47 protein-coding genes (2 of these 47 cut by a window edge) are annotated in these 57,671 nt (G+C 50.3%); 29 read left to right on the top strand and 18 right to left on the bottom strand.

The features are described 5' to 3' along the window. The 6 genes from BLU30_RS04725 to BLU30_RS04700 all read left to right on the top strand — a co-directional run. Nucleotides 1–134, top strand: the end of a protein-coding gene (locus BLU30_RS04725; RefSeq protein ID WP_090243992.1) for an NAD(P)/FAD-dependent oxidoreductase. Its footprint begins 1,132 nt before the window's first position; 134 of the gene's 1,266 nt are visible here — the last part of the coding sequence; the start codon falls outside the window, past its left edge; the stop codon is at nucleotides 132–134. Between the two features lie 49 nt (nucleotides 135–183). Beyond that, nucleotides 184–513, top strand: coding sequence for a DUF1667 domain-containing protein (locus BLU30_RS04720; protein ID WP_422717892.1), 330 nt, complete (start codon nucleotides 184–186; stop codon nucleotides 511–513). Nucleotides 514–536: 23 nt separating this feature from the next. Further along, on the top strand, nucleotides 537–2,105 hold the full coding sequence (locus BLU30_RS04715) for an FGGY-family carbohydrate kinase (RefSeq protein WP_090243989.1): 1,569 nt from the start codon (nucleotides 537–539) through the stop codon (nucleotides 2,103–2,105). A gap of 246 nt (nucleotides 2,106–2,351) precedes the next feature. Beyond that, nucleotides 2,352–4,064, top strand: coding sequence for a molecular chaperone DnaK (dnaK, locus tag BLU30_RS04710; RefSeq protein ID WP_090243987.1), 1,713 nt, complete (start codon nucleotides 2,352–2,354; stop codon nucleotides 4,062–4,064). A 26-nt stretch (nucleotides 4,065–4,090) separates the two neighbouring features. Then, the gene (locus BLU30_RS04705) at nucleotides 4,091–4,942 is read left to right on the top strand and encodes a DUF5685 family protein (RefSeq protein ID WP_090243985.1); all 852 of its coding nucleotides are present in this window, start codon (nucleotides 4,091–4,093) and stop codon (nucleotides 4,940–4,942) included. Then, entirely contained in the window at nucleotides 4,939–5,592 is a 654-nt protein-coding gene (locus tag BLU30_RS04700; protein ID WP_090243983.1) for a J domain-containing protein, read from the top strand. The genes BLU30_RS04705 and BLU30_RS04700 overlap by 4 nt, the downstream gene beginning before the upstream one ends. 62 nt (nucleotides 5,593–5,654) lie before the next feature. On the opposite strand, the gene BLU30_RS04695 is transcribed toward BLU30_RS04700, so the two are convergent. The 3 genes from BLU30_RS04695 to BLU30_RS04685 all read right to left on the bottom strand — a co-directional run bounded on the left by BLU30_RS04695 (nucleotide 5,655) and on the right by BLU30_RS04685 (nucleotide 9,977). Beyond that, a complete protein-coding gene (locus BLU30_RS04695) occupies nucleotides 5,655–6,344 on the bottom strand; it encodes an L-ribulose-5-phosphate 4-epimerase (protein WP_090243980.1) in 690 nt (229 codons plus the stop codon). An 83-nt stretch (nucleotides 6,345–6,427) separates the two neighbouring features. Next, the gene (locus tag BLU30_RS04690; protein WP_176770825.1) at nucleotides 6,428–8,257 is read right to left on the bottom strand and encodes an ABC transporter ATP-binding protein; all 1,830 of its coding nucleotides are present in this window, start codon (nucleotides 8,255–8,257) and stop codon (nucleotides 6,428–6,430) included. Next, complete coding sequence (locus BLU30_RS04685; RefSeq protein ID WP_090243977.1) at nucleotides 8,244–9,977, bottom strand: ABC transporter ATP-binding protein; 1,734 nt, start codon at nucleotides 9,975–9,977, stop codon at nucleotides 8,244–8,246. Before BLU30_RS04685 ends, BLU30_RS04690 begins: the two co-directional genes overlap by 14 nt. Nucleotides 9,978–10,145: 168 nt before the next feature. Between BLU30_RS04685 and BLU30_RS04680 the strand changes: the two genes are divergently transcribed. The 4 genes from BLU30_RS04680 to BLU30_RS04665 are packed head-to-tail and all read left to right on the top strand — an operon-like array spanning nucleotide 10,146 to nucleotide 13,191. Then, nucleotides 10,146–10,913, top strand: coding sequence for a substrate-binding domain-containing protein (locus BLU30_RS04680; RefSeq protein WP_090243975.1), 768 nt, complete (start codon nucleotides 10,146–10,148; stop codon nucleotides 10,911–10,913). Between the two features lie 38 nt (nucleotides 10,914–10,951). Next, nucleotides 10,952–11,719, top strand: a complete 768-nt coding sequence (locus tag BLU30_RS04675; protein WP_242873508.1) for an ABC transporter permease — start codon at nucleotides 10,952–10,954, stop codon at nucleotides 11,717–11,719. Then, the gene (locus BLU30_RS04670; protein ID WP_090243971.1) at nucleotides 11,706–12,485 is read left to right on the top strand and encodes an ABC transporter ATP-binding protein; all 780 of its coding nucleotides are present in this window, start codon (nucleotides 11,706–11,708) and stop codon (nucleotides 12,483–12,485) included. Before BLU30_RS04675 ends, BLU30_RS04670 begins: the two co-directional genes overlap by 14 nt. Then, entirely contained in the window at nucleotides 12,442–13,191 is a 750-nt protein-coding gene (locus BLU30_RS04665) for a Rossmann-like domain-containing protein (RefSeq protein WP_090243968.1), read from the top strand. Before BLU30_RS04670 ends, BLU30_RS04665 begins: the two co-directional genes overlap by 44 nt. Nucleotides 13,192–13,282: 91 nt before the next feature. Here the strand turns inward: BLU30_RS04665 and BLU30_RS04660 are convergent, their stop codons facing one another. The 3 genes from BLU30_RS04660 to BLU30_RS04650 all read right to left on the bottom strand — a co-directional run bounded on the left by BLU30_RS04660 (nucleotide 13,283) and on the right by BLU30_RS04650 (nucleotide 17,424). Then, nucleotides 13,283–15,196 carry an ABC transporter ATP-binding protein gene (locus tag BLU30_RS04660; RefSeq protein ID WP_090243966.1) on the bottom strand — a complete coding sequence of 638 codons (1,914 nt, stop codon included), beginning with the start codon at nucleotides 15,194–15,196 and terminating at the stop codon, nucleotides 13,283–13,285. Next, entirely contained in the window at nucleotides 15,153–16,892 is a 1,740-nt protein-coding gene (locus BLU30_RS04655) for an ABC transporter ATP-binding protein (protein WP_090243964.1), read from the bottom strand. The genes BLU30_RS04660 and BLU30_RS04655 overlap by 44 nt, the downstream gene beginning before the upstream one ends. A 91-nt stretch (nucleotides 16,893–16,983) precedes the next feature. Then, on the bottom strand, nucleotides 16,984–17,424 hold the full coding sequence (locus tag BLU30_RS04650; protein WP_090243963.1) for a MarR family winged helix-turn-helix transcriptional regulator: 441 nt from the start codon (nucleotides 17,422–17,424) through the stop codon (nucleotides 16,984–16,986). A 145-nt stretch (nucleotides 17,425–17,569) separates the two neighbouring features. Here BLU30_RS04650 and BLU30_RS04645 point away from each other — a divergent pair, with 145 nt between their 5' ends. Further along, entirely contained in the window at nucleotides 17,570–18,223 is a 654-nt protein-coding gene (locus tag BLU30_RS04645) for a pentapeptide repeat-containing protein (RefSeq protein ID WP_090243961.1), read from the top strand. Between the two features lie 11 nt (nucleotides 18,224–18,234). Here BLU30_RS04645 and BLU30_RS04640 read toward each other — a convergent pair whose 3' ends face one another. The 8 genes from BLU30_RS04640 to BLU30_RS04605 all read right to left on the bottom strand — a co-directional run bounded on the left by BLU30_RS04640 (nucleotide 18,235) and on the right by BLU30_RS04605 (nucleotide 26,328). Then, the gene (locus BLU30_RS04640; protein ID WP_090243960.1) at nucleotides 18,235–19,686 is read right to left on the bottom strand and encodes a helix-turn-helix domain-containing protein; all 1,452 of its coding nucleotides are present in this window, start codon (nucleotides 19,684–19,686) and stop codon (nucleotides 18,235–18,237) included. A gap of 262 nt (nucleotides 19,687–19,948) precedes the next feature. Beyond that, nucleotides 19,949–21,601: a sensor histidine kinase gene (locus BLU30_RS04635; RefSeq protein ID WP_090243959.1), complete on the bottom strand. Its 1,653-nt coding sequence runs from the start codon at nucleotides 21,599–21,601 to the stop codon at nucleotides 19,949–19,951. Next, nucleotides 21,598–22,272: a winged helix-turn-helix domain-containing protein gene (locus BLU30_RS04630; protein ID WP_090243957.1), complete on the bottom strand. Its 675-nt coding sequence runs from the start codon at nucleotides 22,270–22,272 to the stop codon at nucleotides 21,598–21,600. Before BLU30_RS04630 ends, BLU30_RS04635 begins: the two co-directional genes overlap by 4 nt. Before the next feature lie 2 nt (nucleotides 22,273–22,274). Beyond that, entirely contained in the window at nucleotides 22,275–22,943 is a 669-nt protein-coding gene (gene phoU, locus BLU30_RS04625; protein WP_479691028.1) for a phosphate signaling complex protein PhoU, read from the bottom strand. Beyond that, nucleotides 22,940–23,689, bottom strand: coding sequence for a phosphate ABC transporter ATP-binding protein PstB (gene pstB / locus BLU30_RS04620; protein ID WP_090243954.1), 750 nt, complete (start codon nucleotides 23,687–23,689; stop codon nucleotides 22,940–22,942). The genes phoU and pstB overlap by 4 nt, the downstream gene beginning before the upstream one ends. Nucleotides 23,690–23,701: 12 nt before the next feature. Then, entirely contained in the window at nucleotides 23,702–24,535 is an 834-nt protein-coding gene (gene pstA / locus BLU30_RS04615; RefSeq protein WP_090243952.1) for a phosphate ABC transporter permease PstA, read from the bottom strand. Next, a complete protein-coding gene (pstC, locus tag BLU30_RS04610; RefSeq protein WP_090243950.1) occupies nucleotides 24,532–25,383 on the bottom strand; it encodes a phosphate ABC transporter permease subunit PstC in 852 nt (283 codons plus the stop codon). Before pstC ends, pstA begins: the two co-directional genes overlap by 4 nt. A gap of 75 nt (nucleotides 25,384–25,458) precedes the next feature. Next, nucleotides 25,459–26,328 carry a substrate-binding domain-containing protein gene (locus BLU30_RS04605; protein ID WP_090243948.1) on the bottom strand — a complete coding sequence of 290 codons (870 nt, stop codon included), beginning with the start codon at nucleotides 26,326–26,328 and terminating at the stop codon, nucleotides 25,459–25,461. A gap of 206 nt (nucleotides 26,329–26,534) precedes the next feature. Between BLU30_RS04605 and BLU30_RS04600 the strand changes: the two genes are divergently transcribed. The 17 genes from BLU30_RS04600 to BLU30_RS04520 all read left to right on the top strand — a co-directional run bounded on the left by BLU30_RS04600 (nucleotide 26,535) and on the right by BLU30_RS04520 (nucleotide 53,595). Continuing rightward, nucleotides 26,535–26,930 (top strand): HsmA family protein, encoded by a 396-nt coding sequence (locus BLU30_RS04600; protein WP_090243945.1) that lies wholly within the window; start codon nucleotides 26,535–26,537, stop codon nucleotides 26,928–26,930. 220 nt (nucleotides 26,931–27,150) lie between these two features. Beyond that, complete coding sequence (locus tag BLU30_RS04595; RefSeq protein WP_090243943.1) at nucleotides 27,151–29,937, top strand: cation-translocating P-type ATPase; 2,787 nt, start codon at nucleotides 27,151–27,153, stop codon at nucleotides 29,935–29,937. Beyond that, nucleotides 29,934–30,665: a hypothetical protein gene (locus tag BLU30_RS04590; protein ID WP_090243941.1), complete on the top strand. Its 732-nt coding sequence runs from the start codon at nucleotides 29,934–29,936 to the stop codon at nucleotides 30,663–30,665. The genes BLU30_RS04595 and BLU30_RS04590 overlap by 4 nt, the downstream gene beginning before the upstream one ends. 85 nt (nucleotides 30,666–30,750) lie before the next feature. Continuing rightward, entirely contained in the window at nucleotides 30,751–32,106 is a 1,356-nt protein-coding gene (locus BLU30_RS04585) for an APC family permease (RefSeq protein ID WP_090243939.1), read from the top strand. Between the two features lie 40 nt (nucleotides 32,107–32,146). Beyond that, nucleotides 32,147–32,878 carry a DUF5131 family protein gene (locus BLU30_RS04580; protein ID WP_242873507.1) on the top strand — a complete coding sequence of 244 codons (732 nt, stop codon included), beginning with the start codon at nucleotides 32,147–32,149 and terminating at the stop codon, nucleotides 32,876–32,878. Between the two features lie 338 nt (nucleotides 32,879–33,216). Continuing rightward, nucleotides 33,217–36,384 carry a prenyltransferase/squalene oxidase repeat-containing protein gene (locus BLU30_RS04575; RefSeq protein WP_090243935.1) on the top strand — a complete coding sequence of 1,056 codons (3,168 nt, stop codon included), beginning with the start codon at nucleotides 33,217–33,219 and terminating at the stop codon, nucleotides 36,382–36,384. Between the two features lie 46 nt (nucleotides 36,385–36,430). After that, the gene (locus tag BLU30_RS14485; RefSeq protein WP_242873506.1) at nucleotides 36,431–37,624 is read left to right on the top strand and encodes a DUF4430 domain-containing protein; all 1,194 of its coding nucleotides are present in this window, start codon (nucleotides 36,431–36,433) and stop codon (nucleotides 37,622–37,624) included. A gap of 9 nt (nucleotides 37,625–37,633) precedes the next feature. Continuing rightward, nucleotides 37,634–38,578, top strand: a complete 945-nt coding sequence (locus BLU30_RS04565; protein ID WP_090243933.1) for an energy-coupling factor transporter transmembrane component T — start codon at nucleotides 37,634–37,636, stop codon at nucleotides 38,576–38,578. Next, on the top strand, nucleotides 38,551–40,290 hold the full coding sequence (locus tag BLU30_RS04560) for an ABC transporter ATP-binding protein (protein WP_090243931.1): 1,740 nt from the start codon (nucleotides 38,551–38,553) through the stop codon (nucleotides 40,288–40,290). Before BLU30_RS04565 ends, BLU30_RS04560 begins: the two co-directional genes overlap by 28 nt. After that, nucleotides 40,260–41,231: an ECF transporter S component gene (locus BLU30_RS04555; RefSeq protein WP_090243928.1), complete on the top strand. Its 972-nt coding sequence runs from the start codon at nucleotides 40,260–40,262 to the stop codon at nucleotides 41,229–41,231. Before BLU30_RS04560 ends, BLU30_RS04555 begins: the two co-directional genes overlap by 31 nt. 50 nt (nucleotides 41,232–41,281) lie before the next feature. Next, nucleotides 41,282–42,223 (top strand): dockerin type I domain-containing protein, encoded by a 942-nt coding sequence (locus BLU30_RS04550; RefSeq protein WP_090243926.1) that lies wholly within the window; start codon nucleotides 41,282–41,284, stop codon nucleotides 42,221–42,223. Nucleotides 42,224–42,239: 16 nt separating this feature from the next. Next, the gene (locus BLU30_RS04545; protein WP_090243924.1) at nucleotides 42,240–46,649 is read left to right on the top strand and encodes an outer membrane protein assembly factor BamB family protein; all 4,410 of its coding nucleotides are present in this window, start codon (nucleotides 42,240–42,242) and stop codon (nucleotides 46,647–46,649) included. Nucleotides 46,650–46,781: 132 nt separating this feature from the next. Beyond that, complete coding sequence (locus tag BLU30_RS04540; RefSeq protein WP_090243923.1) at nucleotides 46,782–47,861, top strand: PDC sensor domain-containing protein; 1,080 nt, start codon at nucleotides 46,782–46,784, stop codon at nucleotides 47,859–47,861. Next, nucleotides 47,801–51,874, top strand: a complete 4,074-nt coding sequence (locus BLU30_RS04535; protein ID WP_090243922.1) for an Ig-like domain-containing protein — start codon at nucleotides 47,801–47,803, stop codon at nucleotides 51,872–51,874. Before BLU30_RS04540 ends, BLU30_RS04535 begins: the two co-directional genes overlap by 61 nt. Nucleotides 51,875–51,966: 92 nt before the next feature. Then, nucleotides 51,967–52,488 carry a hypothetical protein gene (locus BLU30_RS04530; protein WP_090243921.1) on the top strand — a complete coding sequence of 174 codons (522 nt, stop codon included), beginning with the start codon at nucleotides 51,967–51,969 and terminating at the stop codon, nucleotides 52,486–52,488. Between the two features lie 99 nt (nucleotides 52,489–52,587). After that, a complete protein-coding gene (locus BLU30_RS04525) occupies nucleotides 52,588–53,139 on the top strand; it encodes a DUF3793 family protein (RefSeq protein ID WP_090243919.1) in 552 nt (183 codons plus the stop codon). Between the two features lie 30 nt (nucleotides 53,140–53,169). Beyond that, nucleotides 53,170–53,595 carry a flavodoxin gene (locus BLU30_RS04520; protein ID WP_090243917.1) on the top strand — a complete coding sequence of 142 codons (426 nt, stop codon included), beginning with the start codon at nucleotides 53,170–53,172 and terminating at the stop codon, nucleotides 53,593–53,595. Nucleotides 53,596–53,694: 99 nt separating this feature from the next. Here the strand turns inward: BLU30_RS04520 and BLU30_RS04515 are convergent, their stop codons facing one another. Genes BLU30_RS04515 through BLU30_RS04500 form a run of 4 tightly spaced genes read right to left on the bottom strand, consistent with a single transcriptional unit; the run spans nucleotide 53,695 to nucleotide 57,197 of the window. Further along, nucleotides 53,695–54,243, bottom strand: a complete 549-nt coding sequence (locus BLU30_RS04515; RefSeq protein ID WP_242873505.1) for an FmdE family protein — start codon at nucleotides 54,241–54,243, stop codon at nucleotides 53,695–53,697. Between the two features lie 22 nt (nucleotides 54,244–54,265). Next, nucleotides 54,266–55,027 carry an ABC transporter ATP-binding protein gene (locus tag BLU30_RS04510; protein WP_090243912.1) on the bottom strand — a complete coding sequence of 254 codons (762 nt, stop codon included), beginning with the start codon at nucleotides 55,025–55,027 and terminating at the stop codon, nucleotides 54,266–54,268. Further along, nucleotides 55,020–56,099 (bottom strand): FecCD family ABC transporter permease, encoded by a 1,080-nt coding sequence (locus BLU30_RS04505; protein ID WP_090243910.1) that lies wholly within the window; start codon nucleotides 56,097–56,099, stop codon nucleotides 55,020–55,022. The genes BLU30_RS04510 and BLU30_RS04505 overlap by 8 nt, the downstream gene beginning before the upstream one ends. Next, nucleotides 56,100–57,197, bottom strand: coding sequence for an ABC transporter substrate-binding protein (locus BLU30_RS04500; protein WP_090243908.1), 1,098 nt, complete (start codon nucleotides 57,195–57,197; stop codon nucleotides 56,100–56,102). It abuts the gene before it with no gap. A 427-nt stretch (nucleotides 57,198–57,624) separates the two neighbouring features. Here BLU30_RS04500 and BLU30_RS04495 point away from each other — a divergent pair, with 427 nt between their 5' ends. Next, a protein-coding gene (locus BLU30_RS04495) for a glycyl radical protein (RefSeq protein ID WP_090243906.1) crosses the window boundary here: on the top strand, nucleotides 57,625–57,671 show its 5' portion. Its footprint extends 2,494 nt past the window's final position; only the first 47 of its 2,541 coding nucleotides appear in the window; its start codon is at nucleotides 57,625–57,627; its stop codon lies beyond the right edge, outside the window.

Here is a 57,671-nt window from a genome sequence, read left to right as displayed (position 1 = left end):
CGGATGGCGTGCCAATCAAGCATAAAAAACGCCGAATCATGGCACCTGGTGAGATGGAAGAAATTGTACTGACCCAGGGAGATTTGGGGAAGAAGGCTGGGATCAAAGAAATCCGGTTAGAAATAGGGGAGTAGAAAGGGGCGCATTATTGTGAAAAAGACCATTACGTGCATTAGCTGCCCTATGGGCTGTCAGATTACAGCAACCATTGAAGCGGGTGTGGTGACAGCAGTGGAGGGCAATACCTGTGCCCGGGGAGAAAAATATGCCAGGAAGGAGGTCATAAGCCCGACACGCATTGTCACCTCAACCGTTAAAGTGAATGGCGGGGACCTTCCTGTGGTATCGGTAAAAACAGCATCGGATATTCCCAAGGGAAACGTTAAAAATTGTGTCCAGGCCCTAAGGGGACTTTCTGTCCAGGCACCGGTGAGCATCGGACAAATTGTTTTGGAAAATGTGGCGGGAACGGGGGTTTCCATCATTGCCACAAAGGAAATTGGGGTTTCATAAATAATAAGTGTGAGAGGGTTATGATGAAAGAAAAGAAATATGTGGTTGGTGTGGATTGTGGGACCACCAGTAGTAAAACGGTCGTTTTCGACTTTGAAGGAACAGCCATGGGTTATGGGCAGAAAATGAATCCATTGACCTACCCTGCCGTGGGAAGGGTAGAATGTGATGGACCTGCCATGATTAAAACCTTGTATGAGACCTGTCGGGAGGCCATTAGAAATAGTGGCGTCGATCCTGAAGAAATTGCCGCGGTGAGCTTTGATATGTTCCGATGCACCATGGTGACAAGGGATGCCCAAGGAGGCTTTACCACCCCCATCATTATTTGGCAGGATCTGCGCAGTGCAGAAATGCTGCCGGATATGGAGGCTCAGTTAAAAAATCATGGAATGGCCCCGGATGATCTGTACGATTTGTGCGGCATGCCCTTGGGGGGTGTCAACCCATCGGGAAAACTTCAGTGGGTAAAAAAGCATCAGCCTGAAGCTTACGAAAAGGCGGTTCGAATTCATACCATGATGGGACTGTTGACCAAGGCCTTTGGCGCAGAGGATTATTATGACGATATTAATGATACCCCCTGGCTGCAGCTCAATGGGGAAGACTTTGAGTATAGCCCTAAGCTTTGTGAGGTTTTTGGGGTGGATATCGATAAGCTGGCACCACTGAAAAAGACCGGGGAGATTATTGGCTATGTGACCGAGGATGTTTCTGGAAAAACCGGATTAGCGGTTGGGACGCCATTGGTCATGGGGACTGGTGACCAGCAGTCCGGTTGTATTGGATGTGGCTGTACCTCCGAAGGGATTGGATACGCCTGTGGTGGAACTGCGGGGATTACTGCCGGAAAGTCCCGGAATATATTAAGAGATCCTTTGCGAAAATGCTATGTTTTAGGAACGCCTGATGGTGCCTATGTGATGGAAGGTCAATCCAATGCTGCTGGATCTGCCTTTAAATGGTTTAAAAATGAAATTTGTAAAGTGGAAGATATTGCAGCATCCAGCTGTGGTATGGAGGTCTATGATTTTCTGACAACAGAAGCCAAGCAATCCGCCCCAGGTGCCAATGGTGTGTTTTTTCTGCCCTATCTTCAGGGAGCCAACACCCCCAATTACGAAGCCAATGCCCGGGGAACCCTGATGGGAATGACCTTTGCCCATACCCGAAGCGATATGGTCCGTGCGGTGATGGAAGGGATTTGTTACGACATCCGGGATATGCTGGATGCGATGGTGGCGGGGAACGTGCCCGATTATAATACCGTTCGGCTGACTGGTGGAGTTGCCCGTTCCCATTATTGGTGCCAAATGCAGGCCGATATCTATAATCGCCCCTGTGAAACCGTGGCGGTAGAGGAAGCTACCGCATTGGGATGCGCCATGGTCGCGGCTGTTGGCGTTGGGGTTTATCAGGACTATGAAGAAGCCGCAGAACACATGGTCAAGGTAACCCGTCGGTATGAACCGGATCCAGAAAATGTCGCTCGCTATGAAGACGCATACCGAACCTGGCAGGCCGTATACCACGGCCTATCCGGAGCCGCCTTTGATGCGGTCAAGGATTTTCAGGAGAAATATCGGGATTGATGGTATTGAGCCACCCCTTAAATAAATAGTGGCGGTGACCCTGCGAGGTACGAGACGAAAGTTTCGCACCTCGCTTTTTTGTGTGGCGCTGTTTTATTGCAGACGACCCACCCGCCAGATCGTCAGGGTAATTTTTAAATCAGCTAAAATAGCGGTTGCAAGTCAATTTTGTTAATCTTGTGTTTAAAAACCTCTGATATGCTCATTAAATTAAATGAGATGGAACACTATTGGAGGCAATGAAAAATGAGTAAAGTTATTGGAATCGACCTGGGAACCACCAACTCCTGTGTGGCGGTGATGGAAGGGGGCGATACCGTCATTATACCAACGGGGGAGGGGCGGCGGACGACCCCTTCCATCGTCGCCTTTACCAAGGATGGCGAACGACTGGTGGGGGAATCTGCCAAACGTCAGGCCCTGACAAATCCCAAGGAAACGGTACGGTCCATTAAGCGAAAAATGGGAACGGATGAAAAGCGTCAGTTAGGTGGTCGGGGCTATACACCCACGGAAATTTCGGCCATGATTCTCGGTAGTCTGAAGGAAGGGGCTGAAAGCTTCCTGGGGGAACGGGTTACGGATGCTGTCATCACCGTTCCCGCCTATTTCTCAGATGCCCAGCGCCAGGCCACCAAGGATGCCGGAAAGATCGCGGGCCTCAATGTTCTGCGGATTATCAATGAGCCCACAGCGGCAGCTCTGGCCTATGGAATGGATAAGGAGCAAAACCAAAAGGTCGTGGTTTACGATTTAGGTGGCGGGACCTTTGATATCTCAGTCCTGAATATTGGGGACGGGGTCATCGAGGTGCTGGCCACCGCCGGGGACAACCGTTTGGGGGGCGATGATTTTGACGCGCGAATCCTAAAGGAGTTGGTTGCCAGGTTTAAAGAGGAAACGGGGATTAATCTGGAGCAGGACCCCATTGCCCTGCAGCGGGTGAAGGAAGCGGCGGAGGTGGCAAAGATTGAATTATCCAGCACCGTGACCACCCAGGTGATGCTGCCCTTTTTAACTTCCGATGCCAGTGGGCCAAAGAATATGGATCTTTCCCTCAGCCGGGCCCGTTTTGAGGAATTGACGGCGGACTTGGTGGAACGGACTATGACACCCTTTAAGCAGGCCATTTCAGATTCGGGACTGGCCCTATCCGATATCGGCCGGGTGCTTTTGGTGGGCGGGTCCACCCGAATTCCGGCGGTACAGCAGGCTGTTCGGGATTATACGGGCAAGGAGCCCTTTAAGGGGATTAATCCCGATGAGTGTGTGGCGATGGGTGCCGCCATCCAGGGCGGGGTCCTCGGCGGTGAGGTGAATGGCCTGCTGCTATTGGACGTCACGCCCTTATCTTTGGGCATTGAAACCATGGGTGGGGTATGCAGCCGTCTCATTGATCGCAATACCACGATCCCCATTACCAGAAGTCAGGTTTTCTCCACCGCCCAAAATTTCCAGACCAAGGTGGAGATCAACGTGCTCCAGGGGGAACGGCAAATGGCCAAGGATAATAAAAGCCTCGGTAAATTTGTTTTAAAGGGAATCAAGCGGGCGCCTCGGGGAGTGCCCCAAATCGAGGTGACCTTTAATATTGACGCCAATGGGATTGTTAATGTATCGGCCAAGGATTTAGGGACGGGTAAGGCCCAGGAGATCACCATCGAAAATGCCAAGGGCTTATCGGATGCAGATATCGATCATGCCATCCAGGATGCGGAGCGTTATCGGGCAGAGGATGATGCCATCCGGGAGGCCGCAGAGGTGAAAGCCCGGGCAGAGAATCTTTTGTACCGGGCAGCTACAACCCTTAAGGGACTGGATAAAACCCAGAAGGTGGAAAAGAATCGGATTAAGGATGCGGAAAAAGATTTGCGGAAGGTCCTTAAGCGTAAAGACGATGCTGGTCTTACCCAATACAGTGACACTCTGGAAGCTATTTTGGATGAGGTGAGCCTTTAGGATCACCCGTCGGATGAGGAGAAGCCATGTTTGGATACGTCGTTGCTAATCGGGAGGCCTTATCGGAAGAGGACCAGGCCCGATATGAAAAATACTATTGTGGGGTTTGCCACAGCCTGGGAGTGGAACACGGTGCCTACTGCCGGACCACCCTGTCCTACGATATGACCTTTTTAGCCCTGTTTTTAGATGGACTTACCGGGGATGAGGGCGCCATTGGAGCGGAGCGCTGTGTGATGAAGCCCACTAAAAGGCATGACTTTATCACAGGGCCGGCCATGGCCTACGCCGCAGATATGAATATTGCCCTCACCTGGCATAAATGTATGGATGACTGGGTGGACGATCGTAAAATCGCAGGGTTGAGCGGGGCCAAGCTCTTTGGCCGGGCTTATCGCCGGGCAGCGAACCGCTGGCACAGACAGTGCCAGTCCATTGAGGCGGGGCTTAAGGCGATGGGAGAGATGGAGCGTCTTGGGGAAACCAACCCCGATGCACCCGCTGCTGTCTTTGGGTGGATCATGGGGGAGCTCTTCGTAATGGACCCTGATTCTCCCAATGCCCCGGAGCTGCGGCGCTTTGGGGATGCTCTCGGTCGCTTTATTTACATCATGGATGCGGTGATGGATTTAAAGGAAGACTTAAAGAAAGAGCGTTACAATCCCCTAATGGCCATTACCAAACTGGAACCGGTGGCGCTACTGAGTATGCTGTTATCAGACTGTACCGCCGCCTATGGGGCACTGCCTCCGAATCGTAATGACACTATCATCAAAAATGTGTTATACTCAGGGGTATGGATTCCTTATGCCTCGGCACATCCTGAAGAAAGCCGTGGGGAACAGAGGGCCAAAAAAGAAAAAGGTGAAGAAGAGTGACAAAGAACCCGTATGAGGTGTTGGGCGTTTCAGAAAACGCCACGGAAGAAGAGATTGCCAAGGCCTATCGAAGCCTGGCTAAAAAATATCATCCCGACTTAAATCCCAATGATCCGGTGGCTGCACAAAAGATGAGCGCGGTTAACGAAGCCTTCGATCAGATTAAGAATGGCGATCCGGTCACGCGGCAGCGGGAATACCATTATTCAGAAGAGGGCTACAGCCAGGGGCAAAGCGCCGGTGGCTTTGGCGGATTTGGTGGCGGATATCAGGAATACGGTAGCTATGGCACCCAGGATCCCCTGGCCATGGCCCAGTTTTTAATCCAGCTCAGACAATATGTTCAGGCCCTTCAGCTTCTGAACCAGGTGAGGAATCGGACGGCTCAATGGTATGCCTTAAGCGCCATTGCCAATTACAATACAGGGAACCGGATTACCGCTATGGAACATGCCGGCCGGGCGGTGGAGATGGAACCGGGAAATGGGGAATACCGCCAGATTTTAGATCAGATTCAAAATGGTGGCCAGGCCTATCAGCGTCAGGCTCAAAGTTATGGCGGTTCGGCCATGGCCATGAATCTGTGCTGCACCGGACTGTGCCTGTCCCAGATGTGTTTTGGTCCAATCTGTTGTATGCGGCCCTTTTAGAATAGAAATTTAAAAAGCCCTCAATCCACCGTAAAGCATGGATTGAGGGCTTTTATTTGGCCTTATTGTCCGTAGTACGCATGGTCCCCATGCTTGCGATAGAAATGCTTTTGAAGGAGAATCTCAGCCATGGGCTGGGGGTCTTTTCCCATCATCATCTCGGTATGGTAGGCCATTTTAGCCACCTCTTCCATAACCACGGCATTGTGCACTGCATTTTGGGCATCGCATCCCCAGGCAAAGGGACCATGGCTTTTAATCAGGACTCCTGGAATATAGCTGGGATTAAGGTTTTCAAAGGTTTCGATAATAACGGAGCCCGTATTGCGCTCATAATCTCCTTTGATCTCCTCTGGTGTTAAATCCCGGGAGCAGGGAATATTCCCTGAGAAATAATCGGCATGGGTGGTTCCGTAGGCCACGATGGGGCGTCCGGCCTGGGCAAAGCTGGTGGCCCAGGGAGAATGGGTGTGCACGACCCCCTGGATTCCCTTGAAGTTTCGGTAAATCTCAAGGTGGGTATCCGTATCGGAGGAAGGCTTCAGCTTACCATCGACAATTTTACCCTCTAAATCAACAACGACCATATCCTCAGGTTTTAAAGCATCGTAGGCCACGCCAGAGGGCTTGATGACCACCAGTCCGCTGTCTGCATCAAAACCCGAGACGTTGCCCCAGGTAAAGGTGACTAATCCGTATTTTGGCAGCAGCATATTGGCGGAGTAGACCTCTTGTTTAAAATCGTCCAGCATCACAATCCTCTTTTCTCAATTTCCAATAGAATGTTTGAAAAATGTTTTATTTGTTCGTATAATAGCACATTTAGGCAAGAAGGTCAACTGATTCTCTCTCTGGAATCGGTGTAAGGCTTTTCATTAGAATCGCCATTTTTCAGGAAAAGGGTATAATATAAGCCCTTTTTTGCCATTAGTGTGCCGTGGTTTCCCGCTTCAACGATTTTCCCCCCATCCATCACATAAATCATATCCGAATCCATAATTGTATCCAGACGCTTGGCAATAAGGATAAGGGTCTGTTTTGCCATGCTTTGGCGTAAGTTATCCCAGATTCGGGCTTCTGTAAGGGTATCAGTGCTGGCGGTGGCATCATCCAGAACCAAAAGGGGTGGACGGGTGGCCAGGGCCCGGGCGATGGTCAGGAGCTGACGCTGTCCCAGGGAAAGGGGTAATCCTGCACGATCTAAAGGGGTGTCGTACCCTTGGGGAAGGCGTGTAATAAAATCATGGGCACAGGCTAATCTGGCTGCATTTTCAACCTCGGCCTGGGTGGCCTTGGGGTTTCCATATCGAATATTATCCCGAACCGTTCCGGAGAAAAGGTGGGTATCCTGGAGAACGGTTCCCATGGAGCGTCGCAGTGGTTCGAGCTGGAGGGCGGATAGGTTCTGACCGTCACAGCTGATGCTTCCTTGAGCAACGGGATAAAATCGGTTGAGGAGTTTAATAAGGGTACTTTTTCCTGAACCACTGGTTCCGACGATGGCTACCTTCTGGCCACTTTCTATTGCTAAATCGATATGGGAAAGAACACACTGTCCCGGGATATAGCCAAAGGAAACATCCTTAAACGCCAAATGCCCTTGGATGGGCTGTTTAAGGGGGGCACCACCTGTCCCCTGAAGGGGAATATCCATTAAATCAAAAATACGTTTAGCCCCAGCCATGGCAGTCACCATGGCATTCATCTGCTCACCCAAAGCATCCACTGGATTGAGGAATTTGTGGGTCAAGGCGATAAAAGACACCAATGCCCCCAGGGAGAGGGGGCTGATTCCCGTCAGTATGAGGCATCCTCCCACCATGGCCACCAGAGCATACTGAATATTCACCCCGTTGTCAATGAGGGGTTCCATTAAATTTCCGGTGGTATTGGCAAGGGTACTTTGCCTAAAAAGCGTGTCGTTTTTCTGAGCAAAATCCCTTTCTACCGCCTCTTCCCGACCAAAAACCTTAATAATCATTTCTCCATGGAGCATTTCTTCAATGGTACTATCAATATCGGCCAGGGAATCTTGCTGCTTGATAAAATAGTGGCTGCCGGCACCTTCAATCATTCGGTTCAGCCAGAAAATGAGTAACAGTGTCACAAGGACAAGAAGGGTTAATGGTATGCTGATAAAAACCATCGATGTAAAAACGAAGATAATCGTCACGATCATGGTAAGCCCATCAACAACACTTTGGGAAAGCATCTCCCGGAGGGCATCGGTATCGGTGGTGTAGTGGCTCATAACGTCGCCCCGGGGATGATGGTCAAAATAAGCCATGGGCAAATGTTCCATATGGGTGAAAAGCTCATCACGAATGGTTTGCATGATACCCTGGGTAATTTTAACCATAAAACGTCCGCTGTAGAGGGTTGCGAAAACGCCTAGGAAATAAATGCCGCCAATGACGGCTGTGGCCATGAGCAGCGGTCCAAAATTGGGTGTGCTTTGGGATAAAAGGGGGGTGATGTAATGGTCAATGACATCCCCGATATAGAGGGCACTTAACACATTGGTAATGGCACTGAGGGTGACTAAAAGGATAACGGCGATAAATCGGCCCCAATATGCCCTTCGGATATAAGCGAAAAGTCGTCGAAGGGTGGGGCCGTCCATTTCCCGAAGGGCCTTTAAGGAGACGGTTTTATGCTGTTTCATGGCAACTCCTTTGCTGTTCGGCCGCCATTTGGCTGTAAATGGTATTATGGGCCAACAGATCGCGATGGGTTCCCAGGGCATCCATCTTCCCGTTTTTTAGGACAAGAATGCGGTCGGCATCCTGAATGGAGCGAATGCGTTGGGTGATGACGAATTTGGTGGTGTTGGGCAGATAACGGCGAAAGGCCTGTTGGATGGCCGCATCGGTATTATCGTCCAGGGCAGCGGTGGCATCATCCAGAATCAGAATCTTAGGTTTGGCCAGGAAAGCCCGGGCAATACAGATCCGCTGACGCTGCCCCTCGGATAAATTGGTCCCCCCTTGCTTGAGAAAGGTATGGTACCCCAGGGGGAGCGCTTCGATGAAGGTGTCCGCACAGGCCAGATGACAAACCCTTGAAATCTCGTCATCGCTGGCCTGGGGATTCCCCCAGAGCAGGTTTTCTTTGATGCTTCCGGAAAAGAGGACGTTTTTTTGAAGAACAATGGCAATGGATTTCCGCAGGGCTTTTAAATCCACCTGTCGTACATCGGTGCCTCCCACCAGAAGGGTCCCCTGGGTGACATCGTACAGGCGGGGGATGAGGTGGGCCAGCGTCGATTTTCCACTGCCGGTTTCTCCGATGATGCCGATGGCTTCACCAGGGCTGACAAAGAAATCAATGTCCGACAGGCTGGAGTGTTCAGGATCCTGGGTATAGCTAAAGCTGACGTGTTCAAAGCGGATGGAGCCATCAGCAGTAAAAGGGGCTGGAGGGTCAGCCACTGCCAGCTGGCTGTCATCGCAAAGGACCTCCGCAATGCGATTGGCCGAAGTCCCTGCGATGGTGAGGATGGCCAGTGCGGAAGAAATATTGGTAAGGCTGGTAATCATCTGAGCCGTGTACATGATGAGGCTGGCCAGATCACCTGTACTCAGACTGCCCGCGACAATAAGATGAGCACCCAGCCAGGCTATAGCCATGGTACAGAGGTACATGAGGGATTGGATCAGGGGGGTATTGTAGGACATGATATGTTTTGCCTGGCTAAAATAATGGGTTATATCCTGGGAAATTTTTTTAAAACGGTGAATTTCAGCATCTTCCTGGGCGAAAGATTTAACGACGTCAATGGCATTGAGGTTTTCCTGGACCAGATGGTTGAGCTGATCGTATTTCTCATAGACGGCATTAAAAAGGGGTGAGGCCCTTCGGATGATGATCAAAAGCCCAAGAAGAATAAACGGTGAAGCACCTAAAAAGAGGATACCCAGTTGAAAATTGAGATTAAGGCAGAGGATCAAACAGACCAGAAAGACCATGGGAGAGCGGACCAGTACCCGAATCAGGAGCATATAGGCATTTTGGACATTGGTGACATCGGTGGTCATTCGGGTAATGAGGCTGGCGTTGGTAAAGCGGTTAATAGTATAAAAGGAAAAACCCTGGATGTGATGGAATAAATCATGGCGTAGGTTATGGGCAAAGCCCGCAGCAGCCCGGGCGGCGATGTGCCCTGAGAAAATGCCAAGGAGCAGAGCGATGAGGGCAGAGAGTACCATGGCCAGGCCGTAGGTTATAATGGCAGTGATATCACCGTGATTCAGCCCGGTATCAATAAGGTTTGCCATAAAGAAGGGAACCAATGCCTCGAGGATAGCCTCCAGGGTGACCAAGAGGGGCGATAGGATCGAATCCCCTTTAAATTCCCGAATAGAGCCGGAAAGCTGCTTAACCATGGCGACCTCCTGTTGTGTAATGTGGTTATGATACTCTGGAATACTTAAATTGAATAAACATGATAAACAAATATCAGCGGTTGCAAAAAAAATATTATGATGTTACAATGAATTTATCGAGTTATTTTGAAAAATAACTTGATAAATAGAAAGCGGGAGGCTTGTATTATGAAAAAGAAATTTTTGGTGGTGATGTTGGCGGTATGTTTGGCCTTGGGCATGTCTGGGTGTATCAGCGGTGAAAGGGCTAAAAAAAATGAGTTGGCGGGTCAATCCTTACTGATTTACTGCGGGGCAGGAATGAAAGAGCCCTTTCAAAAGATTGCGGATGCCTTCAAGGAAGAAACCGGCTGTGAGATGAACGTCACCTTTGCCAATGCAGCGCAGATTCAGACCCAGATTAATGAATCGAAAGAAGGGGATTTCTTTATTGCTGGTTCTGGGGAAGAGGTAAAACCTGTGGGTCAATACGTTGAAAGCAGTGTGGATTTAGTGAAACATATTCCCGTTTTAGCAGTGGCCAAGGGCAATCCCAAGGGGATTACCGGTATTGGGGACTTAGGGAAGGAAGGCATCACAACGGTTATCGGGGATCCGGAATCAACCCCCATTGGTAAAATCGCTAAGAAAGCATTTGTCGATTTTGGCGTGGCGAATACCGTTACGCTGGTCGCGACAACGACGACAGCCCCTCAACTGGCTACCGTTATTGCCGCAGGAGAAGCCGATGCCACCATTGTATGGAAAGAAAATTGTAATGTGGATAGTGTGGAAATCTGCGAAACCACCGATCTGGACCCATACACCAAGACCATTCCGGCGGCACGTTTGAATTTTAATACGGATAACAAGGCGGCGGATACCTTCAGTGAATTTCTGGTCAGTGATACAGTACACGGGATCTGGAACGCCTTTGGATACGAAGTCCTGCAATGAGGCATCTGAAAAACTTCAGATTTTCAGGAATCTGTTTAGTGGCAACCCTCCTGTCTATTCTTTTTATCGGGGGAAATGTCCTTGTCATTGCCCTTCGGGGGGCTTCTAGCTTAGGGGAATGCCTCTTTGATGCCGAGACCCTTTTTGCCATTGGACTGAGTATTCGGACGGCGTCCGTATCCAGCCTGATTTGTTTTGTGCTGGCCATTCCCACAGCCTATGCCCTTACGCGAATCCACATTCCCCTTCGTCCGGTGGTGGAGGTTATTTTAGAGCTGACGTTGTCCCTTCCATATATAGTTTTAGGGCTGAGCCTCCTTATTATTTTTGCATCACCAGTGGGGAAGGCGTTGAAGGAAGCGGGATTCCCGGTGGTGTTTAATCAAAACGGAATTGTTGTAGCCCAGCTGGCCGTTAATTTACCCTTTGCCATCAAGCTGGTGGTGACGGCTTTTAGTGGTGTGGACCCTAAGTTAGAGCGGGCTGCAGGGCTTTTGGGGGCAACGCCAGGGCAGTGTTTTGTCACGGTGCTTTTGCCCCTGTGTAAAAATACGCTCATTTCAGCCTTTATTCTGGTTTGGTCCCGGGCTCTTGGGGAATTTGGGGCAACGCTAATGTTAGTTGGCATTACACGTATGAAGACAGAAACACTACCGGCCAGTATTTATCTCAATGTCAGTACAAATAATTTAGGTGCGGCCCTGGCCAGTGCTTTCATCCTGTTGGTGATCTCAGGTATTTCCTTAACGATTGCGAACACCCTTACCGGATCAAAGGGATGGGGAGGACGATATGGAGAAATCTAAGGAGCCACTGGTTGATGTCCGGGGATTGAATCTCTCCCGAGGGGATTTTTGCCTGAAGGATATCCACTTCACGATTCATGCCGGGGAGATTTTGGCGATCATTGGGAAAACCGGGGCAGGAAAAACCATGCTCCTTGAGACCATTGTCGGGTTCACCACACCATCTTCCGGGGAAGTCCGGTATGGAGGGATTGAGATTCAACAAATACCACTTTACGCCCGAAATATTGGTTATTTGTATCAGGACTACAGCCTGTTTCCACACCTTACTGCAGAGGCAAATATCGGCTACGGCCTTAAAATGAGGGGCCTGTCGAAAAAGGAGATTCGGAAAGGGATTGAAGAAATTGCCAATCGCTTTGGCATCACCCACGTGCTTGGGCAGTACCCGGGAACACTCAGTGGCGGGGAAGGACAACGGGTGGCCCTGGCCCGGGCTCTGATCACCAGGCCGCCCCTGCTCCTTTTGGATGAGCCCTTTTCAGCACTGGATCCTGTGACAAAACAAGGTTTCTACAGGATGCTCCGGGAAATAAAGCAGGACTTTGGCTGTGCGGTGGTGTTTGTAACCCATGATTTTATTGAGGCAGCGGCCTTAGCAGATCGTATCGGTGTGCTGTTGGGTGGTCGCCTCTGCGGCATTGTTCCAAGCCATAGACTTTATACAGAAGATTGGTCTCCAGAGGTGCAGGCTTTTCTGGGGATGGGAATGGAGGAGAAAAATGACAAAAAAACAATTGTACCAAAAGCTAAAGACTGCGTTTAAGGCGGTTCTGGCAGAGGCAGAAATCGGAGATGAGGCGGTGACGGTGGTGTGCCGGGCACTAACGCCAAAGGAAGCCATTGGGACGACCAGGCGCCAGGATTTCCCCATTATCACGGGAAAGGATGTTATGATTGAGGCACAATTCAGGGGATGCTGCGGACAGGCCTTTACGGAGGCACCCGCTTATTTTACGGGATCTCTTTCTGAAATTTTAGCCTTTGATATTTTTGAAAACACCAGTAACCGGGGGATTTTTATTGCGACGGTCAATGCAGTCATGGGTGCCCTTGGTTATTGCGCAGGTACGGTCCATTGCCGCACGGAGGGGCCGGAATATTGTGCCAGGAAGATGCAGACTTATCTCAGGGCCCATTACCCAGAGGCCAGGCGAATTGGCCTTGTCGGCTATCAGCCGGCGTTACTTGAGATGTTGGCGTGCAGTGGCTACCAGGTTAGGGTGTTAGACTTAAACCCAGAGACGATTGGGCAGATCCGTTACGGGGTGTTGGTGGAGGATGGCGAAGAGATGAAAACCGATATTATTGGAGACAGTGACTTGATCTTAGCCACGGGGAGCACACTGTGCAATGGGACCATTGTCGATTATATGGATCAACCGGTGCCGGTGCTGTTTTTTGGGATTACCATTGCGGGAAGCGCCCGGTGGCTGGGCGTTGAACGGGTATGCTTTGCAGAGGAGCTCTAGGTAAAACCAACCGGCAGATGAAACTAAAAAAGAGTCAATCCAGGGGGAATATATCCCGGATTGACTCTTTTAGACATCCCACTGGTTTTCCTTATTCCAATTCCAGCCCCCCAGTATACAGCTGGTAGTATTCACCGTGCTCGTTCATCAAGGCGTCATGGTTCCCGCGCTCGATGATGCGGCCTTGTTCCATGACCATGATGGCATCGGCATTTTTAATAGTGGAGAGGCGATGGGCAATGACGAACACCGTCCGGCCAATCATCAGGCTGTCCATGCCGGCCTGGACCAGGGCTTCCGTTCGGGTATCGATGCTGGAGGTGGCCTCATCCAGAATCATCACCGGGGGGTCCGCCACGGCGGCCCGGGCGATGGAGATGAGCTGGCACTGCCCCTGGGAGAGGCTGCCCCCTTCGCTGTCCAGCTGAGTTTCATAGCCCTGGGGCAGGCGCCGGATAAAATCATCGGCATTGGCCAGCCGGGCTGCGGCCATGACTTCATCGTCACTGGCATTGAGATTTCCATAGCGAATATTTTCCATGACGGTGCCAGTAAAGAGGTTGGTGTCCTGGAGGACAATGCCCAGGGAGCGTCTCAAATCTGGTTTTTTAATTTTATTGATATTAATCCCATCGTAACGAATCTTTCCATCGGCGATATCATAAAATCGGTTGATGAGATTGGTAATGGTGGTTTTTCCAGCACCAGTGGCCCCGACCAGGGCTAACTTCTGTCCCGGCTCCGCGTAGAGGGTAATGTCCTGAAGGATTGGCTTATTGATGACATATTCAAAATCTACATTGTAGAATCGAACCTCACCCTTTAGCTCGTGATAAGTCACACTGCCATCAGCTTGATGGGGATGCTTCCAGGCCCACAGACCCGTACGGTGGTTGGCTTCCACCAACTTGCCATCCCGGCGGCTTACATTCACTAAGGTGACGTATCCCTCATCCTCTTCCGGGGCTTCATCCATAAGGGTGAAGATTCGTTTCGCTCCGGCCAGGGCCATAATGATGGCATTGAGCTGTTGGGAAATCTGGCTCACGGGCATGGAGAAGTTTTTGGTTAAGGTGAGGAAGGCCACCAAGCCCCCCAAAGTCAGAGGGGTAATGCCGTTTAGCATGAGTACAGCGCCGACAATGGCCACCAGAACGTATTGCAGGTTGCCGCAGTTGGCCATAATGGGCATCAGAATATTGGCATAGGTGTTGGCTGCTGCTGCATTTTTAAAGAGGTCCTCGTTACGGACATCAAAGCCCGCCTTGGAGGCTTCTTCGTGACAGAAAACTTTGACTACCTTTTGACCGTGCATCATTTCTTCGATATAGCCATTGACCACACCGATGGAATCCTGCTGTCGAACGAAGTAGCGGCTGCTGGCTCCCGCAATTTTGCCGGACAGCATAATCATCAAATAGATGGTTACAAGGACCAGAATAGTCAGGGGCCAGCTGGTGAAAAGCATGGCGAAGAACACGGACACGATGGTAATGAGGGAGCTAAAGGTTTGGGGGATGCTCTGGCTCATCATCTGGCGCAGGGTATCTGTATCATTGGTATAATGACTCATGATATCGCCATGGGAATGGGTATCAAAGTAGCCGATGGGCAGGCACTGCATCCTTTTAAACATTTCATCCCGGATGTCCTTTAGGATACTCTGGGCGATGGTGACCATGATCCGATTGTAGAACAGGGTGGACAGCACCCCCATGAGATAGATGCCGGCCATCACGCCAATAGCCCGGAGCAGGGGAGCGAAGTTCGGCACCGCCTGGGTAAGCATGGGGGTGATATAATTATCGATGACATTACCGATGAAAAGGGAGCCGGCCACACTGGCCAGGGCGCTTAAAACAATGAGGATCAGGACGGCAGCAAAGCGCCATTTATAACGTCCCTGTAAATAGCCCATGAGTCGGCGGATGGTTGCGCCATCGACCTGATCAACACCTTTTTTATGCAGTTTCAAGGGTATCACTTCCTTTCGTTTGGGATTCATAGACCTCCCGGTAAATGGGGGAGGTAATGAGGAGCTCGTCATGGGTGCCCGTGGCGCTGATGGTGCCACCATCCATAACGATGATCCGATCGGCATCCTCTATGGAGGAGACCCGTTGGGCGATGATGAATTTGGTGGTGCCAGGAATAACCCGCTTAAAGGCATCCCGGATTTTAGCATCCGTTGCCGTATCCACCGCAGAGGTGGAATCGTCCAAAATCAAGATCCTGGGATTCTTCAGAAGGGCCCGGGCAATACATAGCCGCTGCTTCTGTCCACCGGATACATTGGAGCCCCCCTGCTCGATGTAGGTATTGTAGCCATCGGGCATCCGATGAATAAATTCATCGGCACAGGCCAAAGAACAGGCCTCGGCAATTTGGGCATCGGTGGCATGGGGATTTCCCCAGCGCAGGTTTTCGGCAATGGTGCCGGAGAAGAGGACATTCTTCTGAAGAACCATGGCCACTGCGTTGCGCAGGGTCTCAATATCATAATCCTTGACGTTGATACCTCCGACTTTCACGGTGCCCAGGGTGGCATCATAGAGTCTGGGAATGAGCTGGACCAGGGAGGATTTGGCACTCCCGGTGCCGCCGATGATGCCAATGGTTTCACCGCTTTTAATATCCAAATCAATCTTTTTAAGACTTAGCTTATGGGGGTCTGCCGCATAGCTGAAGCTGACATCCTCAAAGCGAACCGAGCCGTTTAAAACCGTGGTGATGGGGTTGGTGCCATTTGTAAGGTCGCTTTCCTCCTTTAAAACCTCGGTGATCCGCTCAGCGGAGGCCTCAGCCATGGTAATCATTACAAAGACCATGGACAGCATCATCAGGCTCATGAGAATCTGCATGACATAGGTAATCATACTGGTTAAATCCCCGGTGGTCATGGAACCGCCGATGATGAATTTAGCACCAAACCAGGCGATGGCCAGCATACAGGCGTACATGACGCATTGCATCAGGGGCATATTGAAGGCGAGAATTTTTTCGGCCAAGGAAAAATCCTTGAATATCTTCTGGGAGATCCCTTCGAATTTTTCAATTTCATGATCCTCCCGAACGAAGGATTTAACCACCCGAATACCTCGGAGATTTTCCTGAACCACGTTGTTGAGCTTATCGTAGGTTTTAAACACCCGCTCAAAGACCGGATGGGCAAAGCGGATGATGAGGTATAAGCCAATGGCCATAACAGGAATAGCACAGAGAAAAACTAAAGAGAGCTTGGCGTTTAGTGTAAAGCTCATGGCCAGAGCACAGACGAGCATGACTGGGGATCGTACCGCCACACGAATAATCATCATATAAGCGTTTTGGACGTTGGTGATATCCGTGGTCATCCGGGTAACCAGGCTGGCCGTAGAGAATTTATCGATATTGGAAAAGGAAAAATCCTGGACGCGATAATATAAATCATGACGCATGTTTTTGGCAAAACCCGCTGAGCCACTGGCGGCGTATTTACCGGATAAGGCCCCAAAGGCCAGGGAAATCATAGCCGCAATAATCATGGCAATGCCGTAGGTTAAGGTGGCGCTCATGCTACCAGCGTTCAGGCCAGCATCGATAAGCCGGGCCATGAGGAGTGGAATAATAACCTCGAGGATAACCTCAAGGGTGACGTAGAGGGGGGCAAGCAGGGAATCTTTTTTATATTCCCGAATACACCCCGCAAGTGTTTTGATCATAATGGGCCTCCGTAATAAAATGTAAGTGTCCTAACAATATGGGTAAAGAAGAACGTATGAAGCGAAAGAAAAAACCGCGCGGGGCGGCCGGTCACTCTAAATTGTGCTTTATCCGCTCAACGGTGCGGTAAAAACAGTCAAGATCTTCTGGCGGAATACCACGGGTTGCCAAAGCCTCCAGTTGAAGAATCGTCGCATGGATTCGCTCATGGTGCTTTCGTGAGCGCTCTGTGAGGACGATTTTTTTCAGCCGCGCATCATACTCAACAGGGATACGGGTGATCCAGCCGTTCTTTTCCATGAGCTGTAAAATACCCGTGGCCGTGGAACGGCGGATCGAGCATTCCTGTTCAATATCTCGTTGGAAGATATCCTCGTCCTGGTGGGCGTAAAGGTAGCCGATAATGTATCCCTGGGTGCTGGTTGGCAGAACACCATCCTCAGGAAAGGTGGCGATGGCCGCATTCATACGCCGCTTAAAAAGGTGGCTGAGGGATTTGACTTCAAACCCGACGGTAGGGTGGGAAAACATGTGAACCTCCGATGAAAGTTGTTAGGTTACTAACATTATACGATAGCCCATAGCCATTGTCAACCACCATAATTTCGATTAAGCTTTCCTTGACGGCAGGAGGGATCAGCCGTAGAATAAAGGACACGAAGAGGGAGGAGCGACCATGAAAAAAATTGAAGCCGTTGATCTAAGGGATGATTTGGAGATGCTGACCGATTTTGAAAAGCGTGTGGATGAGGTTCTTGCCCAGGAAGAATGCCTGGGGGACTGTGTGATCAAAGGGGTCCTGGGATCGGAACAGGATTTTTTAGAATTAAGTGTTGAAAATGCACGTTTTGAAAATTGTCGCCTGCTGGATTGTTCCTTTAAAAAAAGCAGCTTCAAAAATGTCAGCTTTCGGAATTGTGATTTCTCGGGCAGCCGGTTTGAAGAGGCTTACTTTAGCCAATGTGAATGGACGGGCTGTAAAGCATTGGGGAGCAGCTTTAGCCAAGGGGTTTTCAAAAATATCCTGATGGCTGATAATAATATGAAGTATACAGATTTTGATGGCTCCCAGTGGCGATGGGCACACTGGGAGGGGGTGGATTTTACCGGGGCCTTTATGACCCAGAGCCGCCTGAAGGATCTGGAGGTTTTGACGTGCAATTTTACACAAACGGCATTTTTTAAAACGCCACTAAAGGGATTGGACTTAACAAGCAGCATCATCGAGGGCATCCAGGTTTCCGATACCCTGGGTGAGCTGCGGGGAGCCCGGATTGATCCCTTCCAGGCGGCAGGGCTGATGCGGATTCTGGGGATTGAGGTAGTGTGATCAGTGCCCTTTTACAGGCGATTTGATTCGAGACGCGCAATTCGTTCTTCAACCATGGCCACGGATTCCGGAAGATCGTAAAGGCACTGATAGTCCCCCAGATTTTCCCAGAAGGAAGCAAAGGCTTGGACGAGATGGGGCTCATCCAAATAAGCCGTCACGATGGATTGATCGCCAGGGATATTGGAATGAAAGGTCATGAGCAAATGCTGCGCCATAGTCGTGATGACAAGGTTAAGATGAAGATGGACTTGATCCATCTTCATGATCCGGAAACGTCCTGTTTTTATCTGGAGGAGGACCTGCTTTAAGAGATAGAGGCGATCTACAGGGGCGAGGGGATGATAAAAATCATCAGGAATCTCCGGGGTTCGGCCGGTCTCTACAAAATAATCTAAACCCTGGGGGGTGAAGCTGGTTAACAAAGATTTGGTCTTAAGAACCCTCTCCCGTTGCCTGCCAGTGTAATCTAAAAACAATTGAATAAGGGCCTCCCGCTGGGGAAGGGCATTGCAGATGGTGCGATTCAGTATATCTTCTGTTACAAAGGGTAAGATGCAGGGAATCGCTTCAATGACACAGCAGGGTTCATTGAGGATATTGGAGTAAACCGCCATTTCTTCCATAATACCGTAACACTGCTGGTACATGGGGATACAGTGTCCCTTTAGACGCTGGGTGTAGGATCGCAGCTGGTTTAGGGCATCCTGGGTTTGGATGAAAAAGCCAGAGGTACATTGGGCATCGAATAAAACAGCACCCTGGCGGCTAAGAACAAGGCAAGGATAGAGGCTGTAAGGACTAAAATGGGCAAGGACATCATCGTAGTAGCAAAAGGCCCGATAGCCCCGGTGACGGGATAACAATGCCAGGGATTGTTTCAAACAATCAATATTGTAGGTCGCGGATGAGGCATCGCCATTGGTATTATCCAGGCAGAGTAAATGAGTCATTAAGAGTTCCCCATGGACATCCAGTTGATCGATGATGCTGTATAAGTTGATACAGTCGGGCTGGGTGATGAGCTCCAGACTACCGTCTTCGATTTGCACGGCCTCAGAAACGACACGAAAGAATGCTGCAGTGAGTGCCGTCGGGGTGTCCAGCGTGGTAAACTTACAATGATCTGTTACCATGGAGACTCTGGGGGACCAGGGACAGTCAAGGGGCGTGGTCGATAGATTAAAGGAGTTCATCAAGGCGAGAATACTCTGATGCTGGGCATAACACACCTCGCCATGGAGGGTGGCATAATAGGCATCAATCAGAGCCGTGGTCTCCGCTGGATTGAGCTGCAAAAATTGGCAGATGGACTGAACCTGTGTAAGAGAAGCTGGTGGCCGGGTGCCCTTCATGATCCGGTAAAGGGTAGAACGGTCGTAGTCCAGAAACCGGGACAGGGCTGCAATTTTAACATGCTTTGATTCAATATATTGGGTCAAGCGTTCAGAAAATAGACTCATGATTTATTTTCCTTTCATTTCCATTCTTATTGTTGTATTTTAGCACAATGGTACGGTCTGGTCATTAAAAATTTCATGGGAATGTCGAAACCCTGCCCACAAATCATGCCACATCTTGTAATTTATCAGAAGTTCACTTAGAATAGAGGAGCAAACAGCATTCCGGCTACAAATAAGGTGAAATGAAAAATGCCACGGCATCCGAAAAGGTGCCATGGCATTTTTTCTTTAGAATAACACCCCCATGATGTGGGGAAAGGAATCAGGTGAAGACAATGGTAAAGGTACTGCCTTCACCTGGGGTACTGTCGACCTCAACCTCAGCGTGGTGGATCATGGCACCGTGTTTGACGATGGAAAGTCCCAGACCCGTTCCGCCGGTTTCCTTGGAATGGCTTTTATCCACCCGATAGAAGCGCTCGAAAATCCGGGCTAGATGTTCTTCGGGGATTCCAATGCCAGTATCCTTTACCCAGATGACGGGATGGTTATAATCCATGCCAACGTGGATTTCTACTGAGCCACCCTCCTGATTGTAGGCAATGGCATTGTCGCAGAGGTTAAAGACCATCTCGTAGAGGGTCGGTGCAATCCCATTAATGGTGACTGGGGCCCCCGTAAGGGTAAGGGCGACATGGTGCTTATCGGCTTTCTTTTGGAGGCTATCCCGGACATTTTTACACAACTGGTAAAGATCAATGGGCTCAAAGGCTTCACTCATATCGGATTCATCCAGGCTGGACAGCCGGATGATATCTTGAATGAGCGTGAGGAGACGGCTGGCTTCAAAATGAATTTGACCAGCAAACCGATTGATATCCTCTGGCTTGGCCAGGCCACTTTCCATAATTTCAGAATAGCCCAGAATAGAAGTGAGGGGGGTTTTCAGCTCGTGGGATACATTGGCAGAAAACTCCCGGCGCATCTTTTCAATGTTTTCCCGTTCGGTGACATCGGTAATGAACAGAACCGCCGCATGGCTGCCATCCCCAGCATCCACCGGACTGGCGGACAGTTCATAGAAGCGGCTGTTTCGCTTCATGCGGATATTGGCCTTTTCGCCCTGGAGGACTGTTTCAATAAGACTAACAAAGGGATTTTCTCGACAAAGCTCAAGATAAGTGCCATTGTAGATTCCGCCTTCAAAAAAGGCCTTGGCACTACGGTTGAGGGAAAGAACATGACCGTTACTGCCGAAGATAGCCAGGCCATCCCCCATGCTTTCAGTAATTTGGTCGAATTCCCGCTGCTTATCTGAAAGGGCCTGCATTTGCTCATTAATTCGCTGCCGCTGGCGATCCAGCCGCAGCAAAAGGGGCGAAAGTTCCTCATAAGTATCATTCTCCAGGGGATGGTCGAGATCCAAATGGTTAATGGGCATGAGGATGGCTTTGCTGATGGAATGGCCAACCCAAAGGGCGGCAATCATCACAGCCACCAGCAGGAATGCTAAGAGGGATGCCGAGCTTCCAAAGACACCAAGGGTACTCCGGGTGGTGATGGCCAGCCGAAGGATATTGCCGCTGTCCAGTTTAGTGGCATAATAATAGGTGGATTCATCCAGGGTTTTAGACAAACGGCTGTCAGAGCCCTTTCCCGTTTCCAGGGCCGCTTTGACCTCTGGTCGGTTGCCATGGTTTTCCATTTGACTCTCAAAGGCATTGCTGTCGTAGAGCACGGTGCCGTCTGGAGAAATCAGGGTAAGGCGGGTGTTGCTGTCTTTGCCCACGCTTTTTAAATAGGTGACATCATCCAGGGTTTTCATAGCCTGTACCAGGTAGCCCGATTCTGTTTCCAAAGCCTGGCGGGTTTCACTGACAAAGCTGTTGTATAAAACCGGGATGATCAGTCCTGAGGTTAAGATTAAGGTTAACAGGGCAGTAAAGAAGATACTGCCGGAGATTCGTTTTTTCATGTGTGGCCTCCTATGCGGTAGCCGACGCCACGAACGGTTTCGATGATGGAGTGCTCCTCGCCTAATTTCTGTCTCAGTGTCCGGATATGGACATCTACCGTACGGGTTTCACCGTCAAAATCGTAGCCCCATACTTTAGAAAGGAGCATGTCTCGGGTAAGTACCGTGCCGATATTATGCATCAGCAGGTTGAGAAGATTGTATTCCTTGAGTGTCAGATCCACGGGGGTACCGTCTACAGTCGCTTGGTGGGCCCGTTCGTCGATGAGGATGTTTTTATAGGAGAGAATCTGGCTGGATGGATGGGGGGTGCTTCTGCGAAGCACCGCTTTAATGCGGGAGAGCAGCTCCATCATGCCAAAGGGCTTGGTCACATAGTCGTCGGCACCATTGTCTAAGCCGATGACCTTATCGTACTCGGCACTTTTTGCCGTGAGCATAATAATGGGGATTGCCTTAGTCCGTTCGTCTTGTCGTAATTTTTTAAGAATTTGGATACCATCTTCACCAGGAAGCATGATATCCAGCAGGATGAGCTCAGGAAAGGGATCAGATAAGGAAGAAAACAGTTCGTCACCTTGTTCGAATCCACAGACCGTATAGCCGGAATTTTGCAGGGTATACATGACCAGTTCGCGGATACCGGAATCATCCTCTACAATATAAATCATGGTTAGGACCTCTCGGTGGTAATGGGGACCTCTCCATGTTCGCCAGTGATGGAAAAGACCACCCACCCAGCAATATTAGTGGCATGATCACCAATACGTTCTAAGTATTTGACAATCATAAGAATATCCAGGGCCTGGGCTCCCAGGGTTTTATTCCCTGCGATAAGCTCAATGAGGTCATCCCGAATTTTGATGAAATAGGCATCTACCACATCATCTGCAATGAGGACCCCTTTGGCCATTTCTAAATCCCGTTTGACATAGGCGTCAATACTATTGGTTACCATGGCAATGGTCGCTTTCGCCATCTCTGGAATGGGGATAATTTCAGCATAGTGGCTGAGGTTAGAGGAGCTGACGATTTCAGCAATATCCGCAGCCTGGTCGCCGATGCGTTCCATATCGGTAATCATTTTAAGGGCAGAGGAAATCAGACGTAGATCCCTGGCAACAGGCTGCTGCTGGAGGAGGAGTCGCAGGCAGAGGTCTTCGATATCCCGTTCCATCTGGTCGATTTCATCATCGGCAAGGATGGCTTCCTTGGCCATGGCGGCATCGTTTTTAGTAAGAGCCTTACAGGCCCGGGCAATGGCCGTTTCACACAGGCTGCCCATGGCAATTAAATCATTGTTTAGTTTTTCTAATTGTTCATCAAATCGATTACGCATCATCCGAACCTCCCTGTAATATAATCTTCGGTTTTCTTATGAACGGGGGTGGAGAAGAGAACCTCCGTCTCGTTATACTCAATCACCTCTCCGAGCAGGAAGAAGGCGGTACGGTCTGAAATCCGAGTGGCCTGCTGCATGGAGTGGGTAACGATAATGATAGTATACTTTTCTTTCAGTTCAATGGCAAGGTCTTCAATCTTTGCCGTTGAAATAGGATCAAGTGCCGAGGTCGGTTCATCCATGAGGAGGACCTCCGGCTCTACGGCTAAGGCCCTGGCAATGCAAAGCCGCTGCTGTTGGCCACCGGATAAACCCAGGGCGCTTTTCTTAAGGCGGTCTTTAAGTTCCCCCCAAATAGCAGCCCCTCGTAGGGATTTTTCCACAATATCATCGAGCTGGGCTTTGTTTTTAATGCCGTGGGTCCGGGGTCCGTAGGCGATGTTATCATAGACACTCATGGGGAATGGATTGGGCTTTTGAAAGACCATACCCACCCGCTTACGCAGGAGGTTGACGTCCATCCCCTTATAGATATCTTCACCATCCAGGGTAATATCCCCGGTGATCTTACAGCCCTCAATCAGATCGTTCATCCGGTTCAGGGTTTTCAAGTAGGTCGATTTTCCACAGCCCGAGGGGCCGATTAAGGCGGTGATTTGATTTTCCGGAAGCCCCAGGTTAATATCCTTTAAAGCGTGGAAATCACCGTAAAATAAATTGAGGTTTTTGGTTACGATTTTATCCATATTTTTCTCCAATTAGTTACCGCCACTGGCGATTTTTTGAGCGATTTTATCCGATAGTAAATTCAGCAGGATGACGATGACGAGGAGCACCACTGCCGTGGCATAGGATTGGCCGGTGTTTAGCCCTTCACTCCATAGCGCATACATATGGATGGCCAGGGTCCGTCCAGAGCCCATGAGGTTGGGGGGGATCTGGGCCACGGTACCTGCTGTGTAAATCAGCGCTGCGGTTTCCCCAACAATTCGACCGACGGCCAACACGATTCCGGCAAAGATCCCCGGAGAGGCGGCCGGTAAGATAATACGAAATACGGTCCGCAGCCGTCCGGCGCCCAGGCCAAAGCTTCCTTCCCGATAGCTATCCGGCACAGATTTCAGCGCTTCCTGGGTGGTACGCATAATCAGGGGAAGGATCATGATGGCCAGGGTGCAAGAGCCTGCCAACATGGAATAACCCCAGCCCAATGTAGTGACGAAGAACAGCATCCCGAAAATCCCGTAGACGATGGAGGGAATCCCCGAAAGGGTTTCGGTGGTAATGGCCACGAATTTAACCAGTATATTACCACGTTTGGCATATTCTTCCAGGAAAATAGCCGAACCGATGCCCAGGGGCACAGAAATTACTAAAGTTACGGCAATCATAATAATGGTATTGACCAGGGCTGGAAAAAGGGAAACATTCTCGGTGGTATATTTAAAAGCAAATAAATCCAAAGAGAGATTAGGAACCCCCATAATCAAAATGTATAATACCAGAAAAGCCAGGATGCCAATGGTCATGATGGCACCAAACCAAACCAGACCCTTTAATACCTTAGCCTGTATTTTACTTGATTGGGTCATGCGTCAGTCCTCCTTTTTAAGATGGAGAAGCATAAATTAATAATCAGGATGAATACAAAAAGCACCACGGCTGTTGCAATCAGGGCTTCTCGATGGAGGTCAGCGGCGTAGCCCATCTCCAAAACAATATTTGCCGTTAGGGTGCGAACACCTTTTAGCAGGCCCCTCGGCATTGCCGCCTGATTCCCTGCAATCATAATAACAGCCATGGTTTCTCCGATGGCCCGACCAACCCCAAGGATTACTCCAGCTAAAATACCGGATTTGGCTGCGGGCACGACAGTAAAAAAGACAGAACGCTCATGGGTAGCGCCCAGTGCCAGAGCCCCTTCATAGTAGCTGTTCGGCACCGCTCGCAGTGCGGATTCACTGACACTGATGATGGTAGGAAGGATCATAATACCCAGAATCAGGCAGGCAGCCAGCATACTTGTACCAGAACCGCCAAAAATCCCTCGGATCATAGGGACGAAGACCATCAGTCCAAAAAAGCCGTAGACAACAGAAGGGATACCAGCCAGTAAGTCTACGGAGGGTTTTAAAATCTTGTAAAGCCCCGGGGGGCAGAAGCGGGCCATGAAGATGGCAGTTAACAAACCAATGGGGACCCCGATGACAATGGCTCCAGCGGTGACGTAAATAGAGCCCAGAATCATGGGGAGGATACCATAGAGGTTATTGCTTGGCTTCCAGACCTCGCCGAAAAGGAAATTGAAGAGCCCAATCTTCGCAATGGCGGGAATGCCATTGACGAAGAGGAACAAGCAGATCATTATAACGGCAAGGATGGAAACACAGGCGGCGGCGATGAACACGCCCTTCATGAAATTTTCTCTCAATTCTTTCATCGATAAAATGTCTCCAATATCAAATTTACAAAGAAGGCTCCCTCCGAAGAGGGAGCATACAAATGGGGAAGGGCTTTAGTTTGCGGGAGTGACTTCATCCCAGGTGGTGATGGTTCCGGTGTAGATTTCCTTGACCTGATCTTTTGTCAGATTGTCCACACTATTATCTTTATTAACGATAACAGCGATCCCATCGGTAGCGATAACCGTTGCCGTAACACCCTTGGATTTTTCACTGTCCTTTAACCCACGGGATGCCATCCCGATATCGCAAATGCCATCGACGGTGCTATTGACACCCGTGGTGGAATCACTTTGCTGAACTTCGATTTCGGCGTTGGGGTTAACCTTCAGGTAAGCTTCTTTCAATTTCTCCATTACAGGGGTGACAGAGGAGGAACCCGCAACAGTAATCTTACCGGCAGGCTTGGTTCCGGCATAAGCGCCATTGGTCGAGGCCTTGATATAGCCTGTTTCTTCAACGATCGCCTGGCCATCAGCAGAAAGAATGTAGTCCACGAAATCCTTGGACACATCGGATAAACCCTCTTTAGTAACGATGTTAAACGGACGGGAAATTTTGTAACTCCCGTTGTCGATGTTTGCAGCAGTGGCTTCAGCCCCATCGATTTTTACCGCTTTGACGGTATCGTTGAGAGAGCCCAGAGAAACATAGCCGATGGCGTCTGTGTTGCCGGCGACACTGGTCAGCATGACAGAGGTACTATTGGTGATATCCGCAGAATCGATGGTTTTATCGACTTTGTTACCGGCGGAGTCTTTTTCTTCAATACCAAACAATTCGATGAAAGCGCCCCGGGTACCGGAGCCATCCTCACGAGAGATGACAGTAATGCTCCCGCCACTGGCAGATCCGCCACCGCAGCCGGCCAGGGTGACAGCCATTAATAATGTCACACAGAGAAGGGTAAATGCTTTTTTCATAATAAATGTTTTCTCCTTTTATTTATCATTTACGATGGATTTATTGTATAAAAGCTTTGTTAAAACCAAAAGACTAGTTATGTTAAATACAGGTAAAGTGAGGGGAAGTCTTAAACTCAATTGAAGTTCAGATTCAGGAGTTTACAGGTCATACTAATAGGGTTAAACTAAAGAAGAACACGTATGAAAGGATCGGTTAAACAGAGATGGATATGAAATTAATTTTTGCAATTATTGCCATTACCCTGGCATTGGTTTTTTACACCATTGGTGTATTTGGGGAGCGGCGGGAGAAGCGCTTATTAAAATGGCATGTGGTCATCTTTTGGATGGGTCTGGTGTGTGACACCACCGGAACGACCCTGATGTCGGTTATTTCAAGAACTGGTGGCGGGGGGATGAGCCCCACTGAGCTGGCTATTCATGGCGTTACCGGAGCCCTGGCTATTGCGCTGATGCTGTTCCATGCCATTTGGGCCACTTGGACTTTGAGTAAAGGCAACGCCCACCAACAGGAAGCCTTCCATAAATTCAGCCTCTTCGTCTGGCTGGTCTGGCTCATCCCATACTTTATTGGCATGTTTATGGGAATGGGAATTTAGGGCATTACAAGGATTTTTTCTTGACACCTGAAAGTCCTTCAATTACAATAGAGGGACAAAAGGGAGTAGTTAAAACACTAAAGTCAACAGACTGGCCATTGGCCTGGCTTTAGGACCTGAATGGTAACGAGACTTTTGGTACAATTTTGTACCAAAAGTCTCGTTTTTTTTCATGTTAGGGAACAGAACTATAAAAGTGTACACTGTAAGAGGAGGAAGAATGCAAGCATTTAGAGAGAGTGCAGAAGCAGTATTGTCTAAACTGGGTGTTGATCCCAGCAGTGGCTTAACGCCAGAGGCGGCAGCGGAGAGCCGGGCGGTAAATGGCGCCAACACCTTTACGAAGGCAAAGGCAAAATCGGTTTGGAAGAAAATTTGGGATGCGTTAACAGAGCCCATGATCATCATGCTTCTCACCGCCGCAGCCATCACCCTGGGGGTGAATTTCATCCGTCTATTCACCGGGGGACAAACCGAGTTTATTGAATGTATCGGTATCTTTGCTGCTATTTTTTTAGCGGTTGGGGTGACGGTGATCATGGAAGGCCGTTCAGAAAAGGCCTTTGATGCCCTGAACAAAATTAATGAAGACGTCCAGGTCAAAGTCATCCGAGGGGGCGGCGTTACCCTTATCAGCCAGAAGGAGCTGGTGGTTGGGGATATTATGGAAATCGCCACTGGAGATATGATTTCCGCGGATGCCAGACTTTTGGACACCCAGGAGCTGCGGGTGGACGAGTCCTCCCTCACCGGAGAGAGTAACCCCGTTAAAAAAGATGGAAACCTGATTTTCGACAATCCCAAGACCCCGGTGGCGGAACGGGTAAACATGCTGTACTCCGGCTGCTTTGTCACCGGGGGGAGCGGTACTGCTGTGGTGACCGCTGTGGGAGACGCCACGGAATTTGGCAGCATTGCCCGGGAGCTGTCAGTGGAAGGGGATGGCAAGACCCCCCTCCAGGAAAAGCTGGACCGCCTGGGTAAGCTCATTACCATTCTGGGGGCGACGGCAGCCGCCATCGTCTTTACCATCCAGTGTATTATCTTTTTATCAAGCGGCACCTTTAATCTGGACACTGTATCCGAGGCTTTTATCACCAGTATCGTCCTGATTGTTGCAGCGGTCCCTGAGGGACTCCCCACCATTGTAGCGGTATCCCTGTCTCTGAACATCATCAAGATGGCGAGACAGAATGCCCTGGTGAAAAAGCTCATTGCCTGCGAAACCATTGGCTGTATCAATGTGATCTGCTCGGATAAAACCGGGACACTAACGGAAAACCGCATGACGGTGACGGATATGGTCATCGCCTCCCATAAAAATAATTGTGGCCGGGCCTGTGTCAGCCCTGAAGACTGGCCAGAGGGCGTTTGCCAGCGCCGGATACCGGCCTCAGAAATTAACGATGTTCATTTGATTGAGAACTTCATTTTAAATAGTACTGCGGACATCGAAATGGACGGGGAGACCGTGCGCTTCATTGGGAATCCCACAGAGTGTGCCCTGATTACCGCCTATGAAAAATACAATGGCGGTGAAGGCACCGATGCCACCCTTCCTCGAAAAACCTACGATGCTATCCGGAAGGATGCCACGGTTTCCTTTGTATTCCCGTTCTCTTCCGAGACGAAAAATATGACTACTATTATTGAAGTGGACCAGGGGTTTATGGCCTATTCCAAGGGAAGTCCAGAGAAAATTTTATCCCAATGTGCCTTTGTGGAGGTGGATGGGGTCAATGAGCCCATGAATGGGGATTACAAAGCCCAGATTGAAGCCGCCATGGCGGGCTTTGAACGCAAGGCTAAACGGGTACTGGCCTTTTGCCATCGCCCATTAACCCAGGAAATGCCCATCACTGCCCTGGAGGAAAGACGGGTTTCCATTGAATCGGATATGGTTTTTGATGGCTTTGTGGCCATCGCCGATCCACTGAGGGGAGATGTGTATGAATCTGTAGCACGGTGTCGGGCCGCGGGAATTGAGCTGAAAATGCTCACGGGAGATAATAGCCTGACGGCTCAGGCCATTGCCGAGGAACTGGGTATTTTAAAGGCTGGGGAACAGGTGGTGGAAGCGGCTAGCCTGGAGGATTTAACCGAAGAGGAACTCAAGGCCCGTCTGCCCCAGATCCGGGTGATTGCCCGGAGTACCCCAACGGTGAAAATGCGGGTGGTTTCTGCCCTGAAGACACTGGGTAATGTGGTGGCGGTCACCGGCGATGGCATTAACGATGCCCCGGCTATTAAAAAGGCAGACGTGGGGATTGCCATGGGCATTACGGGGACCGAGGTGTCTAAGGAGGCCAGCGATATTGTTTTATTGGACGATTCCTTCTCCACCATTGTCAAGGCGGTGCAATGGGGCCGGGGAATTTTTGAGAATTTCCAGCGCTTTATCCAGTTTCAGCTGACGGTGAACCTTTCGTCGGTCATCGTCGTGCTCACCAGCATCCTATTGGGGATGGCATCACCCTTCTCCGCTTTGCAGCTCCTGTGGATTAATATCATCATGGATGGTCCGCCGGCCCTTACCCTGGGGCTTGAACCCATTCGGGAGGATCTTCTGGGCCGGCGCCCCATCCCCCGGGATGCCAGCATCGTCAACGGCAGCATGATGACCCGGATCACTTCCAATGCGGTCTATGTGTCCATTATCTTTATGCTCCAGGCACTCTTTAATATTCTGGGGGGAACACCCGGGGAGCAGTACACTATTTTGTTCACCCTCTTTGTGGTCATGCATCTCTTCAATGCTTTTAATAGTAGAGAATTGACGCCGACGAGTATTTTTAAAAACTTCTTTAACAATCGGCTGATGCTGCTGGTCTTCGCCCTGACCTTCCTGCTCCAGGTGGTCATCACCCAGTATGGCGGGATCTTCTATGGGACTATTCCCCTGTCCTTCACTATGTGGCTTAAAATTATTGGATTGGGACTTTCTGTTATTCTGGTGTCGGAGGTGGTAAAGGCTGTTCAGCGGGGATTTCAGAGGAAAAAAGGATGATGATGAAAAAATATACGACGCCAATTATTATCAGTATTCTATTTGGGATTTCTGCCCTTATTTACGCAGTGCAGTTCTTTGTTTTCCATGATTCCCGGGATACCTTCTTTTACTTGCTCCAGGACTGGGCCTTTCTCCCTGTCCAAATTGCCGTGGTGACCATTGCGGTGGGGAAGTTGGTGGAAAGCCGGGAAAAAAGGGACCGTCTGGAGAAAACCCAGATGCTTGCCAGTACCTTCTTTAGTGATTGTGGGATGCAGCTGCTTCGGGATATGTTGTCTACGGTTACCAACAAGGAGGTGCTGCACCCCTGTCTATCCATCCAGGAGGATTGGGGGGATCGAGAATTCAGAGGGGCGGTTCAGTCCATTAAAGACTGTCGGTTTACTTTTTGTCTTCATCCGGACTGTTTGATGCGGTTAAAGGCGTATTTTGAAGAGAAAAATATGTCCATGTTGGTGATTATCTCAAATCCTGCACTTTTAGAGCATGAAGAGTTTACGGATATGCTTTGGGCCATGTTTCATCTAAAGGATGAGCTGAAGGCAAGGGATGATTTTGAAAATCTTTCTGAGATGGACCAATATCATTTGAGAGAGGATATGGAACGGGCCATGCGTGGGGTTTTAATCAATTGGGTGCGGCATATGCAGCATATTAAAAAAGAGTATCCTTACTTATTTTTATTGGAAATCAGCCAGGACCCCCTGGCACTTGAAAAAGCATAAAACACATAGTTTGGGATTAAAGACTTGTCATTCAGGCAATTACTCATTATAATAGTTGTAGTTCAAGATGAGAGAGGAAAGCATTGTGGAAAATAAACTCAAAGAAAAATATGGGCTTTTGACGGCCATTTGCCTGGTAGTGGGTATCGTTATTGGCAGCGGCGTCTTTTTTAAAGCGGAGAAGGTATTAAACGCCACTGGCGGAAATTTGCCTCTGGGTATTTTGGCCTGGGGTGTCGGGGGGATGATCATGATCATCTGCGCCTATACTTTCTCAACCCTGGCGACCCGATATTCTTTTGTTAATGGGGCACTGGATTATGCGGAGAATATTGTGGGAGATCGCTACGGCTACTTTATGGGCTGGTTCATGGCGACGATTTATTATCCTGCAATGACATCCGTACTTGCCTGGGTATCTGCGCGGTATCTCTGTGTATTGCTGGGATGGGATATTACTGGAGGGGCATGTATGGCGATTTCAGGAGTTTTTTTGATTTCGGCCTTTGCTCTAAATACCCTCGGCCCCATCTTGGCTGGAAAGTTCCAAGTTTCTACGACTATTATCAAATTGATTCCGCTGTTGTTGATGGGCCTTGTGGGTTTGGTCGTTGGCCTGTCCAATGGGATGACCATGACTAATTTCACCACGGTAGTGGATACCTCCATTAGCCCTTCTGGTGGATTTTTGGCGGCTGTGGTAGCCACAGCTTTCGCCTACGAAGGGTGGATTATCGCCACCAGTATCAATGCGGAGCTTAAGGATCCGAAGAAAAATTTACCCAAGGCGCTGGTACTGGGGACCATCACCGTCGCAGTGGTGTATATTTTATATTATGTGGGGATTGCCGGGGGCATCAGCAATGCCGATATGATGGAAATGGGGGCAGAGGGTACACAGCAAGCCTTTGTGAATTTATTCTCTTCCATCGGGGGCACGGCTTTATTCGTCTTTGTTATCATTTCCTGCTTAGGAACCCTCAATGGGCTGACCATGGCCTGTTCCCGGGGGATGTACAGCCTGGCTGTCCGTAATCGCGGGCCGAAGCCGGAGCTGCTTGCCAATGTTGACCGTCAAACAAACATGCCGGTTAACTCGGCCGTAATGGGGTTGGTGTTCTGTGGCCTTTGGCTGGTTTATTTTTACGGTGCACAACTTGCCTCGGAGCCTTGGTTCGGAGCCTTTTCCTTTGATTCCTCGGAGCTGCCCATTGTCACCATTTATGGGATGTATATCCCCATTTTCATTATGGTCATGATCCGGGAGAAAAGCGAGCATTGGATGAAGCGTTTCGTTATGCCTGGTCTCTCCATCATTTGCTGCCTGTTCATGATTGCCGCGGCATTCATTGCCCATGGTGTAACGGCGGTTACCTGCTATATCATTGTCTTTGCCGTCATCCTGCTCATTGGGGCACCGTTTTTACGGCAGCACTCCTAGGGTGTTTTAAAGGCAGTGCTGGAGAAAGGGTGGAGCAGACATGAGGCCACTGAGGCAAGAGATGGTTTGGAATCCCTGGCATGGCTGTCATAAATACTCGGAGGGTTGTGCGCATTGTTATATGTTTCGGCGGGATGAATCCATTGGGAAAGACCCCACTCGTGTGGAGCGAACGAAGAGCTTTCAGCTTATCATTGCCCGGGATCGAAAGGAGCGTTATAAAGTGCCCTCCGGAACCCTGGTTTATGTCTGTATGACCTCCGATTTTTTAATTGAGGAGGCTGATGGCTGGCGTCCGGAAATCTGGCAAATGATGGCGGACCGGCCGGATTTGGATTATATGATCATTACGAAGCGTATCGTTCGCCTTAAAGACATGCTGCCCCCTGATTGGGGAGGTGGGTGGCCCAATGTGGCCGTGGCCTGTACCATAGAAAATCAGCGACAGTATGATTTCCGTTATCCGATTTTCAGAGATCTGCCCATTGCCCATAAATTTCTGGCCTGCGAACCCCTCCTGGGACCCATCACCATGCTGGGGCTGGATAACCGGATCGAAGGGGTGGTGGCCGGTGGTGAGTCGGGCAATGCCGCCAGATCCTGTGATTTCGACTGGGTTTTGGATCTGCATCGCCAATGCCATAATGTTGGCGTGTCCTTTATCTTCCGCCAGACCGGGGCCCGTTTGAAGAAAAACGGCATCACCTATCGAATTCCAAGGCGGCGGCAGCATGAACAAGCCCGAAAAGCGGGCTTGGATACAGAGCTTTAATGCATGAATGTTTTTTAGTGGAGCCTTGACACAGTGAGGGCCTTAAGATATAATTTCAGTTAACGTTAAGAGTGTTTTTCAATGCTCCGATAGTATAAAAATCCAATAAAGCCGCACAGGAAGAAAGATGGGGAATCCCAACTGGTTAAAACCAACTGTAAAGTCAGTAGATTGACCTGTGTCACCACCATACCATTTTCTGGAAATGGGTGTTTTATTGGAAAATCATAGCGTAAACGTAAAGCACCCGTCCATGGGAGATATGGACGGGTGCTTTTGTTTTACAGAAGCAGACTGTGATGATCAAAAGAAAAAAAGAGACGAGAGAGGAGTGCGGGATGGAAGACGTCCAATGGGGAGGAAAAAAGGGAATTCTTCAGAGAAGTACACGGGTGTTGTGCCTTCTGTTGGTGGGGATCTTGTTAGTGTCCTCCGGGATTGCCGGAGTCCTGGCAAGTAGTGCCAGCAGCGGAGGAACCGCCATTATAACGGTGGAGCGGCAGAGCCTGGGACAGGGATTTTATCTGGAGCCCACATCCGTGGGGTTTGAGGCAGGAGAAGATGGTACGGCCATTGTTGAAAAGGCTCTGGAAAATAAGGGGGAAGTGTTGTTGGGCGGTAGTGGGATCCAATCCATTTCCGGAGCAGATACTGGCAGCGTCACCATACCGGAAGCTATACAGGCATTGACCACGGCGACCTTACCGACGACCGGCAACATGGCAGCAGCGAGCTCCCTAGGAAGTGGGGCTTACACCCCAGGGGGACATTGGGCCCTGACCCTGAATGGGAAAAGTCTGGAGAGTTTGTGGGAGTACAGCCCAATGGATGGGGACATCCTCCGAATCCGATACAGTCTTTTTGATGATGAAAAGGATTTGGCACTCTCTAAAAATGCGGGCGACGTGGATCGTATTTTAGAGCTTGTCGCCCAGACGGATCGTAGCATTGCGAATAATGATACAGCCTGCACTGCAGCGCTGGCAGCTCTTTCTAAAACGGATTTGAGTGGGAAGGAGGCCAGGGCCATTTTTGGTACCCTGGAAGATGCGCTTTTCGCTGGGGAAGCCATGGAGCCCACTGTGGCTCAGCCCACGGTGGGACCGACCTCTGAACCTGAGGACAAGGCAGAAGAAACAGAAAAAAAGGAGGCGGAATCCAATGCGGCGTTACAGGCTGAGCTTTCCGCTCAGGCTAAATCCCTGCGGGAAAGCGCCGGAACCAATGATATAGAGCGGATGATCAACACCAGCGCGGCGGCCATCCTCTCGGGGTTTGAACAAAGCCCGCCTGTGGTAGGCACCACTGGCGGGGAATGGTCCATCATCGTTCTGGCCCGGTCAGGATTAGGGAATCAGAACCTGTACAATACCTATTACAATAATGTCTGCCAGACGCTGATCGATAAAAAAGGCGTCCTCCACAAGGTGAAATATACGGAGTATTCCCGGGTGATCCTCGGTCTGACAGCTATCGGTAAGGATGTTACCAATGTTGCGGGGTATAATCTGCTCAGCTACTTATCGGATTTCAACAATGTTAAAAAGCAGGGAATCAACGGTCCCATTTGGGCACTGATCGCTTTAGACAGCCATGCCTATAAAATACCGGATAATCCGGAGGCCAAGACTCAGAATACCCGCCAGGCCATGATTGACTATATCCTGGATCGGGAAGTTGATGGTGGCGGGTGGACCCTGAATGGAACCAAAGCAGACCCGGATATGACGGCCATGGCCCTTTATGCCCTGGAGCCGTACCAGGATCAGCCCGCCGTTAAGGCGGCCTGCGACCGTGCCTTTAATGTTCTTTCCCAGGTCCAGGTTGCCCAGGGGGATGACGCCGGGGGCTATGCCACCTTCGGAACAAATAATTCCGAAAGCACGGCCCAGGTTATCATGGCGCTTTCCGCCTATGGCATCGACCCCGAAGTCGACAGCCGCTTTATTAAAAACGGCGTCAGCACCGTGGATGCGCTGAGCCAATACTACCTTGCGGATTCACCCTATGGTGCCGGCTTTATGCACATTAAGCCGGGAGGAGGGGATAATGGCGGTGCCGCCGCTGGCGTCCGGGATGCCATGGCCACGGACCAGGGGATGGAAGCCCTGATCAGCCATCAGCGGGTATCAGAAAATAAAACCCAGATTTTTGATATGACGGATATCGACATCGAGCCAGCCGTGGTGATGGGAATGTACCTTAATGCAGAGGAAGGGGTTTTCGCATCTGATAAAGAATCGAAGGTCAAGCTTACCGCCAGCATCGATTCCACGGGGATACCGGATATCAGTGCCGTCACCTGGAGCGTGGAAAACCACACCAGTGAAAAAACGGCAGAGGTCGATGCCGAAGGGAATGTCATCGTCCATGCCAGCACCTTGAGTGCCGCGGAGCTTGCTGCCGTGGGAATGGCAGAAGATGCGTCCCGGGCGACGGTGACGGCATCTGTGACGGTGGATCATACCCGTACCTTAACCGCCACCTACGAGATTTACCAGGGGTTGACGCCATCCGGCATTCAGGAACGGATTCAGAATCTACCCTCCCCGGGAGCCTTTAAGGCGGCAGATCGTGATGCGGTCGTCTTCGCCAGCCGGGCCATCGCACAGCTTACCCCGGCGGAAGCCGCCTATCTGGACAAGACCCTGCTGACCACGGCGGAAAAACAAAAGTTAGCCTATTGCCAAATGGCGGTGAAGAACATCAACCAGCGGGTGATTCAGACCTATTCCGATGTGGATGGAAGCCGGGTTTACCCCAAAACCTTCACCATTTACAGTGATCTGCCCTGGTATGTGGCACTGAGCGTGGAGAATCCGGATGAAGAGACCGTGAAGAAAATTGAAAGCACTCTGGGTAATCGGGAAAACCTGCTCCAGGCCAATGGGATCACCCTCACCAATACTTTGGCAGATGATCCAACAACGGCCTATCACCCAGTGGACCCCATTAAAATTCAGATGGAGGTGCCTGAAACCAGTAAATCCATGCTGGCGGGGGTCAAGGTCAATGGCTATACCATTGGTGATGAGGTGGTGGCCAAGGCCACCAATATGACCATCTCTGTGGATCGGCGCTATGTGACCTTTGAGATGACGGATACCGGTATTTTCGGATATGTCTCAGAGAACAAGGCCATGGTGACGCCAGGAGGTTCAGGGGGTTCGTCCATTGGGACCGGATCGTCTGCGAGCAGCGATGCCGGCGCCAGTGGAAGCTTCATCAGTACGAGCAAAAGCACAAAAACCACGGGAACATCAGGTAAAATTGTAGATCACGGCCTTACCTTAGGGCAATCCGGCATTGGCATGGTCGATATTACAGGAACCGGGAAGCTGAAAACAGGGACAGATACCTTGACCTCCTTCTGGTATGAGCTGGGACAAAAGGTAAAAGCCGGAGCGGCGCCCTTCGCCATTGGCCTGGGGACCATGGCTGTCCTTTACAGTATTGGCCTTTTGATTGCCATTGAGGTCCGCCACCGGAAAAAATTAAAAATGTAGAATCAGGCCGTAAGTGGCCAAAGCACAAAAGAGGGAGGATGTAAAAATGAAAAAGAAAAAGATTTTTGGGGTGCTGTTGTCGCTGTTCATCCTGTTCGGGATGGCCGGCATCCTTGCCGGGTGCGATAATCCGGTAACCACTGTCAGTAATGCCGGGGGGAAAACGGAACAGTATGCCTATCCAGAAGGCGGAATCATTAAAAAAGCTTTCTTTGACGAACTGAAAAATACGGTCAATACAGATATTTACCCCGGGACGGTGGATAATGTCAATTATGTCTGGACCTTCAATGGCGCGGATATTTCCACCCCCATGGATTTCAATATCGCCATGGGGCTGAATAACGATGCGGCCACCCAGGTTCAGGCGGCCACCAGCTCCGTTCAGGTCCAGGGCTTCAACTTTGCCGATAACCCCGGGGTTCCCGGAAAGTATAACCTGCGGCTGGTCCTGCCCACCAAGTGGGAGTGCCAGAGCATTGATCTGTACAATTTAGACGGTACGAACCTTAATAAGGTGGGGACCGTTAAAATGGATAATAGTACTGAAACCACCCAGGTCAACTTTGGCCTTACCGTGGCCAAAGGACAGTTCTACCTCGTGTCCAGCACCCAGGTGGAGGGGGAAACCCTGGGAACGGAAACCGTGGTGCTGACCGATGAAGAAAAGGCGGCAGCCAAAGCTGCGGGACAGGCGAAGAAGCAGAACATCATCGATGAGGACGCCAATTATTCCGGTGCCATGGACGGCTATAATACCCAGCTGGATAAAATCCCCTCGGGGCAGCCTGGCCCGGTGGAGCCGGCCAATGTCACCATTGATGAAGGCACCACCAAATACTGTACCCTGGAGGTACGCTGCGATAATATCTGGAAAGCCCAGTATTATCCTTACCTCAATCCGGAAAAGGAACCCTATCAGCCCAAGGATGGCACCATCTTCGCCTATAAGCAGGTGGCCTATCATCCGGGTGAGATGGTCTACGATGTGCTGGCCCGGGAAATGCGCAACGCGGGCATCCAGATGGAATACAGCTACACTCCCATTTACGGTTCCAACTATATTGAAGGCATCAACAACCTGTACGAATTCGACTGCGGCGAGCTTTCCGGGTGGATGTACGAGGTCAATGGCTGGTACCCCAATTACGGCTGCAGCCGCTACCTGGTCAAAGAAGGGGATACCATCACCTGGAATTATACCTGTAACCTGGGGGCAGACCTCGGCCAACACTTTTAGGGTGGCACGATGGAAGATGCCTTCTCAACCTATCATCCGGTCATCAATTTCTTTTACTTCGCGGTGGTCCTGCTGTTCTCCATGTTTTTCAACCACCCGGCGTTTTTAGTGATCTCATTGCTGGGGGCGGTGATTTATTCCCTGGTTCTGCTGGGGACCCGCCGCTCCCTGAAATTTAATCTGGTGGGCATGCTGCCCATGCTGTTCTTAGTGGCCCTCATCAATCCCCTGTTTAACCACGGGGGAGTGACCATCTTAGGTTACTGGCCCACAGGTAATCCCATGACCCTGGAATCCATTGTTTACGGGATAGTCATGGCCGTCATGTTCATCGAGGTCATCGTTTGGTTCGCCTGCTACAACACCATCATGACCTCGGATAAATTCATCTATCTCTTCGGACGGGTGATTCCGGCGCTCTCCCTGGTACTTTCCATGGTCCTGCGCTTCGTGCCGAAATTCAAGGCCCAGCTGTCCGTCATCACCCAGGGGCAGAAATGCATCGGTCGGGATATCGGTGCCGGCAATGTCTGGCAGCGGGCGCGCAATGCCATTAACATCCTGTCCATCATGGTGACCTGGGCCCTGGAAAACGCCATTGACACCGCCGATTCCATGAAGGCCCGGGGATATGGATTAAAGGGGCGGACCAGCTTCTCCATTTTTACCTTCGATACCCGGGACAAATGGGTGGGGGGCATCATGCTGGTCCTTTTCCTTATCGTCACCGGTGGGGTGATGGGTGGCTTAGCCTACGCCTCTTACAACCCGGTCATTAAATACTCGGCCTTCACCCCTCTGTCCATCAGCGTTTATGTGATTTATCTGGTTTTCTGCCTCATGCCGGTCTTTGTCGATGTGGCAGAGGGCATTAAATGGAAGCAGCTGACTAAAGGTGCAGCTGCCAGCGAAAGTAAGGAGCAGCCATGGCATTATTCGATATCCAACATCTGACCTTTAGTTATCCCGAAGCCGAAAAACTGGCCCTTGATGATATCAATCTTTGTATTGACCAGGGCGAGTTCATCGTCCTTTGCGGGGCATCGGGCTGTGGGAAGAGCACTCTGCTGCGCCATTTCAAAACTGTCCTGACGCCCCATGGCGACCGGGATGGCCAGCTGATCTTCAATGGGACACCCCTTACAGCGGTGGATGATCGCACCCAGAGCGCCCAGATTGGCTATGTCCTCCAAAGCCCGGATAACCAGATTGTGACCGATAAGGTTTGGCATGAGCTGGCCTTTGGGCTGGAAAGCCTGGGGTATGACAACCAGACCATCCGCCTGCGGGTGGCTGAGATGGCCTCCTACTTTGGCATACAGGACTGGTTTATGCGGAATGTGACCGAGCTTTCCGGGGGACAGAAGCAGCTCCTTAACCTGGCCTCCATCATGGCCCTTCAGCCCAGCCTCCTGATTCTGGATGAGCCCACCAGCCAGCTGGACCCCATCGCCGCGGCAGACTTCTTAGGCACCATCAAAAAGCTCAACCGGGACCTGGGGACCACCATCGTTTTATCCGAGCATCGGCTGGAGGAAGTCCTGCCGGCTGCTGACCGGGCGGTGGTGATGGACGGCGGGCGCATCGTCGCCTGCGATACCCCGAGGCGGGTGGGCAGCCACTTAAAAGCCATGGGCCACGATATGTTCGTGGCCATGCCGGCCCCCATGCAGATCTGCGCCGGGGTGGCCGATGATTTAGAGGATTGGCCCATCACCGTCCGGGAGGGTCGGCGATGGATCGATGGCTATTTAAAGGATCAGCCCATCGGTATCGATGCTGTGGCGGAAAGCCCCCTGCCCGAATCAGCCATCCCCCAGAAGGGCAAAGAGCCGCTTATCAGCATGAAGGAGGTGTGGTTCAAGTACGAGCGGCACCTGCCGGATGTGGTCCGGGGCCTGAGCTTCGACATCTATGCAGGGGAAATGTTTTGCATGGTGGGAGGCAACGGCACCGGAAAATCCACCACCCTCTCCCTGCTCTCCGGCATCCGGGAGCCCTATCGTGGAAAAATCAAGCTCAAGGGGACGCCCCTGAAAAAATACGACCGGGTGGCACTTTACCAGCAGATCCTAGGGGTCATGCCCCAAAACCCCCAGAGCCTTTTCGTTAAAAAGAATGTGGAGCTAGATTTATATGAAATGCTCAATGAAAAAAAGCTGTCCATTGATGAAAAGGATGCCCGGGTGGATGAAGTCATCGGGCTCACCCATTTGGAGGATTTACTGGCCCGGCACCCCTATGACTTAAGCGGCGGGGAGCAGCAGCGCCTGGCCCTGGCGAAAATCCTTCTCATGAAGCCGGAGGTTTTGATTCTGGATGAACCCACCAAGGGGCTGGATAACCACTATAAGCTGGAGCTGGGGATGATCCTGAAAAACCTGCAAAAAACCCAGGGAGTCACCATCATCATGGTTTCCCACGATGTGGAATTCTGTGCCCGGTTCGCCGATCGGTGCGGATTGTTCTTCGACGGCAGCCTGGTGACCACTGGCCGCCCCCGGGAATTTTTCGCGGGCAACAGCTTTTACACCACCTCGGCCAACCGCATGAGCCGCCATCTGTTTAAAAACGCCGTGACGGCGGAGGATGTCATTGCGCTGTGCCAGGAAAATGCTGCAGGGAAGGAGGCACCATGGGAACAACCGAAGCTCATCGCCCTGTAGAGAATGCACCGGTGCGCAAGCGCCTCCGGGATAACCGCCCGACGAAGCAGAAAATACTATTGGTCTGGTCGGCCATCCTCCTGGCCTGTGCCGGCGGAAGCTGGCTCTGCTTTACCTACCTGGGGAGCAGTAAGTACTATTCCAGTGTCTTTATGTGCTTCATCTTCGTGGTCATCGGAACCCAGTATTTAAAACCCCATGTGGATGCCGGGCCGCCGGTGGCTGCACCCAAGGACCACCGCATCGGAAAGCGGACCTGGCTGTGTGCTGCAATGATCCTGGTGGCTATTCCCCTGACCATTTGGGCGGGGATCCGCTTTGGGGGCGACCGGAAATATTATATCGTCAGCCTGGCCATTATCATTGAGACCATGATCCCCTTCCTGGTCTCCTTTGAGGGGCGGAAGCCCCAGGCCCGGGAGCTGGTGGTCATCGCCACCCTCTGTGCCATCGCCGTGGCCGGCCGGGCCGCATTTTTCATGCTTCCCCAATTCAAACCCATTATTGCTTTTGTCATCATCGCCGGGGTCTGCTTTGGCGGGGAGTCTGGCTTCTTGGTAGGCGCGGTCACCGGCTTCGTGTCCAATTTCTTTTTCGGACAGGGGCCCTGGACACCCTGGCAGATGTTTGCCTTCGGCATCATCGGGTTTTTAGCGGGTATCTGCTTTAAGCGGGGGTGGCTGGGTACCAGTAAGCTGCCCTTATGCATTTTTGGCGGGATAACGGCCCTCTGCATATTTGGACCCATCATGAATCTGGCATCCGCCTTGATGTGGTCCAAGTCCCTGAGCTGGCCGGTGGTCTTATCCTACCTGGCCACGGGTCTACCCTTTGACCTGGTCCATGCCATCGCCACCATCTTCTTTTTATCCATCTTCTCCCAGCCCATGATTGAGAAGCTGGAACGGATCAAGCTGAAGTATGGATTGATGGAGGAATAAATGATTTTGAAAAAAACCAAATATAGAAATAATGGAAGGAAGGGTAATTTATGAAGAATTGGAAGAGGATTCTGTGCTTAGGCCTGGCGGTACTCCTGCTTTTAGGCGGCTTAAGTCCGTTGGCTTTTGCGGAGGAGGGGACAGCGGATCAGGTAACGGTCTGTCTGACCGTCGAAAAATTCACCTTAGGGAAAGGGTACACCATCGAGCCTACCCTCATTAAGGTCCCTAAGGGGACGCGTGTCTCGAAAATTGTTACGGATCGGTTAGGCCAAGGAAATTATGAAAATACTGGCACCATCGACAGCAGCTTTTATCTGGCCCAGATAAAGGATGGCGATCCAGCAGTGGGCGAAATCCCAGATTGCCCCCAGTATATTAAAGCGGCAATCGCGGCCAAAGGCGGAACCCTGGATGCCCAGGATGATGGATGGCTGGGAGAATTCGATTTTTATAATATGTCAGGCTGGATGATTTCAGTCAATAACAAATTTATCAATACAAGCGCATCAGATGCCCTTGTTGATGAAGGGACCGTCATGCGCTGGCAGTTCACCGTTTATGGCTATGGTGCGGATCTGGCCGAGCCCCAGGATTGGAGCTCAGCAGAACCCCTTGTCGTGGCGGCCAATAAGGATGCCCTGACCTGGCGAGTGGCGGAAATTAATGCCATGAGTGATAAAGCCTCGGTTTTAAGCTATGGTGAGAATCAGAAAAAGTATGATGATGCCATGGCGCTGCTGAAGAATATCGAATCCAAACAGGCCGATGTGGATGCAGCACTAGCGAACCTTAACCATTTAGATGAAGCCTCTGCTGTCACCGGGGATGCGGATGGAGACGGCTACGTGAATGTCAGTGATCTTAGAATCGTGAAATCCAACTTTGGCCAATCGGTCCAAACAGGGCAAAATGGCGATGTCGATTTTGACGGTTTTGTCAATGTATCCGATTTACGAGTGGTAAAATCGAATTTTGGAAAACAGATTTAATTAAAAGGAGATCAGAATGAAAAAAAGAATCTTAGCGGTATTAATCATTTGCCTAATGGCGCTGTCAGCCGTGGGGATATCGGTGTTCGCTGCGGATCATTCCAAAGCGACCTTAAAAGTCGACAAATCCAGCTACAGCCAGGGGGAAACCGTTCCGGTTAAGCTGATTATTTCAGATACGGGATTTTCAGATGTCGGGGTGATGCTTAAATATAATACTGAAAAGCTGGCACCTGCTGGGGCCGGTTTAAAAGATAATATCTCGACAAGTTACTATTCAAGCGCCGATAAAACTGGCATTTTTGACGACGATGAAGACTATATGTACCGTCAGAATGATACCAATGGCACCCTTGGTTACTCGTTCAGTATTGCAGATAAATCAACCAATTCCCAGGTTTTGACGACCACGAATGAAACGCCTAATTATCGTTATATTGATGCGTCATCAGAAGGTGGATATCTCGTCGCAACCTTTAACTTAAAAGCAAAGGCAGATATTACCCTGGGCGATGGAGACCTTGGATTCCAGAAAGACCCAACAACCAGTAATAGGGATATCCTGGTTACACTGGGAACAGCTAAATTAGACACAGCGGCAAGCGTATCCATCCCTGAGGCACCAAAGCCCGCCGGCACCGTCCACGTCACCGTCGAAAATCAAAAGGCAACGGCGGCAGAGGGTGCGGCTTTCACCGGAGTACTGGTGGACAAGGATGTGGAGATCACATCTACTTCCACGGTGTTAAGCGCCGTGCAGACAGCCCTTGGCGATTATACCCTGGAAGAAAATGGTGGGTACATCTCTAAAATCAATGGTTTAGGCGCAGGCGTTGGTGCCGACTATGCCGGCTGGATGACCACCATTGAAGATTGGTTTACCAATAACCCCCTCAATCAATATACGCCGGCGGATGGCACCTTAAAGGATGGCCAGCAGATTAAGGTCGTGTATTCTAAAACCGGCGGAACAGATGTTGGCGGGGATTGGAGTAATAATACCAAAACCCTTTCAGCCCTCACAACCGATGCTGGCACATTAAGCCCGGCCTTCGATGCCGGAACAAAGAACTACACCTTAAACATTCGGGCAAGCGTATCCAGTGTGAAAATCACACCTACCGCCGCCAATAAGAATTTCCAGGTCCACACCTATCTGGGAACCCAGACAGAAGGAAAAGAATACCTCAGAAGCCAGGCCATCCCTGTTGAAGATGGCAGTATCATTACCATCGTTGATGGCGATCCCAGCTGGCCTTCTATGAATAATGGCGAATATAGTGGCGGTGAAAAGGTCGCCGCAGAAACCTACACTATTACGGTGAAGGAAAAGAAGGCGCCCCGCTTGACCATCACCACCACACCAGGCGATGCCGTAGTGAAGGTCTATGATGCCAAAGGCGCAGAGCTCAAAGCTTCCAGTGATGGCAGCTTCGAAGGGGCCTTTGATTCCCAGACCTATACCTATACGGTGACCAAGACCGGCTATGTGGCAAAAACCGGAGATGTTCCGGCAGCTGGTGGCAGCCTGACAGTCAACCTGGAAAAAGCAGCAGCCAACCCGGCCTCCGTCAGTGCCGATTGGAAGAACTTCCGGGGAAATGACCAGAACAATGGTATTACCACGGCCAAGACACCGAAAAGCGCTGATGGTGCGGCACTGCTTTGGTCCCAGAAACTGGGTACCGGCTGGAGTGCATCTCCAACTCCTCAGATCATCGTAGACAATACCCTCATTACCGGAGTCAACAAGAATATCTACAAACTGGATTTACAGACCGGTGCGGTCCTGGCAAAGGGCAACATGGTCCAGAGCCCCAGCTTTGCCTATAGTGCTCCGGTTTATGCGGATGGGATGATCTTCATCCAGTTGGGCGGAGGAACCGTCCAGGCTTTCAATGCCACCACCCTGGAATCCCTCTGGGTGTATACCGATCCCCTGAAGGGACAAGCCCTTTCTCCCATCACCTATGCTGATGGCTACCTCTACACAGGATTCTGGAATTCTGAAGCAAAGGATGCAAACTATGTCTGCCTGAGCGCATCGGATGAAGATGCCAGCAAGACCGATGAAGCGAAAACGGCTACCTGGCGTCACACCCAGGCCGGTGGATTCTATTGGGCGGGTTCCGTGGTCGTCGGAGATGCCCTCATCATCGGGACGGATGACGGCGCCAATGGCTATAATGGTGACAGCCATCTATTGGCACTTAATCGGATTAATGGCGATTTAATCAGTGATACGGTGCTCACAGGAATGGGCGATCAGCGATCCACCATCACCTATGACGCAGGGAAGATTTATTTCACCACGAAAAACGGCTACCTCTGCCGTGCGGATGTGGATGCCCAGGGCAACATCACGAACCTGACATCGAAGAATTATCCGGAAATCGGTGGACAGAGCACCAGTACGCCAGTCGTGTACAAGGGCCGTGTCTACTTCGGTATGGGTGGCGGTGTCGGATCTGCCGGCAAATTCGTCGCCTGTGACGCCGGGACACTGGATAGTATTTACACCGTAGATTTAGTAGGCTATCCCCAGTGCTCCATGCTTTTAAGCACCGCCTATGAAGAAAGTAATGGCAATCTCTATTTCTACTCGACCTATAACATGAATCCTGGCGGCATCGCCATGATCGAAGCCAAAGCTGATGGAAGCAGTGCTAAAAAAGTGGATCTCTATGATGCCAAGGGCTTTGCACAATACTGCATCTGCAGCATCATCGCTGGAACCGACGGCACCTTATACTACAAAAATGATTCCGGGAACATTTTGGCCGTTGGCTTCTCTGCCGTCGGTAAACTGGAAGCGGAAATCGATGCCCTCGGCACCATTACCCTGGACAGCAAGGCCGCCATTGAAAATGCCGAAGCCAGCTATAAGGCCCTGAGCGCAGAAGAACAGGCACAGGTCACGAATTACCAGACTCTTCTGGATGCCCGCAGCACCTACGACGCGCTTGTTGCGCTGAAACAGGCAAAGGAAACCGCCGGTACTACCTTGGAAAGCTATAAATCCGCGGATTTATACCGGGATGCTGAAAAAGCGCTCTTAGCCAATGCCATTGCTGATGGAAAAGCAGCCATCAATCAGGCCACTGATTTAGAGGGGGTCAATACGGCTTTGGCAGCAGCCAAGACCACCATCGATGCCATCAAGACCGATGCCCAGTATGACATCGAAGAAGCCGCAGACTTAAAAACGGCTCAGGATGCCGCCATCGAGGAACTGAAGAATTATAAAAATAAGGCGGATTATCGTGATGCAGAACAGGCACAATTAGACCAGACCATCCAAAGCTATAGCGAACAAATCCGTGCCATCACCATTGAAAACAACGATTTATCCGGAGCGAAAGAAAGAGTAAAAACAACCTTAGCTTCCGGGAAAACCGCCCTGGATACCATCAAGACCGATGCCCAGTACAAGGTGGAAGAAAATCAGGCAGCCGCAGCGAAAATCGATGCACAAATCGCCGCATTGCCCGCCGCAGACCAGCTGACTTTGGAAAACGAAACGGCAGTAACAGAAGCCCGGACCGCCTACGAAGCGCTAACCGCTGACCAGAAGGTCTATGTGAAGAATCTGGAAACCCTCAAGGCCGCCGAAGCTAAAATATCAGACCTCCAGGCCGAAGCGGAAGCCAAGCCGGTCATTGATAAGATGTCCCAGGCCATTGGCGCCATCAATGAAAAATCTGAAACGGCACTGGATGCTTATAATGAAGCCATAACCGCTTACAATGCACTCAGCCCAGCAGCGAAGGGTAAAGCCGATGCCACCAAATCGGCCATGGACACTGCTTTAAATACGATGAGTGCGAAACAGCACACCAAAACAGCGGATGTCACGACGGAAGATGGCAAAAAGCTAGCCGCTGCCATTAGTGATAAGGACGGCAAGATGCTGCCCCTGAACATCGCGCTGGAAGAAATCAAAACAGTGACAACGGAAAATATTGAAAAAGCCAAGGCTAAGCTCACCGGGAAGGACCTCGTCCTGGGAATCGGCATCAGCATCAATGAAGATCAGATGACGGATGATCAAAAAGCAGAATTGGCTAAAAATGGCTATCAGGTCACCATCTCCTGTGATTTGACCGGTTATAAAACCGAATCCATCAAGGTGGCCCATGTATTGAAAGATGGTAAAGTTGAGATTCTGGATGCCCAGTATGATGCCAATGCCAAAACCGTGACCTTCATCACCAAGAGCTTCTCTGACTTCATGGTTATGGCGGAAAAATTACCAATCGAGAATACGGCTGGGGCCGGAAATATTGCGGCCGATGGCACGAACTCGACTAAAAATACAGCGACGGGTATCACAGAAGGAAATTTAAATACCGCCTTTGCAGGAATATTGATTTTTGCCGCTGTCTGTGGAATGGCAATTTTGGTTCGGAAACAGAAGCAAGATTAAAGGAAACAGTGAGCGGTAGGTTCATTTTATAATGAGCCTACCGCTTCGCTCGAGATGTCTTAACACCCCCTTCTCGAGGAGAAGGGAAAAAGGTAAGTAATAGCATAAAAAAACAACGTGAATGGAAGGGAAATGGATAGATATATGAAATCAATCAATATCGTAGGGCGGACACTTTTGTGTTGGCTAGTGATAATCGGGGTGGCTGTCTTGTCCTGTGGGACAATTTTGGTAGCTGCGCCTCCAGCACGGCCCATGCTTTTTCTGGAGGATAGTGACAATGCCAGAATTCAGACCGTTTATCTGAGTACGGATGGCGAGGAAACTCAATATTCTGACCTCAAGGCTGTGGTCACCCGCCCTGATGCATTACAAGATACACCCATAGTATGGGAGAGCAGCAACGCAGCAGTAGCGACAATTGAAAAAACGGATCACTATGAGCCGGGAAGTACAAATACCATAAAGGCCCTTGCCGAGGGTGAAGCAACCATTACGGTAAGCTGTGCCGGGGAAAGTACCTCTGTAAAGGTCATCGTGAAAAGTGTAGAAAACATCATGGCAAGAATGCGTGAATTATCCAAAGTTCTGCCAGTGGAAGAAAAAGATTTCAGCTCAGCTGATTTTGAAAATGCAAGGGAATTTTACAGTTTTGGATGTGCCATTGGTTCAAAACAGTGTAAGTTATTGAGAAAGGAAACTCCTGAGCTCGATGCACAGCTCGGGTTTGGTTTGTGGTATGATTTCCCGGATTTCATACAACTCTATGCGTCCAGCTATCCAGATTCCGGAGCGATGTACGGTGCAAGCAGCGGAAAAGATTACACATCGGCCAAAAGCTGTTTGCAGGAAATGAAAAAGGATTATAGCTATTATCCTTCAAGCGCACAGAATAGCCTGGACACACTTCAATCCAAAGCAGATGCTATGGCGGGAATGATTGCCAAGGATGCTTCCAAGGCGGAGTTCAAAACAGCGCTGACGGAGCTCAACACCCGCACACAAGCACTGGTCGTTGAGCTGATCGATGCTTTGCCAGGCGTGGATAGTTTAACTTTAGCGGATGAAGAGGGTGTGATTATTGCACGAAATGCCTACACGGCATTAATCCGTGTGAATCGATCAAATTTCAACGGGACAAAGCTGAAAAAATGGCCGATGCAGAAAAAAAGATTGCAGAGCTTAAGCAGGTGGTCGATCCAGATAGCGTGACGGTGACGCCTTCCGAAGCAACACTGAAGGTCAGCGGCAGGACGACGTTGGTGGCTTCCGTCTCTCCAGAAAACGCGAGTGATCAAACCGTTGCATGGACCTCTGGGGACGAAGCTGTTGCCAGCGTCAACGATATGGGGATTGTCACGGCAAATGCAGTGGGAAAAACGACGATTACCGCAGAAACCGTGAATGGTAAAACAGCAAACTGTATCATCACGGTGGAGGAGGGTAAGATTCCGGTTACTGGAATCACCATAAATGAACAGGATCAAAGCCTTGTTATGGGGAAATCCCTTCAATTGACGGCGACGGTATCTCCCCAAGACGCTACGAATCAAATGGTTGAATGGCGCAGTGGGGATACGGCAATTGCCATGGTCGATGCCAATGGACGGGTGACGGGTGTAAACACGGGCACCACGACGATTACCGCAGCATCGGGCGATATCGTCGGGACAACCGTAGTGACCGTCGATGCCAGATCTGCTGTTCAGACACCTCAGGTATATTTTCAGTACAAGAATGGTGAGATACAAGAAGTAGGGGAGGATGGCCAGTTCGTTCTTGAACAAAGTGACCAAGGCCGCTTTGTACTAGAAGGTAGCCAGGCAACCCCGTACTGGAAGAATACAGTGGATCCGACAAGTGGAACCAGTACCTTTAATATCTTTGCGGGAACTGGAGAAGTCATGTTGAATAAAACGGGGACTGCCACGGGTTGGGTCATTGATGAAGGTACTCTTTACGGGGAAGAAACACATATTGTCGATTTCCAGGTGAAGATCATCCCCAGCACCATCGACGTCTTGTATGCTTATGTAGATGGTGTCGAAATGGGGAAAACGCCACTTGCCCTTACGGGGAGTGAGACCAAGACCATCGTTGTCAAGGGGCGCAGGGCCAATAGTCAATTGTTGGTCGATGTTCCCTTTTATGCGATTACCTGTACCAGTGATTCATCAAATGTGAATTTTGGAACGAGCACAAAAAATACCGCCTTTAATCTATCGGGATCAGGCAGTGCGAAGATTACTGTCAGTTTACTCAATACGGCGGTTAAAAAGCAGTTCGATGTTGAAGCAGCGTATATTAATGTTACAGATATGGTAGTCACGACGCAGGACACTTATTTCATTGATGATTGGAATCCCAATGGAAATGAGTACACAGGGATCTATAACAGTGGTATAGGGCAGCGATACGATGTTCAGGTCAAACCCGATAATGCGACTAACCGTGGCGTGACATGGACGAGCTATGATCCGGAGATCGCTTATTTCAAGGTCGAGCATGTAAATGGATTTTTGCCGGTCAAGGCAGGCACTGCGCATTTTACCGTCACGAGTAATGCTAATCCGGCGGTGAAAAAAGATGTCGTAATTCGCTTTGAATATAAAAACAAAGCGACAGCCGTAGCCGTGGATCAGAGCGAAATCAATTTGGTGATTTCGGAAGGGACAAAAACACTGCCCATCACTTTCAGCCCAGCCAATAGCACTGAGCAGCGTATGGATTGGACTTATAGTGAAGCAGGCATCGTTCAGGTCCAGAGCGGGATCGAAGCAACGAATGCTTATAAAAAAACAAACCATACCATCACCCCGCTCAAAGAAGGAACCGTAACAGTAACGGGAACCCCATGGGATACGACCGGTGGAGCGCAGCCTGTGAGCTTTACGGTGACAGTGACAGGCCAGGCTGTGGAAGTCGATGTCGATGCGTTAGTCAAGGCTGGTATTGAAAGCGGCCAGAGCTATCTTTCGGGTGAAGCCATTGGAAAAAACGCCTATGGTAATGAATGGAACATCTTTGCATTAGCCCGCTCTGGAGTGACGGTATCAGAAGAAAACATTCAAGCTTACATTAAAAGCGCTTCCGGAAAAGTGGCCGAAGCATCCTTTGGGAAAAAGTCCACGGATATCTCCCGGGTCATTTTAGCCATGGAGTCCATCGGCTACGATGCGTCTGATGTCCGTGGCGTCAATCTTTATGACAAATTATATAATTATTCCGATCAACTCGCAACCATGGGGTCCAATGATGTGGCTTTCGCACTGATCGCCCTCGATGCAAAAGGGACGATCGTACCCGAAGGGGCAAATTGGTCCAGGAATCGTCTGCTTGAAACATTGTTGACGTATCAGGATGAAGTCGGCGGAGGCTTTACTCTTGGGGGTACCGGTTCAGGCAGTCCGGATATGACTGCAATGTGTCTCACGGCTTTGGCACCCTACAATGATGAAGCCCACCCGGCAGTTCAAACTGCGGTTACGAAGGCTTTGGACTATCTTAAAACGACAATGGATAACGCAGCAGGATATGGGAATAGCAATAGCGATGCTCAAATCATCACAGCATTATCGGCATTGAAGCTGGATATAGCAAAGGCAGACCATGGATTTACTGTAGCGGGTGCGAATCCCATTACCAGTCTAGAGCGTTATCGCATAGAATCTGGAGGCTTTAAATACTTACTGACTGACCAACGGCCCAATGAAATGGCTACCCAGCAAGCGACCTATGCGCTCGAAGCCTATCGTCGCATTAAAGCCGGGGCTGTCAACTTATATGATTTGAGTGATGTTCAGCGTCGACAACCGGCAATGGATGAAGCCGTACAGGCCGTCATCGCGAAAATCGATGCCTTGCCGGAAGCCGCAGATTTACAGCTCACCGATGAAACCGCCCTGGCCGAAGCAAAAGCCGCCTTCGATGCCCTCACCACCGCCCAAAAGGCCCTGGTGGATGACGCGCATCAGACCAAGCTGAGTGCCGATGTTACGAAGATGGCGGAACTCAAAGCCGCCGCAGAGCTGGCCCAGGCCAAGACCGATGCCCAAACCGCATTGGCAGGCTATAAGGATCAAGCCGATTACCGGGCAGCGGAGCAGAAGGAAATGGCCGAAATCATCACCGCGGGGAACACCGCCATTGATGTCGCCGCCAATAAAACCGACATCGCCGCAGCCTTAAAGGACGCCCAGCAGAAGCTGGATGCCCTAAAGACCGATGCCCAGTATAGGGCAGAGGAAGCGAAGGCGCTGGCCGATGCGAAAACCGCCGCCATCGCAGACCTGACAGGCTATAAAAAACTGGCAGATTACCGGGAAGCCCAGCAGGCAGAGCTCACCGCTGCCATAACGGCAGGCACCAACGCCATTAACACCGCAGCGGATCAGGCCGGGGTCACCCAGGCCCTGACCGATGCCAAGACTGCCCTGGATGCCATTAAGACCAATGCCCAGCTGACCGAGGAAGAACGCCAGCAGGCCATGGCGGATGCCAAAGCCGCCATGGAGACGGCCAAGGCGAAGGGCTTAACCCAGGCGGATGTGGACGCTGCCCGTGCCGCCATTGATAAACTCGATGCGGCCACTCAGGCAGAAATGAAGGCAGACCTCGACAGCTTTAACACCGTTGTGGAAAAAGCAGAAGCCGAGCGCCATCAGCCCACCCTGGCCGATGGGACCAAGGTCACAGCCGATGGCCTGACCTTGGATTACAAGCTGGTCCTTGATACGGCAGACACTGGGAGTGCAGCGATTGCCCAGGAAGCCAACACCGGCATGGATGTGGTGCTGCCTCTGGCCATCCATGTTGAAGATTTAAAAGGAAATACCGTTGATCAACCCATCACCATTACCATCAGTGCAGATCTTAGCGCCTATGGCGATAACCCGACGGTGAAGATCGCCCATATTAAAGATGGAAAGCTATTGGAAAACCTGGCCGGAACCTACAATGGGGCCAAGAAGACTGTCACCTTTAAGGTATCCAGCTTCTCAGACTTCATTCTGTTAGCCCAGAAGGCGGGCAGTACGGAGCCGGTGAATCCCACGCCTGGCACACCGGGGACGGATAATGGCAATAGCGGCAGTATCGGAGCTACCGGGAATACCAAAACCGGGATCACCGGAGACACCAGCACAGTAACGGGCACCGTCATCGCATTGGTCCTCCTGGCAGCCACCGGTGCCGTTATCATCATCGCCCGCCGGAAGCACGTCTAGGAAAGTAGTATTGAAATAACAGCGTAAGAAGCGAAAGCCCCGTTATCATCGCCAATGATGTCGGGGCTTTTTAGGAAAAAGAGGCTAAGAAAATGACAAAAGCAGCGAAAGGACGCCGTTTTTTGCGGGAAGAGGCAAAGGACGGCATTGTGAATAAAAAGCAAAAGGACCATACCTACAGAGGTGTTTTACAGGAGATTAAACTTCAAAGCATTGAGGATTGCCGAAGCGCTCCGATTTGTCAGTATGTTTTTGTTATTCGTCAAAAATGGCGGTTGAACACCTCTATTTTTAAAGGGGTACTGGAGCACGATTTGCAATGTTTTTATAAAGATCGGGGGTTGGATGGGCTGGAGCTGATGTTGGATATGGAAAATCCCTTTCCAGAGATCATTCCCCGGGACGATGTGGTGGGGGTTCATCTTCGGATGTTTCCATATTGGCTTGACTTATGGAAAGGTAACCAGACAGCGTTGTTAGAAAACTTTGGAACTGAAGAGGCATTGTTATCCTTCTACGGTGGAATCGGTGGGCGTGAGGCCATTTATAAACGCCTTGTACGGCTATTTTTTTATAATTATTTCAATGTAAAAAAACAGGGCCAGATGGATTGACAAGTCCAGGATAATTGAATATGATATTATGAGTTAGCGATAGCTAACTATTTTGTTCGATGATATGTTAGCATCTTCTAACTAAAGGGGTGAAGGACAATGACAGAAAAGCTTTTAGTACGCAATGGGGCACCAACCCTGGCAGGGATGAAAACTGGCAGCTTATTTACCTGCCCTTATCAGTCCAGGGAAGAAATTCAAGGGGATATCCGGGAGCTCAATCGACGATTGGTGCCCAAAGGGATTCGGATTCTGCCCCTTCGTTTCTCGGAGTGGCGGACCCTCCTCTATCTGTACCGTCCCAATCACTTGAAGCGGGATTTTAGAGATGGCCGTACGGCATCCCTGCTCAAGGCCCGGGGCTATCCGGTGGACAACCCGGACCGATGCGTGGTCCAATTGGTGAGTCGGCTTCGGTGCAGAGGGGAGTTTCCCCATGAAATCGGTCTGTTTTTGGGATATCCTCCAGAGGATGTCCATGGATTTATGGAGCATAAGCGCTGTTTTAAATGCGTTGGATGCTGGAAGGTGTATGGCGATGAAGAAAAAGCAAAGCAGATCTTTTGTCGCTATCAGAAATGCACCGATGTCCTTTGCTCGCGATGGGCCAAGGGCGCGAGCGTTGAAGAACTCGCTGTCGTCGCAGAATAATCAAATTAAATCAGAAAGAGGTAAAAAAACATGAGTAAAATTGCAGTGGTTTATTGGAGTGGAACGGGAAACACAGAAGTGATGGCGAACGCGGTGGCCAAAGGTATTGTGGAAAAAGGGGCGGAGGCCGTGGTGTTGACTCCCGATGGATTTGATGAAGGTATGATTGATGACTTCGATGGTATTGCATTTGGATGTCCGGCCATGGGAGCAGAGGTTTTGGAGGAAAGTGAATTTGAGCCGATGTTCGAAGCCTGCCAATCGAAGCTGACCGGGAAACCCATCGCCTTATTTGGCTCTTATGGCTGGGGTGATGGCGAATGGATGCGGTGCTGGGAGGAATCCTGTGAAGATGTGGGCATTCATCTGGTCTGTGAGAGTGTCATCTGTGTCGAGGAGCCAGACAATGTAGCCCTGGAAGCCTGCAAGGAATTAGGGGCTGAATTAGTAGCCTAGCGCAAGATTATGGCACCGGCGCCAGGGAGCAATATTCTTGTCGAGAAGTGTTGCTCCCTTTTATTCTAGGAATAGCGTCGTGATGAAGCCACAGACCCTTTAAATATTAAATCGATCGTAGTGGGTGTAGCAATCGACACACAGCTTTTTTTCCCCAACAAGCCGAACCCAATGGGCACCAGCGGTTTCACCACAGCAGTCACAGACATAGGAGTCAAAGATGCGTGCCTGCTCTGGCAGTAAGAGGGTGGTTTCCTTGACGTCGAACATGGCTTCGGGTTCCAGTTCCTGGTAATATTTGAAGGATTCTTCCCGGGTCATTCCCTTTGGTTTTTCCTTGAGTACCAAACGTACGGATTCTCCAGTCCCTCGATTGTAAAAGGAAAAGGCTTGCTTGCCCGTCATGTGGAAAAGGAGATTTCCTTTTCCAATGCTGCACCCCAAAATGACCTGGATGGCATCGACGCCGCAGGCATCATTTTCTGAAATACAAACAACCTCTTCATCTTTTGAAAAGTCCAGCTTGAGAAGGTCTGTGGCGTATAGGGCTGCTTTATAACCGATGGTTAAGCCACCGCACTCGTGGCCATGGAAGGCGACGCACACATTCCAAAGTTCTTTTTGATGATCCATTGATTGATCCTCCATTCTTTCTCCCCCTAAGGGGGCTTTACTTCTTGAGGGGTATGATGATTTTCATCCCCTTGTGTTCAATAATATCCACAGCCATAGCGTAAACATCCTCTATGATTTGTGGTGTTATGATTTCAATTCCGCCATTGGCATAGACCTTGGTATCTTTGATGAATAAAAAGCGGTCACAATAACGCAGGGCCAGATTGAGGTCATGGATGACGATGACCGCTCCGATTTTCTGGGTATCTACGATGCGTTTCACCATCCCCAGCATTTCGTGTTGATTTTTTGGGTCCAAGCTGCTGGTGGGTTCATCCAATAAAAGAAACTTTGGCTCTTGGGCCATGGCACGGGCAAGAATGACTTTCTGCCGCTCTCCCCCGGAGAGCTCATCCATATACCGAGCAGCGTATTTTTCCAGGCCGAATGCTTCGATGATCCCCTGTACGATTTCTTTATCCTTTGAGGTAATATCCCATTTGATATAGGGTCTGCGTCCCAGGAGTATGGTGTCAAAAACCATGGTGTGTGTGGGCTCACTGTTCTGTGGGACATAGGCAATCTTTTGTGCCATTTGGCGACGATTCATTTGCGCGATGTTTTCACCGTCGAGAGATACCGTCCCCTGTGTTGTATGGTGGATGCGATTGATGCATTTGAGCAAGGTGCTTTTTCCCGCTCCATTGTTTCCCAAGATCGCGGTACAATGCCCATGTTCGATTTTTAAATTGATGTCCTCAAGAGTTTTTAGGGGGGCACCTTCATAGGAAAAATCCAGTTTTTCAATTTTAATCATGGTGCCCAGCTCCTTTCAATAGAAGGAAAAGGAAGGCGGGCGCCCCTAAAAATGAGGTAATGGCCCCAACGGGCAGGATAACCGGTGCGATGATGAGACGGCCAAAGGTATCCGCAAGTAAAAGGACAAGGGCCCCTGCGGCAGCGGATCCAGGAATGAGATAGCGGTAGTCATCCCCTACGAAGCGTCGCATCATATGTGGTGCGACTAAACCGATAAAGCTGATGATTCCCACGAAGGCAACGGCGACAGCCGCTGTTAATGAACAAATCGCCATGCTGACGAGCATGATCGTGCGTGTATCGACCCCCAGGCTTTTAGCCGTGTCAATCCCGCTGCACATGGCATTGTAGTTCCATCGGTTCAGCATAAAAAAAACGAAGGCGATGGAGAATACCAGGGCCAGAATGACTATCTGTTTCCAGTTGGCGCTGCCTAAATTACCAAAGGTCCAAAAAACAACAGCACTGAGCTTGGTTTCGTCGGCAAAGTATTGGAGCAGCGTACTCCCTCCGGTAAAGAGGGAACTCAAGGCGACGCCGGCTAAAACCAATCCACCGGGCCCAAGGTTTTTTCGGGCCCGGGACAGAAGGATGACAATGGCCGTTGATAATGAACCGAATACAAAGGCACAGAGTGTGACGATGTAAGGATTGTTCACTTCAATTGCAACATTGGCAGATCCTGAATTGACGACGCCCCCGCCAAAGACAATAATTCCCAGGGCAGCACCAAAGGCAGCACCTTGGGATACACCCAGGGTGGATGCGGATGCCAAGGGGTTGTGGAGGACGCACTGCATGACCACGCCGGAAAGGGCCAGAGCGGCCCCCACCAGTATTGCCGCCAGCACCCGGGGAAGCCGGATGCCCAGCACAACAGTATTTAACGGCGGGGTCCCTTTACCGATGAGGGTCTGCATGACTTCTGAAAAGGTAAGGCTCATGGAGCCCGACATCATGGCGAAGACAGCAATGCCGAGGACGGCCAGCGTAATGATGAAAAGGGACATCCGTTTTCGGGTGATATGGCCTTCATAGCTCTGGGCCCTTCCTTTATGAAGCATCGCCATTTAATGCTGTCCAAAGTCTACGGCGCCATAACCTGCACCATAATCATTTAACACAGACATATAGTCCTCTACCCCAAGGAAGAATTTGAAAATCTCATTGGATTTTTTTGTCAGGTCAACATCGGTGAATTTCTCTGGGTACAGAATGCTCCCCACAAAGTAGCCATTGGCCAGTGGGATTTCGACGTTGGAGAAATAGCTGGTCGAACTGGGGTATTGATAGATTTTGTTGCCTTGGTAGGCCTTGAGCTGGGCGTAGAAATCCGGGTTGGCCTGGACATCTTTTTTTACCAGGGCAACGCCGCCATAATCACAGAAGATGACATCGGGATTCCAGGCAAGGATTTGTTCCTTATCCACCTCCACTGTCGCCGCCTTCCCCGTTGCACTTGCCGCTGCAATATTATTGGCATTAACGGCAGTCAGTACCGGATCATCTAAGCGGACGCCCTCGATACCGTGGGCCCCTTTAAAGGTGGCTGCGGCAGATAATACCCGGGGCTTTTCCTCCTGTGGAATATCTGCGGTTCGTTTGTTTAAATCGGCAAGGGTATCGTTGATATAGGCATTGACTTCCGTTGCCCGCTTTTCTGCACCACACACCTCTCCTAAAATACGGAGGGATTCGGCATAATCCTCACCAAAGAGCGTTCCTTGCCCCACGGCAATGACTGGAAGGCCTGTTTTTTCCGAAAGGTCATTCACCATATCTTCAGTATAAGTACATAAAATGACATCAGGATTGGCCGCGATGATTTCCTCTGGGTAATAATCCGTATTCCCCATGGCATCGGTGCCGACCTTTGGAAGGTCCTTCCATTGATCCTTGTTGACGTAAGCGTAGGCCGTCAGGGGGCTGATCGTGTCGGCATCCATCCCACCGTAGGCGACAACCTTATCCGCCAGGCCTAAATAGGTTATCATTCGAGGCGTATTTCCCAAGGGAACGATGCGTTCAACAGTTACCGGTATTTCCACGCTCCTCCCCAGGGCGTCTGTTACCGTACGGGTTTCTCCAGTGCTTCCAGGCTTTTGCCCGCAGCCACACACCAGCACCGCAAGCAGCAGTGCGACAATAATGCAGATTCTCTTTTTCAACAGATTCTCTCCTCTCTCTAGAGACTAACCTTACTATACAATAAAGGAAGTAACCATGAAAGCCGGGGTGGGGGATAAAATCTATCCTTGCCAGCATCCCGAAAATCTGTTATACTACACCCAATCAAAACGTCCAACGGAAGAGGCCTGGTTATGAGGCCGACTGCTCCACCGCAACTGTGAAAGTCAGATACGTGTTTTGATAGTTTCGTGTGGAAGCAGCTTTAAGGATGAATTCGGCGCTTCCGCATTTTTGCGGAGGCGTTTTCTTTTTTGGGGGAAGGGTCCGAAGAGGTTTCAATTTTACATGATTCAGGTTTGGGATGTGTTCACGGTTTCCTGGAAAGTCCTTTATAATTAGTTCTAGGAATCACTTGATCGGGCAATGGTCAATGGTTTACCATTCAAAATTTTAGGGAGGCTTATTATGATAGCTAAAGGATTTTCGGAACCGACAGATCGGGTCAAACGACT

The organism is Eubacterium barkeri (assembly GCF_900107125.1).
Classification (GTDB): Bacteria; Bacillota; Clostridia; order Eubacteriales; family Eubacteriaceae; genus Eubacterium_O; species Eubacterium_O barkeri.
Note: the sequence above shows the minus strand (reverse complement) of the source record. Positions and strands in the feature narration are given on the sequence as shown.

Excerpts from the sequence above, each read along its gene's own strand:
- BLU30_RS04720 (WP_422717892.1), top strand. The coding sequence starts at position 184 with ATGGGCTGTCAGATTACAGCAACCATTGAAGCGGGTGTGGTGACAGCA.
- BLU30_RS04715 (WP_090243989.1), top strand. The coding sequence starts at position 537 with ATGAAAGAAAAGAAATATGTGGTTGGTGTGGATTGTGGGACCACCAGT.
- dnaK (WP_090243987.1), top strand. The coding sequence starts at position 2,352 with ATGAGTAAAGTTATTGGAATCGACCTGGGAACCACCAACTCCTGTGTG.
- BLU30_RS04705 (WP_090243985.1), top strand. The coding sequence starts at position 4,091 with ATGTTTGGATACGTCGTTGCTAATCGGGAGGCCTTATCGGAAGAGGAC.
- BLU30_RS04695 (WP_090243980.1), bottom strand. The coding sequence starts at position 6,344 with ATGCTGGACGATTTTAAACAAGAGGTCTACTCCGCCAATATGCTGCTG.
- BLU30_RS04690 (WP_176770825.1), bottom strand. The coding sequence starts at position 8,257 with ATGAAACAGCATAAAACCGTCTCCTTAAAGGCCCTTCGGGAAATGGAC.
- BLU30_RS04685 (WP_090243977.1), bottom strand. The coding sequence starts at position 9,977 with ATGGTTAAGCAGCTTTCCGGCTCTATTCGGGAATTTAAAGGGGATTCG.
- BLU30_RS04680 (WP_090243975.1), top strand. The coding sequence starts at position 10,146 with ATGAAAAAGAAATTTTTGGTGGTGATGTTGGCGGTATGTTTGGCCTTG.
- BLU30_RS04670 (WP_090243971.1), top strand. The coding sequence starts at position 11,706 with ATGGAGAAATCTAAGGAGCCACTGGTTGATGTCCGGGGATTGAATCTC.
- BLU30_RS04665 (WP_090243968.1), top strand. The coding sequence starts at position 12,442 with ATGACAAAAAAACAATTGTACCAAAAGCTAAAGACTGCGTTTAAGGCG.
- BLU30_RS04660 (WP_090243966.1), bottom strand. The coding sequence starts at position 15,196 with ATGAATCCCAAACGAAAGGAAGTGATACCCTTGAAACTGCATAAAAAA.
- BLU30_RS04655 (WP_090243964.1), bottom strand. The coding sequence starts at position 16,892 with ATGATCAAAACACTTGCGGGGTGTATTCGGGAATATAAAAAAGATTCC.
- BLU30_RS04650 (WP_090243963.1), bottom strand. The coding sequence starts at position 17,424 with ATGTTTTCCCACCCTACCGTCGGGTTTGAAGTCAAATCCCTCAGCCAC.
- BLU30_RS04645 (WP_090243961.1), top strand. The coding sequence starts at position 17,570 with ATGAAAAAAATTGAAGCCGTTGATCTAAGGGATGATTTGGAGATGCTG.
- BLU30_RS04640 (WP_090243960.1), bottom strand. The coding sequence starts at position 19,686 with ATGAGTCTATTTTCTGAACGCTTGACCCAATATATTGAATCAAAGCAT.
- BLU30_RS04635 (WP_090243959.1), bottom strand. The coding sequence starts at position 21,601 with ATGAAAAAACGAATCTCCGGCAGTATCTTCTTTACTGCCCTGTTAACC.
- BLU30_RS04630 (WP_090243957.1), bottom strand. The coding sequence starts at position 22,272 with ATGATTTATATTGTAGAGGATGATTCCGGTATCCGCGAACTGGTCATG.
- phoU (WP_479691028.1), bottom strand. The coding sequence starts at position 22,943 with ATGATGCGTAATCGATTTGATGAACAATTAGAAAAACTAAACAATGAT.
- pstB (WP_090243954.1), bottom strand. The coding sequence starts at position 23,689 with ATGGATAAAATCGTAACCAAAAACCTCAATTTATTTTACGGTGATTTC.
- pstA (WP_090243952.1), bottom strand. The coding sequence starts at position 24,535 with ATGACCCAATCAAGTAAAATACAGGCTAAGGTATTAAAGGGTCTGGTT.
- pstC (WP_090243950.1), bottom strand. The coding sequence starts at position 25,383 with ATGAAAGAATTGAGAGAAAATTTCATGAAGGGCGTGTTCATCGCCGCC.
- BLU30_RS04605 (WP_090243948.1), bottom strand. The coding sequence starts at position 26,328 with ATGAAAAAAGCATTTACCCTTCTCTGTGTGACATTATTAATGGCTGTC.
- BLU30_RS04600 (WP_090243945.1), top strand. The coding sequence starts at position 26,535 with ATGGATATGAAATTAATTTTTGCAATTATTGCCATTACCCTGGCATTG.
- BLU30_RS04595 (WP_090243943.1), top strand. The coding sequence starts at position 27,151 with ATGCAAGCATTTAGAGAGAGTGCAGAAGCAGTATTGTCTAAACTGGGT.
- BLU30_RS04590 (WP_090243941.1), top strand. The coding sequence starts at position 29,934 with ATGATGATGAAAAAATATACGACGCCAATTATTATCAGTATTCTATTT.
- BLU30_RS04580 (WP_242873507.1), top strand. The coding sequence starts at position 32,147 with ATGAGGCCACTGAGGCAAGAGATGGTTTGGAATCCCTGGCATGGCTGT.
- BLU30_RS04575 (WP_090243935.1), top strand. The coding sequence starts at position 33,217 with ATGGAAGACGTCCAATGGGGAGGAAAAAAGGGAATTCTTCAGAGAAGT.
- BLU30_RS14485 (WP_242873506.1), top strand. The coding sequence starts at position 36,431 with ATGAAAAAGAAAAAGATTTTTGGGGTGCTGTTGTCGCTGTTCATCCTG.
- BLU30_RS04565 (WP_090243933.1), top strand. The coding sequence starts at position 37,634 with ATGGAAGATGCCTTCTCAACCTATCATCCGGTCATCAATTTCTTTTAC.
- BLU30_RS04560 (WP_090243931.1), top strand. The coding sequence starts at position 38,551 with ATGGCATTATTCGATATCCAACATCTGACCTTTAGTTATCCCGAAGCC.
- BLU30_RS04555 (WP_090243928.1), top strand. The coding sequence starts at position 40,260 with ATGGGAACAACCGAAGCTCATCGCCCTGTAGAGAATGCACCGGTGCGC.
- BLU30_RS04550 (WP_090243926.1), top strand. The coding sequence starts at position 41,282 with ATGAAGAATTGGAAGAGGATTCTGTGCTTAGGCCTGGCGGTACTCCTG.
- BLU30_RS04545 (WP_090243924.1), top strand. The coding sequence starts at position 42,240 with ATGAAAAAAAGAATCTTAGCGGTATTAATCATTTGCCTAATGGCGCTG.
- BLU30_RS04540 (WP_090243923.1), top strand. The coding sequence starts at position 46,782 with ATGGATAGATATATGAAATCAATCAATATCGTAGGGCGGACACTTTTG.
- BLU30_RS04535 (WP_090243922.1), top strand. The coding sequence starts at position 47,801 with ATGGCCGATGCAGAAAAAAAGATTGCAGAGCTTAAGCAGGTGGTCGAT.
- BLU30_RS04530 (WP_090243921.1), top strand. The coding sequence starts at position 51,967 with ATGACAAAAGCAGCGAAAGGACGCCGTTTTTTGCGGGAAGAGGCAAAG.
- BLU30_RS04525 (WP_090243919.1), top strand. The coding sequence starts at position 52,588 with ATGACAGAAAAGCTTTTAGTACGCAATGGGGCACCAACCCTGGCAGGG.
- BLU30_RS04520 (WP_090243917.1), top strand. The coding sequence starts at position 53,170 with ATGAGTAAAATTGCAGTGGTTTATTGGAGTGGAACGGGAAACACAGAA.
- BLU30_RS04515 (WP_242873505.1), bottom strand. The coding sequence starts at position 54,243 with ATGGAGGATCAATCAATGGATCATCAAAAAGAACTTTGGAATGTGTGC.
- BLU30_RS04510 (WP_090243912.1), bottom strand. The coding sequence starts at position 55,027 with ATGATTAAAATTGAAAAACTGGATTTTTCCTATGAAGGTGCCCCCCTA.
- BLU30_RS04505 (WP_090243910.1), bottom strand. The coding sequence starts at position 56,099 with ATGGCGATGCTTCATAAAGGAAGGGCCCAGAGCTATGAAGGCCATATC.